At 70.7% G+C, this 57,671-nt stretch carries 42 protein-coding genes and 1 pseudogene (2 of these 43 cut by a window edge); 19 read left to right on the forward strand and 24 right to left on the reverse strand.

From position 1 onward, the window contains the following. The 4 genes from rpoC to QE410_RS14000 form a co-directional block, all read right to left on the reverse strand. Positions 1 to 3,524: the 5' portion of a DNA-directed RNA polymerase subunit beta' gene (gene rpoC, locus QE410_RS13985; protein ID WP_307333137.1), read on the reverse strand. The gene continues 352 nt to the left of window position 1, outside the view; the window shows 3,524 of its 3,876 coding nt (coding positions 1–3,524); its start codon is at positions 3,522 to 3,524; its stop codon lies off the left edge, out of view. A gap of 56 nt (positions 3,525 to 3,580) precedes the next feature. Further along, positions 3,581 to 7,078: a DNA-directed RNA polymerase subunit beta gene (rpoB, locus tag QE410_RS13990; RefSeq protein WP_307333139.1), complete on the reverse strand. Its 3,498-nt coding sequence runs from the start codon at positions 7,076 to 7,078 to the stop codon at positions 3,581 to 3,583. A gap of 271 nt (positions 7,079 to 7,349) precedes the next feature. Next, positions 7,350 to 8,966, reverse strand: a complete 1,617-nt coding sequence (locus QE410_RS13995) for an urea amidolyase family protein (RefSeq protein WP_307333141.1) — start codon at positions 8,964 to 8,966, stop codon at positions 7,350 to 7,352. Beyond that, entirely contained in the window at positions 8,960 to 9,712 is a 753-nt protein-coding gene (locus QE410_RS14000) for a 5-oxoprolinase subunit PxpA (RefSeq protein ID WP_307333144.1), read from the reverse strand. Before QE410_RS14000 ends, QE410_RS13995 begins: the two co-directional genes overlap by 7 nt. A gap of 148 nt (positions 9,713 to 9,860) precedes the next feature. On the opposite strand from QE410_RS14000, the gene QE410_RS14005 reads away from it, so the two are divergent. Next, positions 9,861 to 11,528: an ABC transporter ATP-binding protein gene (locus QE410_RS14005; RefSeq protein ID WP_307333146.1), complete on the forward strand. Its 1,668-nt coding sequence runs from the start codon at positions 9,861 to 9,863 to the stop codon at positions 11,526 to 11,528. A gap of 475 nt (positions 11,529 to 12,003) precedes the next feature. Here QE410_RS14005 and QE410_RS14010 read toward each other — a convergent pair whose 3' ends face one another. The 3 genes from QE410_RS14010 to QE410_RS14020 form a co-directional block, all read right to left on the reverse strand. Further along, positions 12,004 to 12,963 carry an ABC transporter permease gene (locus QE410_RS14010; RefSeq protein ID WP_373459347.1) on the reverse strand — a complete coding sequence of 320 codons (960 nt, stop codon included), beginning with the start codon at positions 12,961 to 12,963 and terminating at the stop codon, positions 12,004 to 12,006. Beyond that, positions 12,960 to 13,964, reverse strand: coding sequence for an ABC transporter permease (locus tag QE410_RS14015; protein ID WP_307333148.1), 1,005 nt, complete (start codon positions 13,962 to 13,964; stop codon positions 12,960 to 12,962). The genes QE410_RS14010 and QE410_RS14015 overlap by 4 nt, the downstream gene beginning before the upstream one ends. Positions 13,965 to 14,050: 86 nt before the next feature. Further along, on the reverse strand, positions 14,051 to 15,721 hold the full coding sequence (locus tag QE410_RS14020) for an ABC transporter substrate-binding protein (protein ID WP_307333150.1): 1,671 nt from the start codon (positions 15,719 to 15,721) through the stop codon (positions 14,051 to 14,053). A 296-nt stretch (positions 15,722 to 16,017) separates the two neighbouring features. On the opposite strand from QE410_RS14020, the gene QE410_RS14025 reads away from it, so the two are divergent. From QE410_RS14025 to QE410_RS14035, 3 genes are all read left to right on the forward strand, one after another. Continuing rightward, a complete protein-coding gene (locus tag QE410_RS14025) occupies positions 16,018 to 16,884 on the forward strand; it encodes a spermidine synthase (RefSeq protein WP_307333152.1) in 867 nt (288 codons plus the stop codon). 94 nt (positions 16,885 to 16,978) lie between these two features. Further along, positions 16,979 to 17,506, forward strand: a complete 528-nt coding sequence (locus tag QE410_RS14030) for a tetratricopeptide repeat protein (protein WP_307333154.1) — start codon at positions 16,979 to 16,981, stop codon at positions 17,504 to 17,506. Between the two features lie 30 nt (positions 17,507 to 17,536). Beyond that, positions 17,537 to 18,025: a SprT-like domain-containing protein gene (locus QE410_RS14035; RefSeq protein ID WP_307333156.1), complete on the forward strand. Its 489-nt coding sequence runs from the start codon at positions 17,537 to 17,539 to the stop codon at positions 18,023 to 18,025. A 234-nt stretch (positions 18,026 to 18,259) separates the two neighbouring features. Here the strand turns inward: QE410_RS14035 and QE410_RS14040 are convergent, their stop codons facing one another. Then, a complete protein-coding gene (locus tag QE410_RS14040; RefSeq protein ID WP_307333158.1) occupies positions 18,260 to 18,889 on the reverse strand; it encodes a 2-phosphosulfolactate phosphatase in 630 nt (209 codons plus the stop codon). Positions 18,890 to 19,066: 177 nt separating this feature from the next. Between QE410_RS14040 and QE410_RS14045 the strand changes: the two genes are divergently transcribed. Further along, positions 19,067 to 19,588: a hypothetical protein gene (locus QE410_RS14045; protein ID WP_307333159.1), complete on the forward strand. Its 522-nt coding sequence runs from the start codon at positions 19,067 to 19,069 to the stop codon at positions 19,586 to 19,588. Between the two features lie 67 nt (positions 19,589 to 19,655). On the opposite strand, the gene QE410_RS14050 is transcribed toward QE410_RS14045, so the two are convergent. The 3 genes from QE410_RS14050 to QE410_RS14060 form a co-directional block, all read right to left on the reverse strand. Beyond that, on the reverse strand, positions 19,656 to 20,306 hold the full coding sequence (locus QE410_RS14050) for a response regulator transcription factor (protein ID WP_307333160.1): 651 nt from the start codon (positions 20,304 to 20,306) through the stop codon (positions 19,656 to 19,658). Positions 20,307 to 20,403: 97 nt separating this feature from the next. Then, positions 20,404 to 21,567: a sensor histidine kinase gene (locus tag QE410_RS14055; RefSeq protein WP_307333163.1), complete on the reverse strand. Its 1,164-nt coding sequence runs from the start codon at positions 21,565 to 21,567 to the stop codon at positions 20,404 to 20,406. Positions 21,568 to 21,631: 64 nt separating this feature from the next. After that, entirely contained in the window at positions 21,632 to 22,123 is a 492-nt protein-coding gene (locus tag QE410_RS14060) for an Lrp/AsnC family transcriptional regulator (RefSeq protein ID WP_307333164.1), read from the reverse strand. 107 nt (positions 22,124 to 22,230) lie between these two features. Between QE410_RS14060 and QE410_RS14065 the strand changes: the two genes are divergently transcribed. Then, positions 22,231 to 23,640, forward strand: coding sequence for a DUF6421 family protein (locus tag QE410_RS14065; protein ID WP_307333166.1), 1,410 nt, complete (start codon positions 22,231 to 22,233; stop codon positions 23,638 to 23,640). Positions 23,641 to 23,651: 11 nt separating this feature from the next. Beyond that, complete coding sequence (locus QE410_RS14070) at positions 23,652 to 24,338, forward strand: SDR family oxidoreductase (RefSeq protein WP_307333168.1); 687 nt, start codon at positions 23,652 to 23,654, stop codon at positions 24,336 to 24,338. Between the two features lie 52 nt (positions 24,339 to 24,390). Here the strand turns inward: QE410_RS14070 and QE410_RS14075 are convergent. From QE410_RS14075 to QE410_RS14085, 3 genes and pseudogenes are all read right to left on the reverse strand, one after another. Then, a pseudogene (locus QE410_RS14075) lies at positions 24,391 to 25,924 on the reverse strand (MFS transporter). A 256-nt stretch (positions 25,925 to 26,180) separates the two neighbouring features. Beyond that, positions 26,181 to 28,289, reverse strand: a complete 2,109-nt coding sequence (locus tag QE410_RS14080) for a DEAD/DEAH box helicase (RefSeq protein ID WP_307333170.1) — start codon at positions 28,287 to 28,289, stop codon at positions 26,181 to 26,183. Beyond that, positions 28,201 to 29,376: a hypothetical protein gene (locus QE410_RS14085; protein ID WP_307333172.1), complete on the reverse strand. Its 1,176-nt coding sequence runs from the start codon at positions 29,374 to 29,376 to the stop codon at positions 28,201 to 28,203. The genes QE410_RS14080 and QE410_RS14085 overlap by 89 nt, the downstream gene beginning before the upstream one ends. A 100-nt stretch (positions 29,377 to 29,476) precedes the next feature. Here QE410_RS14085 and QE410_RS14090 point away from each other — a divergent pair, with 100 nt between their 5' ends. Next, positions 29,477 to 30,544, forward strand: a complete 1,068-nt coding sequence (locus QE410_RS14090) for a low specificity L-threonine aldolase (protein WP_307333174.1) — start codon at positions 29,477 to 29,479, stop codon at positions 30,542 to 30,544. Positions 30,545 to 30,667: 123 nt separating this feature from the next. On the opposite strand, the gene QE410_RS14095 is transcribed toward QE410_RS14090, so the two are convergent. Both QE410_RS14095 and QE410_RS14100 read right to left on the reverse strand, forming a co-directional pair. After that, positions 30,668 to 32,590 (reverse strand): M3 family metallopeptidase, encoded by a 1,923-nt coding sequence (locus QE410_RS14095; RefSeq protein ID WP_307333176.1) that lies wholly within the window; start codon positions 32,588 to 32,590, stop codon positions 30,668 to 30,670. Positions 32,591 to 32,696: 106 nt separating this feature from the next. Then, positions 32,697 to 33,311, reverse strand: a complete 615-nt coding sequence (locus QE410_RS14100) for an NUDIX hydrolase family protein (RefSeq protein WP_307333177.1) — start codon at positions 33,309 to 33,311, stop codon at positions 32,697 to 32,699. Between the two features lie 209 nt (positions 33,312 to 33,520). On the opposite strand from QE410_RS14100, the gene QE410_RS14105 reads away from it, so the two are divergent. The 7 genes from QE410_RS14105 to QE410_RS14135 all read left to right on the forward strand — a co-directional run bounded on the left by QE410_RS14105 (position 33,521) and on the right by QE410_RS14135 (position 43,531). After that, entirely contained in the window at positions 33,521 to 34,225 is a 705-nt protein-coding gene (locus tag QE410_RS14105) for an alpha/beta hydrolase (protein ID WP_307333179.1), read from the forward strand. A gap of 20 nt (positions 34,226 to 34,245) precedes the next feature. Beyond that, positions 34,246 to 34,374 (forward strand): hypothetical protein, encoded by a 129-nt coding sequence (locus tag QE410_RS14110; protein ID WP_307333181.1) that lies wholly within the window; start codon positions 34,246 to 34,248, stop codon positions 34,372 to 34,374. Positions 34,375 to 34,549: 175 nt separating this feature from the next. Then, positions 34,550 to 39,223, forward strand: a complete 4,674-nt coding sequence (locus QE410_RS14115) for an ATP-dependent helicase (protein ID WP_307333183.1) — start codon at positions 34,550 to 34,552, stop codon at positions 39,221 to 39,223. A gap of 68 nt (positions 39,224 to 39,291) precedes the next feature. Then, positions 39,292 to 40,068 (forward strand): DNA-formamidopyrimidine glycosylase family protein, encoded by a 777-nt coding sequence (locus QE410_RS14120; RefSeq protein ID WP_307333185.1) that lies wholly within the window; start codon positions 39,292 to 39,294, stop codon positions 40,066 to 40,068. A 403-nt stretch (positions 40,069 to 40,471) separates the two neighbouring features. After that, entirely contained in the window at positions 40,472 to 40,879 is a 408-nt protein-coding gene (locus QE410_RS14125) for a transferase (protein ID WP_307333187.1), read from the forward strand. Between the two features lie 376 nt (positions 40,880 to 41,255). Next, positions 41,256 to 42,848 carry a sensor histidine kinase gene (locus QE410_RS14130; protein WP_307333189.1) on the forward strand — a complete coding sequence of 531 codons (1,593 nt, stop codon included), beginning with the start codon at positions 41,256 to 41,258 and terminating at the stop codon, positions 42,846 to 42,848. Further along, positions 42,848 to 43,531, forward strand: a complete 684-nt coding sequence (locus QE410_RS14135; RefSeq protein WP_307334553.1) for a response regulator — start codon at positions 42,848 to 42,850, stop codon at positions 43,529 to 43,531. The genes QE410_RS14130 and QE410_RS14135 overlap by 1 nt, the downstream gene beginning before the upstream one ends. Before the next feature lie 39 nt (positions 43,532 to 43,570). Here the strand turns inward: QE410_RS14135 and QE410_RS14140 are convergent, their stop codons facing one another. The 4 genes from QE410_RS14140 to QE410_RS14155 all read right to left on the reverse strand — a co-directional run bounded on the left by QE410_RS14140 (position 43,571) and on the right by QE410_RS14155 (position 47,433). After that, positions 43,571 to 45,079 carry a tripartite tricarboxylate transporter permease gene (locus QE410_RS14140; RefSeq protein ID WP_307333191.1) on the reverse strand — a complete coding sequence of 503 codons (1,509 nt, stop codon included), beginning with the start codon at positions 45,077 to 45,079 and terminating at the stop codon, positions 43,571 to 43,573. 1 nt (position 45,080) lies between these two features. Continuing rightward, on the reverse strand, positions 45,081 to 45,587 hold the full coding sequence (locus tag QE410_RS14145; protein WP_373459348.1) for a tripartite tricarboxylate transporter TctB family protein: 507 nt from the start codon (positions 45,585 to 45,587) through the stop codon (positions 45,081 to 45,083). A gap of 154 nt (positions 45,588 to 45,741) precedes the next feature. Next, entirely contained in the window at positions 45,742 to 46,737 is a 996-nt protein-coding gene (locus tag QE410_RS14150) for a tripartite tricarboxylate transporter substrate-binding protein (RefSeq protein WP_307333192.1), read from the reverse strand. Positions 46,738 to 47,043: 306 nt separating this feature from the next. After that, a complete protein-coding gene (locus tag QE410_RS14155) occupies positions 47,044 to 47,433 on the reverse strand; it encodes a DUF1304 domain-containing protein (protein WP_307333194.1) in 390 nt (129 codons plus the stop codon). Between the two features lie 139 nt (positions 47,434 to 47,572). On the opposite strand from QE410_RS14155, the gene QE410_RS14160 reads away from it, so the two are divergent. From QE410_RS14160 to QE410_RS14175, 4 genes are all read left to right on the forward strand, one after another. Further along, the gene (locus tag QE410_RS14160) at positions 47,573 to 48,190 is read left to right on the forward strand and encodes a LysR substrate-binding domain-containing protein (protein WP_307333195.1); all 618 of its coding nucleotides are present in this window, start codon (positions 47,573 to 47,575) and stop codon (positions 48,188 to 48,190) included. 320 nt (positions 48,191 to 48,510) lie between these two features. Next, on the forward strand, positions 48,511 to 49,239 hold the full coding sequence (locus QE410_RS14165) for a GMP synthase (protein ID WP_307333196.1): 729 nt from the start codon (positions 48,511 to 48,513) through the stop codon (positions 49,237 to 49,239). 172 nt (positions 49,240 to 49,411) lie between these two features. Next, on the forward strand, positions 49,412 to 50,227 hold the full coding sequence (locus tag QE410_RS14170) for a TspO/MBR family protein (RefSeq protein WP_307333197.1): 816 nt from the start codon (positions 49,412 to 49,414) through the stop codon (positions 50,225 to 50,227). A gap of 70 nt (positions 50,228 to 50,297) precedes the next feature. Next, positions 50,298 to 51,338, forward strand: coding sequence for a sodium:calcium antiporter (locus QE410_RS14175; protein ID WP_307333199.1), 1,041 nt, complete (start codon positions 50,298 to 50,300; stop codon positions 51,336 to 51,338). Between the two features lie 55 nt (positions 51,339 to 51,393). On the opposite strand, the gene QE410_RS14180 is transcribed toward QE410_RS14175, so the two are convergent. From QE410_RS14180 to glgX, 4 genes are all read right to left on the reverse strand, one after another. Beyond that, positions 51,394 to 52,065, reverse strand: a complete 672-nt coding sequence (locus tag QE410_RS14180) for a trimeric intracellular cation channel family protein (protein WP_307333200.1) — start codon at positions 52,063 to 52,065, stop codon at positions 51,394 to 51,396. A gap of 191 nt (positions 52,066 to 52,256) precedes the next feature. Then, positions 52,257 to 54,008 (reverse strand): malto-oligosyltrehalose trehalohydrolase, encoded by a 1,752-nt coding sequence (gene treZ / locus QE410_RS14185; protein ID WP_307333202.1) that lies wholly within the window; start codon positions 54,006 to 54,008, stop codon positions 52,257 to 52,259. 85 nt (positions 54,009 to 54,093) lie between these two features. Next, positions 54,094 to 56,499 carry a malto-oligosyltrehalose synthase gene (gene treY, locus QE410_RS14190; protein ID WP_307334559.1) on the reverse strand — a complete coding sequence of 802 codons (2,406 nt, stop codon included), beginning with the start codon at positions 56,497 to 56,499 and terminating at the stop codon, positions 54,094 to 54,096. Between the two features lie 5 nt (positions 56,500 to 56,504). Further along, positions 56,505 to 57,671, reverse strand: the 3' portion of a protein-coding gene (gene glgX / locus QE410_RS14195) for a glycogen debranching protein GlgX (RefSeq protein ID WP_307333204.1). The gene runs 1,056 nt beyond the window's last position; only the last 1,167 of its 2,223 coding nucleotides appear in the window; its start codon lies off the right edge, out of view — the gene reads right to left on this strand; the stop codon is at positions 56,505 to 56,507.

The raw sequence follows: 57,671 nt of genomic DNA on the forward strand, positions 1-57,671 counted from the left end.
GACGCCGGGCGCTTGCCCTCGCCGACCGCCTCGCGGTTGATGGTCTGGTAGCGCTTGAAGTCCACCAGCTCACCGGGCAGCAGGTCGGTGTCGCCGTGGTCGACGACGGTGACCTTGCGGAGCATCTGTCGGACGATGACCTCGATGTGCTTGTCGTGGATCGGCACACCCTGCGAGCGGTACACGCCCTGGACGCCGTTGACGAGGTACTTCTGCACCTCGCGGGCACCCTGCACGCGCATGACCTCCTTGGGGTCGAGCGTTCCGACCTGGAGGGGCTCGCCGACCTTGACGTGCTGGCCGTCCTCGACGAGGAGCGTCGCACGCTTCAGCACGGGGTAGACGACCGGCTCATCGCCGTTGTCGGGCGTGAGGATGACCTTCTTGGCCTTGTCGGTCTCGTCGATCGTGATGCGGCCGTCGGCCTCGGCGATCGGCGACGCACCCTTGGGGGTACGGGCCTCGAAGAGCTCCTGCACGCGGGGCAGACCCTGCGTGATGTCGTCTGCCGAGGCGGAACCACCGGTGTGGAAGGTACGCATCGTCAGCTGGGTACCGGGCTCACCGATCGACTGGGCCGCGATGATGCCGACGGCCTCGCCGATGTCGACGATCTTGCCGGTGGCCAGCGAACGGCCGTAGCACTTCGCGCAGACACCGACGGCCGAGTCGCAGGTCAGCACCGAGCGGACCTTGATCGTCTCGACGCCACCGGCGACCAGCTTGTCGATGAGCACGTCGCCCACGTCGTCGCCGGCCTCGGCCAGCACGGTGCCCTGCGCGTCGACGACCGCCGTGGCGAGCGTGCGGGCGAACACCGAGTTCTCGACGTTGGCGTCCTTGACCAGCGAACCGGTCGAGTCGGCAGCGGCGATCGGGAGCTCGAGGCCCTTCGACGTGCCGCAGTCCTCCTCGCGGATGATGACATCCTGCGAGACGTCGACGAGACGACGGGTCAGGTACCCCGAGTCGGCCGTACGGAGGGCCGTGTCGGCCAGACCCTTACGGGCACCGTGCGTGGCGATGAAGTACTCGGCGACCGAGAGACCCTCACGGTACGACGAGATGATCGGACGCGGGATGATCTCACCCTTGGGGTTGTTCACCAGGCCTCGCATACCCGCGATGTTGCGGATCTGCAGCCAGTTACCACGGGCGCCCGACGACACCATGCGGTTGATGGTGTTGTCGGCGGGGAAGTTGTCCCGCATCGCCTTCTGGACCTCGTCGGTGGCCTCGGTCCAGATCTTGATGAGCTCCTGACGGCGCTCGGCGTCGGTGGTGAGACCCTTCTCGTACTGGCCCTGGACCTTCGCGGCCTGCTTCTCGTAGCCGGCGACGATCTCGCCCTTGTTGGGGGGCGTGAGGATGTCGCTGAGCGCCACGGTCACACCCGAACGGGTGGCCCAGTAGAAGCCGGCGTCCTTGATGCGGTCGAGCGATGCCGCGACCTCGACCTTGGGGTACTCCTCGGCCAGCTTGTTGACGATCTGCGACAGCTTGCCCTTGTCGGCCTGCTCGCGCACGAACGGGTAGCCCTTGGGGAGCGTGTCGTTGAAGATCGCCTGGCCGAGCGAGGCGTCGACGAGACCGTGCTTTTCGTAGCCCTCGGGCGCCTGGCCCTCGAGGAACGACAGACCGGGGATGCGGATGCGCGCCTTGGCCTGCAGGTCGAGGGTGCCCTCGTCCTTGGCCAGGATCGCCTCGCCCACCGAACCGAACGCACGGCCCTCGCCCACGGCACCCTCCTTGAGGGTGGTGAGGTGGTGCAGGCCGATGATCATGTCCTGCGAGGGCAGGGTCACCGGGCGGCCGTCCGAGGGCTTCAGGATGTTGTTCGAGGCGAGCATGAGCACGCGGGCCTCGGCCTGGGCCTCGACCGACAGCGGCAGGTGCACGGCCATCTGGTCACCGTCGAAGTCGGCGTTGAACGCCGCGCACACGAGCGGGTGCAGCTGGATCGCCTTGCCCTCGACGAGCTGGGGCTCGAACGCCTGGATGCCGAGACGGTGCAGGGTGGGTGCACGGTTCAGCAGCACGGGGCGCTCGCGGATGATCTCTTCCAGCACGTCCCAGACCTCGGGACGGTAGCGCTCGACGGCGCGCTTGGCGGCCTTGATGTTCTGCGAGTGGCCGAGGTCGATCAGGCGCTTGATCACGAACGGCTTGAAGAGCTCGAGGGCCATCTGCTTGGGCAGACCGCACTGGTGCAGCTTCAGCTGGGGTCCGACGATGATGACCGAACGACCCGAGTAGTCGACGCGCTTTCCGAGCAGGTTCTGGCGGAAACGACCCTGCTTTCCCTTGAGCATGTCGCTCAGGGACTTCAGGGCGCGGTTGCCGGTACCGGTGACGGGGCGACCGCGGCGGCCGTTGTCGAACAGGGCGTCGACGGCCTCCTGCAGCATGCGCTTCTCGTTGTTCACGATGATCTCGGGGGCACCGAGGTCGATCAGGCGACGGAGGCGGTTGTTGCGGTTGATCACGCGACGGTAGAGGTCGTTCAGGTCGGAGGTCGCGAAGCGGCCACCGTCGAGCTGGACCATCGGGCGCAGCTCCGGCGGGATCACCGGAACGACGTCGAGCACCATCGAGGCCGGCGACATGCCGGTCTGCAGGAACGAGTTGACGACCTTGAGGCGCTTGATCGCGCGGATCTTGCGCTGACCCTTGCCCTCCGAGATCTGCAGGTGGAGGCTGTCGGCCTCGGCCTGCAGGTCGAAGGTCTCGAGGCGACGCTTGATCGACTCCGCACCCATGTGGGCCTCGAAGTACTGACCGAAGCGGTCCTGCAGCTCGTGGAAGACGTCGTCCTCGGGCTTGAGGGCGCCGACCTCGAGCGTGCGGAAGTCCTCCCACACGCGCTCGAGCTTGGCGATCTGCTCGTCGGCGTTCTTGCGGGCCGCCGTCATGTCCTTCTCGGCGGCGTCCTTGACCTTCTTCTTCTGGTCGGCCTTGGCGCCCTCCGCCTCGAGGGCGGCGAGCTCCTCCTCGAGCTTGGCCAGGCGGGCGGCGATGCGGGCATCGCGGCGGTCGCCGAGCGTCTTCAGCTCGAGACGGATGTTGTTCTCCTGCGTGGCGAGGTCGCGGTGACGAGCATCCTCGTCGACCGAGATCACCATGTAGGCGGCGAAGTAGATGACCTTCTCGAGGTCCTTCGGCGCCATGTCGAGCAGGTAGCCCAGGCGCGAGGGCACGCCCTTGAAGTACCAGATGTGCGTGACGGGCGCGGCGAGCTCGATGTGGCCCATGCGCTCACGGCGGACCGAGCTCTTGGTGACCTCGACGCCGCAGCGCTCGCAGACGATGCCCTTGAAGCGCACGCGCTTGTACTTGCCGCAGGCGCACTCCCAGTCGCGGGAGGGTCCGAAGATCTGCTCGCCGAAGAGACCGTCCTTCTCGGGCTTCAGCGTGCGGTAGTTGATCGTCTCGGGCTTCTTGACCTCACCGAAGGACCAACGACGGATGTCGTCGGCGGTGGCCAGACCGATACGGATCTGATCGAAAGTGGTTGATTCGAGCACTGGTTCTCCTGTGTCGGAATTCTCTGAAATCTGAGCTGGGTCGCTGAGCTGGAAGCTCAGATCTCGTCGATCGACGAGGACTCGAAGCGGCTGGAGATGTTGATGCCGAGCTCTTCCGCGGCGCGGAACGCGTCGTCATCCGTGTCGCGCAGGTTGACCGCGGTGCCGTCGGCCGAGAGGACCTCGACGTTCAGGCAGAGCGACTGCATCTCCTTCATGAGCACCTTGAAGGACTCGGGGATGCCGGGCTCCTGGATGTTCTCGCCCTTGACGATGGCCTCGTACACCTTGACGCGGCCGAGGATGTCGTCGGACTTGATCGTCAGCAGCTCCTGCAGCGCGTACGCGGCGCCGTAGGCCTCGAGCGCCCACACCTCCATCTCACCGAAGCGCTGGCCACCGAACTGGGCCTTACCGCCGAGCGGCTGCTGGGTGATCATCGAGTAAGGACCCGTCGAACGCGCGTGGATCTTGTCGTCGACCAGGTGGTGCAGCTTCAGGATGTACATGTAGCCGACCGAGATGGGCGCCGGGAACGGCTCGCCGGAGCGGCCGTCGAACAGGCGCGTCTTGCCCGAGCGGTCGACCAGGCGGTCGCCGTCGCGGTTCGGGATCGTCGAGTCGAGCAGACCCGCGATCTCGTCCTCGAACGCACCGTCGAACACGGGGGTCGCGACCTTCGTGCCGGGCGCGGCCTCGCGGGCCGACTCGGGCAGCTGCGCGGCCCACTCCGGAGTGCCTTCGACCTTCCAGCCCTGCTGGGCGATCCAGCCGAGGTGGAGCTCGAGGACCTGACCGAAGTTCATTCGACCGGGGATGCCGAGCGGGTTGAGGATGATGTCGACCGGCGTGCCGTCGGCGAGGAAGGGCATGTCCTCGATCGGGAGGATCTTGGCGATGACACCCTTGTTGCCGTGGCGGCCGGCGAGCTTGTCGCCCTCGGTGATCTTGCGCTTCTGGGCGATGTAGACCACGACGCGGCGGTTGACGCCCGAGCCGAGCTCGTCGTCGCCGTCTTCGGCGTTGAACTCCTTGACGGCGATGATCGTGCCCTGCTCGCCGTGGGGCACCTTCAGCGAGGTGTCGCGGACTTCGCGGCTCTTCTCGTTGAAGATGGCACGGAGCAGGCGCTCCTCGGCGCTGAGCTCGGTCTCGCCCTTGGGCGTGACCTTGCCGACGAGGATGTCGCCGGGACGCACCTCGGCACCGATGCGGATGATGCCGCGGTCGTCGAGGTCTTTCAGCAGGTCGGGGCTGACGTTGGGGAGGTCACGGGTGATCTCCTCCTTGCCGAGCTTGGTGTCGCGCGCGTCGACCTCGTACTCCTCGATGTGGATCGACGACAGCGTGTCGTCCTTCACGAGGTCCTGGCTGAGGATGATCGCGTCTTCGAAGTTGTGACCCTCCCACGTCATGAACGCCACGAGGAGGTTCTTGCCGAGGGCGAGCTCGCCGTTCTCGGTCGCGGGACCGTCGGCGATGACCTCGCCGGCCTCGATGCGCTCACCGGCGGAGACCACGACGCGCTGGTTGTACGACGTGCCCTGGTTGGAGCGGTCGAACTTGCGCAGGAAGTAGTCCTGCGTGCCGCCCTCGTCGAGCTGGATGGTCACGACGTCGGCCGAGACCTCGAGCACCACGCCGGACTTCTCGGCGGTGACGACGTCACCGGCGTCGATGGCTGCGAAGCCCTCCATACCGGTACCCACGACGGGCGACTCGCTGCGCACGAGCGGAACGGCCTGACGCTGCATGTTCGCACCCATGAGGGCGCGGTTGGCGTCGTCGTGCTCGAGGAACGGAATGAGCGAGGTCGCCACCGACACCATCTGGCGCGGCGAGACGTCCATGTAGCCGATCTCGTCGACGGGGAACAGGTCGACCTCGCCACCCTGACCGCGGCGGGCGAGGATGCGGTCCTCGACGAAGTGGCCGTCGGCCTGCAGGGCGACACCGGCCTGGGCGACGATGTGGTCGCTCTCTTCGCTGGCGGTGAGGTAGTCGATCGTGTCGGTCACGCGACCGTCGACGACGCGGCGGTACGGCGTCTCGATGAAGCCGAACGCGTTGATGCGCGCGAACGAGGCGAGCGAGCCGATCAGACCGATGTTCGGGCCTTCAGGGGTCTCGATGGGGCACATGCGGCCGTAGTGCGAGGGGTGGACGTCACGGACCTCGACGCCGGCGCGCTCACGCGACAGACCACCGGGACCCAGCGCCGACAGACGGCGCTTGTGGGTCAGACCCGCGAGCGGGTTGTTCTGGTCCATGAACTGCGACAGCTGCGAGGTTCCGAAGAACTCCTTGATCGCGGCGACGACGGGGCGCACGTTGATCAGGGTCTGCGGCGTGATCGCCTCGATGTCCTGCGTGGTCATGCGCTCGCGGACGACGCGCTCCATGCGCGACAGACCGGTGCGGACCTGGTTCTGGATGAGCTCGCCGACGGCGCGGATGCGACGGTTGCCGAAGTTGTCGATGTCGTCGGTGTCGAGACGGATCTCGGCGGCCTGGCCGTTGCGCGTGCCGTCGAAAGTGACGTCGCCGCGGTGCAGGCGCACGAGGTACTTGATGGTCGCGACGATGTCGTCGACGGTGAGCACCGAGTCGCTCAGCGGCTTGTCGAGGCCGAGCTTCTGGTTGATCTTGTAGCGACCCACCTTGGCCAGGTCATAGCGCTTGGCGTTGAAGTAGAAGTTGTCGAGCAGCGCGCGGGCGGCCTCGGCGGCGACCTGCTCGCCCGGACGGAGCTTGCGGTAGATGTCGCGGAGCGCGTCTTCCTTCGTGAGGATGGTGTCCTTCGACAGCGTCTCTTCGATCGAGTCGAAGCCGGCGAACTCGGCGAGGATGTCTTCGCTGGTCAGGCCCAGGGCCTTGAGGAAGACGGTGACCGACTGCTTGCGCTTGCGGTCGATGCGCACGCCGACCTGGTCGCGCTTGTCGATCTCGAACTCGAGCCATGCACCGCGCGAGGGGATGACGCGGGCCGACACGATGTCTTTGTCGGAGGTCTTGTCGGGCGTCTTGTCGAAGTAGACACCGGGCGAACGCACGAGCTGCGACACGACGACGCGCTCGGTGCCGTTGATGATGAACGTGCCCTTGTCGGTCTGGAGCGGGAAGTCGCCCATGAAGACCGTCTGCGTCTTGATCTCACCGGTCTGGTGGTTCATGAACTCGGCCTCGACGTACAGCGGGGCGGCGTAGGTCTTGCCGCGCTCCTTGCACTCTTCGATCGAGTACTTCTCGGGCTCGAGGTAGGGGTTCGTGAACGAGAGCTGCATGGTCTCGCTGAGGTCTTCGATCGGCGAGATCTCCTCGAAGATCTCTTCCAGACCGCTGATCTCGGGGACGTCGGTGCGCCCCTCGGCCTGGGCCTCGGCGACGCGCGCCTTCCAGGCTTCGTTGCCGACGAGCCAGTCGAACGACTCGGTCTGCAGGGCGAGCAGATCGGGAACGGTCAGCTTGTCGGAGATCTTCGCGAACGAGAGGCGGGATGCGCCGCGTCCGCTCTTCGGGGTGGTGGTGGTGGATGCGTTGCTCGCAGCAGCCAAGGGAATAACCTCCAGAAGCCCGGGCGAGGGGCTCGTGATTCCTTGTCGTCAGGTGGAGTGCGTTCCTGCCCCGAAAACCCGCTCGTCGCACACCGCGGTGAAGCGGGGACGGGCAGGCTCAGCCGACCACCATATGAGGGCAGGGGGAATCGAGGAGCGCAAAGTCCAAGCATACGCGGGAGGACTCGCCGTGTCCAGTCGAATTCTTGACGCGTTTGCGGACCTGCGGTATAACCGCGGGCGCCCGCCCGGCATTCCCCTGCGACACGGGTCACATGCTGCGGAACCGCACCCGATCACCCGGACGCGCCTGCGCGAGCGCGTCGAGGGCGGCATCCGGAACTAACCCAATCACGGTATACCCGCCGGTGACGGGACCGTCGGCGAGCAGCACCACCGGCCGACCGTGCGGCGGCACTTGGACCGCCCCCGGACGCATCCCCTCGCTCGGCAGCTCGCCCGACCGCGCGCGCGCAAGGGCGGGACCGTCGAGACGGATGCCGACGCGGTCCGCGTCCGTCGAGACGGTCCACGTCGCAGCCGTCATCGCCTCAAGCGCTCCGGCGGCGAACCAGTCGGCACGGGGCCCCGCCGACAGCGGCACATCGATGAGCGCAGGCGGGACCGACCAGGGGAAGCCGTCCACGGTCGGGACAGGACCCGCCGGGGTTCCCGACCGGATGACGTCGCCCGCCGCCAACGGTGCCGGGCCGAGCCCCGCGAGCACGTCACTCGCCATCGAGCCGAACGCGGTGGACGAGATCACACCCCCGCGCACGGCCAGATACAGCCGGAGCCCGGCGCGGGCGGCGCCGATCGCCAGCGTGGCACCGGCCGGCAGATGCAGGGGCGCAGAGGCATCCACCGCCCGCCCGTCGACCGACACATCGGCGAGCGCTCCGGTGACGCACACCCAGGTGTCGTGCTCCGCCCGCGCCCGGAACCCGCCGAGCACGATCTCGAGTCCCGCCGCCGTCTCGGCGTTACCGACGAGGCGGTTGGCGACGCGCAGAGCCCCGCGGTGGAGCGCGCCCGAACGGGCGATCCCGAGCGCGGCGCGACCGGGACGACCGAGGTCCTGCACGGTCGCGGCTGCCCCGGGCGAGAGGATGCGCAGCGCGGGTGCGGCAAGTCGGTGACCAGCGGAGGACGAGGGAAGAGCGGAGGACGGATCACCGGCATCCGGTCCTCCGCTCGCCCCGAATCCTCCGCCGATCACCGCTGCCGTGGCGATGCGCGAGCGCTCCGGCACGAACCGCACGCGCGCCCGCGGGGGCAGCAGCACCGGGTCGGCGGCATCCGGATCGAACAGCACCGCCTCGGTCGAACCGATGAGCCGCCAGCCGCCGGGAGTCTCGCGCGGGTAGGCGCCGCTGAACTCGCCCGCGACGCCCAGCGCACCGGCCGGGACGCGCGTGCGCGGCGAGGCCAGACGCGGGACCTCGTACGGCCAGTCCGGGCTCACGAGGTAGGCGAAACCGGGCGCGAAGCCCGTGAACGCCACCGTCCACTCGGCGGCCGCGTGCCGGCGGACGAGCTCGGCGACGGGGATGCCGAGGGTCTCGGCCGTGGAGTCGAGGTCGGCGCCGTCGTAGCGCACGGGCACCTCGACGAGGGGGCCGGGGAGGATGGCATCCGGTCCCTGCTGGTCGCAGGACAGGATCCAGGCGTGCACGGCGTCGCGGGAGAGACGCGACGGGTCGAACGCGACGAGCACGGTGCGAGCGGCGGGGACGAGGTCGTCGACACCGTCCGGCGGGGCCGCGGCGAGCGCGACGTGCAGCTCCAGGACGGCGGCGAGGTCGGCGACCTCGGCCAGCACCGCCCGGTCCCCGAACGGCAGGAGCCGCACCCTCGATCCGGTCGCGCCACGGCGGGAGGTCACCACGGCGCGCGCACCTCGACGCCCGCGTCGTCGAGCGCGGCGCGCACGGCCCGTGCCATCGCGACCGCCGACGGGGTGTCGCCGTGCAGGCACAGGGATGCGGCATCCACCGCGATGCGCGTGCCGTCCACCGCCTCGATCTCGCCGTCACGCACGAAGTGCAGCGCACGCTCGGCGACGAGCTCCGGGTCCTCGACCACGGCGCCGGGCTCGCCGCGCGGAACGAGCCCGCCGCGCGCGGTGTATCCCCGGTCGAGGAACGCCTCGTGCACGAAGGCGAGGCCCACGGATGCCGCGGCGTCGGCGATCGCACCGTCCATGCCGAGTACGGGGAGGGCCCGCCCGAGGCGCGACGACAGGTCGGTCACCGCTGCGACGACGGCGCGAGCCTGCTCGGGGTCCTCGGTCACCGCGTGATACAGCGCGCCGTGGGGCTTGACGTAGCGGATGTCGGCTCCGGCCGCTGCCAGGGCGTCCAGCTGTCGAGCGACACTCTCGCGCAGCTCGTCGGGCTGGGGGTGACGTCGGACGCGGCCGAAGTTCTCGCGGTCGTCGTAGGAGGGGTGCGCGCCGACGGCGACGCCGAAGCGTACGGCGCGCTCCACGGCATCCGTCATCGACCGGGCGTCGCCCGCGTGTCCGCCGCACGCGACATTGGCACTGGACACGAGCGCGAACATGGCCTCGTCGTCGGCCGTCGGCATCCCGTCGACGGTCTCGCCCAGGTCGGCGTTGAGGTCCACGCGCATGCTGCCCACCGTATCGCCGCGTGAGGGGTCAAGAACTGTCGCCGAGCGGGCTCGCAGGCGACAGTTCTTGACCCCTCACGCGTTACGGGGGTGTGACGATCGGGCGGGAGGGGTGGGCAACGGCACCGCCGCGGGCGAGGATGGGGGGATGACCTCCGATGTCGCCGGTCCCCCCGCTCCGGCATCCCCCCAGCCCCTCCTCTCGGTCCGCGACCTGGCCGTCGACTTCGCCACCATGGACGGCCCCGTGCGCGCCGTCGACGGGCTGAACCTCGACGTCCACGCGGGCGAGACCATCGCGATCGTCGGCGAGTCCGGCTCCGGGAAGTCGACGACCGCGATGGCCATCATCGGCCTGCTGGCATCCGGTGGCCGTGTCGCCCGCGGGCAGATCCTGCTCGACGGCGAAGATCTCACGACCTTCGGCGAAGCCCGGATGCGGCAGGTGCGCGGACGGCAGATCGGTCTCGTGCCGCAGGACCCGATGTCGAACCTGAACCCCGTCGCGAAGATCGGCACGCAGGTCGCCGAGACGCTGCTCGCGCACGGGCTCGCCGACCGCTCGAGCGTCAAGGACAAAGTGGTCGAGGCGCTCGAGGCGGCGGGTCTTCCGGATGCCGGGAAGCGGGCGACGCAGTACCCCCACGAGTTCTCCGGCGGCATGCGCCAGCGCGCCCTCATCGCGATCGGCCTCGCGTGCCGGCCGCGCCTGCTCATCGCCGACGAGCCGACCAGCGCGCTCGACGTCACCGTGCAGCAGACGATCCTCGACCAGATCGACAAGCAGACGAACGAGCTCGGTGCCGCCGTGCTGCTGATCACCCATGATCTGGGGCTCGCCGCGGAGCGCGCGTCGAAGGTCGTCGTCATGCACCGCGGGCGCGTGGTCGAGCAGGGCCCGGCGCGGCAGATCCTCGAGGACCCGCAGCACGCGTACACGAAGTCGCTCGTCGCGGCGGCGCCATCGGTCGCGGCGGTGCGGCTGCGTCCGGAGGACTTCCGCGGCGACCGGGCGGTGGCGCCCGCGCGCGACAACATCGTCGAGATCGAGAACCTGACGAAGGTCTACCCGGTGCGCGGCCGCGGCGAGGACTTCCGCGCGGTCGACGACGTCTCGCTGTCGATCCCGCGCGGCCAGACGGTCGCGATCGTCGGCGAATCCGGCTCGGGCAAGACCACCACGGCTCGCATGCTGCTGAACATCGTCGAGCCGACCAGCGGCTCGATCACCTTCGACGGTCAGGACGTCGCCGCTCTGAGGGGCGACGCGCTCCGGCAGTTCCGCCAGAAGGTGCAGCCGATCTTCCAGGACCCGTACTCGAGCCTTAACCCCATGTTCACGATCGAGCGGATCGTCGAGGAGCCCCTCTCGTTCTACAAGCGCGGCTCGAAGGCGGAGCGTTCGAAGCGGGTGCGTCACCTGATGGACGACGTGGCCCTGCCGGCATCCATGCTTCGCCGCTACCCGTCCGAGCTGTCGGGCGGGCAGCGGCAGCGCGTGGCGATCGCCCGAGCCCTCGCCCTGTCGCCCGAGCTCATCGTGTGCGACGAGCCGGTGTCGGCGCTCGACGTGCTCGTGCAGGCGCAGATCCTCGACCTGCTCGGCGACCTGCAGCGCGAGTACGGCCTCAGCTACCTCTTCATCTCGCACGACCTCGCGGTGGTGCGCCTGATCAGCGACTACGTCTGCGTCATGAAGGATGGACGCCTGGTCGAGGCGGCATCCAGTGAAGAGGTGTTCACCAACCCGCGCGACCCGTACACGCGGCGCCTGTTGTCGTCGATCCCCGGCAATGAGCTGGGGCTGACCGGCTGAGGCGCCGGCGCACATTCGTGTGCGCGTCGGCGTACGTGCGGCACGAACCCCCGCTCGGACACGTCGACGCGCACGCCTCTCGCTACGTGTCCCACTTCGTGCAGAACTGCGGCGTCATTCCTGCACGAAGCGGGACATGACGGAGCGCGCAGCTGTCAGCCATGACGCTAGGCCGCCGTGGCGTGTCTGTCCGTCTAGGCGTGTCCCGCTTTGTGCAAGATTCCGGCGATGTAACTGCACGAAGTGGGACATTCGACGCGCCGAGAGCGTGCCCCACTTCGTGCAGGATCCCGGCGTCGTTCCTGCACGAAGTGGGACATGGATGCCGGGGCGGCGGCGCCGACGTCCCGGGATCGGCGCCGGCGGGACCGGGGGCGGGGCACCGGCCGGCGTGACCGGAGGCGGGGCACCGACCGGCGTGACCGGGGGCGGGGCACCGGCCGGCGTGACCGGGGGCGGGGCGCCGACCGGCGGGCTAACGCGCGCGGGTGCGGGGGTCCATCGCCTCGCGCAGCGACTCGCCGAGCAGCGTGAAGCCGAGCGCGGTCACCGCGATGCAGATGCCGGGGAGGAACGCCAGCCACGGGGCGATCGCGAGCTCGGCCTGCGCGTAGGTGAGCATGCGGCCCCACTCCGCGGTCTGCGGGAGACCGCCGCCGAGACCCAGGAACGACAGGGCCGCCGCGTCGATGACGGCGGTCGCGAGCGTCAGGGTCCCCTGCACGATCACCGGGCCGACGCTGTTGGGCAGCACGTGGGTCATCGTGATCGTGCGGCGGCTCAGGCCCAGGGTCTGGGCCGAGAGCACGTAGTCGGCGCCGCGCTGCTGCAGCATCGAGGCGCGCAGCAGGCGCGCGAACACCGGCACCTGCGAGGCGCCGATGGCGATCATGATCGCGAGCTGGCTCTGCCCGAGGATCGCGGCGATCGAGACGGCCAGCAGCAGGTTGGGCACCGACAGCAGGATGTCGACGAAGCGCATCACCAGCGAGTCGACCCAGCCGCCGAACATCCCGGCGAGAAGCCCCAGCGCCATGCCGCCGAGAAGGCCCAAAGCGGTGGAGATCACGCCGATCTGCAGGGACGCCTGCGCGCCCCAGATGAGCTTCGACAGCACGTCACCGCCGAAGCGGTCGAGGCCGAGCGGGAACTCCGCCAGCTCCCCCGGCCCGGGGATGTCGGTCGGGGTGATGAAGCGCTGACCGGGCAGCGACTCGGCCGGGTACGGCGCCAGCAGCGGCGCGAGAGCCGCGACGAGCAGGAACGCCAGCACGATGATCGCGCCGATCCACGCGACGGGGCTGCGACGCAGCCGCTGGAAGACGTCGTGCCAGAAGCCGCCGCGCGCTTGCGCGGCGAGCAGCTGGGCGTCGACCACGGCGTTGTCGTCGACGGGGCCGCCGCTGGGGGCGGGAGGGAGGATGCCGGAGCTCACTGGACTCTCACTCTCGGGTCGATGACGCTGTACGACAGGTCGACCAGCAGGTTGATGAGCGCGTACGCGATCGCGATGAAGATGATGAAGCCCTGCAGCACGGGGAAGTCGCGCGTGAAGATCGCCCGGGCCAGGAACTGCCCGATGCCCGGGAAGGCGAACACCGTCTCGGTGAGCACCGCGCCCGAGATGAGAAGACCCGCCTGCAGGCCCACGGTGGTGATGACGGGGAGCATGGCGTTGCGCAGGATGAAGCGGTTGCGCAGCGTCCCGGTGCCGATGCCCTTGGCGCGGCCCGTGCGCACGTAGTCGGCGTTCTGCACCTCGAGCACCGAGGCGCGCGTGATGCGCACGATGATGGCGAGCGGGATCGTGCCGAGCGCGAGGGCCGGCAGGATCAGGTGCAGGATGGCATCCCACGACGCGTCGAACTCGCCCGTGATCAGGCCGTCGAACACGTACAGGTTCGTATAGTGCGTCGCGTCGATGCGCGGATTCTGGCGGCCGTCGGAGGGCAGCCAGCCCAGCTGCACGGCGAAGACGTATTTCAGGATGAACGCGAGGAAGAACACCGGGATCGTGATGCCGATGAGGCTCAGCACGACGGCGGTGTGATCCCAGATCTTGCCGTGGCGGCGCGCGGCCCAGTAGCCGAGGGGGATGCCGATGCCCACCGCCACGATGAGGGCGGCGATCGAGAGCTCGAGGGTGGCCGGGAAGCGGCGCACGAACTCCTCGAGCACGGGGCGTCCGGTCTGGATCGACGAGCCGAAGTCGCCGGTGGCCAAGCGTCCGAGCCAGGTGAAGTACTGCACGTAGAGCGGCTCGTTGAAGCCGTACAGCTCGTTGATGCGCGCGACGGCCTCGGGCGTCGCCCGCTCACCGAGGAGGGCGACCGCGGGGCCGCCCGGTAGGGCGCGTACCCAGGCGAACAGCAGGATCGAGAGGCCGAACAGGGTCGGGATGAGCAGGAGCAGGCGCCTGCCGATGGTGCGGAGCACGGATTCTCACAGGGTGTCGGGAGCGGGGAGCGCGAACGAACCGCGGGCCCCGACGCCGGTGTCGACGCGGGGCCCGCGGCATCCGATCACTCGGTGAGTTCGATCTCGTTGTAGACCTCGTCCTGCACGGGGCTGGCCGGGTACGACTTCACGCGGGGCGCGAAGGCGAGCGTCGGCACGGGGTTGGCGAGCGGGATGCCGGGCAGGAACGTCGCGATCTGCTCGTTCACCGCCTGATAGGCCGGGTCCTGCTCGGCCTCGGTCGCGAGCCCCCGGGCCGAAGTGAGCGCCGAGAAGAGCTCGGCGTTGTCGAAGCCCCACTCGTTCGACTTTCCGCCGAAGAACGTGCCCACGAAGTTGTCGGGGTCGTTGTAGTCGCCGGTCCAGCCGAGCAGGTGGATGCCGTGCTCGCTGCCGCCCTGGATGAGGTCGAGGTACTCGCCCCACTCGTTCGACACCGGGTTGAGGACGATTCCCACGGCCTGCAGCTGCGACTGCAGGTTGGTGAAGATCTGCTCGGGGTTCGGCATGTACGGACGCGAGATGTTGACCGGGTAGTTGAACGTCAGGGTCAGCGGGTTCGCCTCGGTGTAGCCGGCTTCGGCGAGCAGGGCCTTCGCGCCCTCCTGGTCGAACTCCCACGTGGTGACACCGGAGTTGAAGCCGATGACGCTGTCGGGCATGAACTGGGATGCCACGGTGGTGCCCTCGGGCAGCACCTGGGTGACCAGCTGCTCCTTGTCGATGGCGTGGGCGATGGCCTGGCGCACGCGGATGTCGGAGAGCGCGGGGTCGGCCTGGTTCATGCCGAGGTAGAGGATGTTGAACGGGTCGCGGTTGGTGAGCATGTAGCCCGCGCTCTCGAGGGCACCCAGGTCAGCCGGGGCGACGAGGTCGTATCCGTCGATCGAGCCGGACTCGAGGGCCTGACGGCGCGCGGTGGTGTCGCCGATCACGCGGAAGATGACCTGCTGCACCTGGCCCTGCTCGCCCCAGTACCCGTCGTATGCGGTGACGGTCGCTTCGGCGCCGGGCTCCCATGAATCGAACTGGAAGGGGCCGGTGCCGGTGGGGTGCGCCTGGGCGTACTCGCTGAGGGTCGGCGCCTCCGACGTGCCGCCGACGTTGTCCGCCTCGTACTCCTGCAGCGCGGTGGGGCTCTGGATGGCGAACGCCGGGAGCGACAGCGCCGGGATGAAGCCGGCGAACGGCTCGGTGAGGGTGATCGTGACCTCGGTGGGGCTCGCGACCTCGCAGCCGCCGTAGATGGAGGTGCCGGTGTCGGCGTAGCCGCGCATGATCTTGCCCCAGTAGTACGAAAGACTCTCGGACTGGGCGATGCCGGTGAAGTTGTTCTGCCGGTCGAAGTTGAAGCACACGGCGTCGGCGTTGAATTCGGAGCCGTCGTGGAAGGTGACCCCTTCTTTTAACTGGAAGGTGTACGACAAGCCGTCTTCGGACTGCTCCCAGCTCTCGGCGAGCATCGGAGCGGGGTCGGCCGTGCCGGGCTCGACGCCGACGAGACCCTCGAAGATCTGGCGCGAGATGCGGAACGACTCGCCGTCGCTCGCGAACGCGGGGTCGAGGCTGGACGGGTCGCCGGACGCGCCGAAGACGAAGGTCGAGTCGACGTCGCCGCCGGCGTCTGCGCCGCCGCCGTTGTCGTCGCGCTGACTCGTGCAGCCCGACAGGGCAAGCGCGCCGATGGCGACCGTGGCGCCACCGACGAGCAGACGTCGTCGAAGAGAACTGAGCATTTTTCGTTGCACCTTCCGGGGGGAAAGGGAGGAGGACGACGGTATGGGCACCCCGTCGTGCCGCGCTCCACTTGCTGTGTTCTGACGACCGTACAGGGCGGTCGAGGCGCTGCCCATTGCACCTTTGTATCGATCGTGTTTCGGCGTCCTGGCATCCTGCCCTCTCCGACGGGTCGCATCGGAGCATTTCGCCCGAGGGGATTCTCGACGCACTGGTCAGCCGGTGCGGCCCCGACCCGTCGGCCGTGACCCGTGGGCGGCGGCGCGGGTGCACGGGCGCGGCTAGCGTGGATGCCATGGCCCGCATGCGCATCGAACCCGACGACGCCCCCACGGCGCGTCTGTCGGACGGCACCACCGCGCGCGTGACGCCCTCGGGCTTCGTCGCGGGCTACGAACTCGTCGTGGACGGCACCCCGCAGTCGCACGTCGATCTCGACGACCCCACCCACCTGCACTTCGAGTACGTGGCCCGCATGGGCGCCGTGATCGATCGACTCCGGATGCCGGGACAGCCGCTGACCGCGGTGCACCTGGGCGCGGGTGCCTTGACCCTCCCCCGGTACGTCGAGGCGACGCGTCCGGGCTCGCGCCAACAGGTCATCGAGCTGGAGCCGGGGCTGTGGGATCTCGTGCGCGAGAACCTGCCCCTGCCTCGCGGCGCCTCGGTGCGAGTGCGGATCGGCGACGCGCGGGCGGGCCTGTCGCGGCTCCCCGCGGGGCTCACCGGTGCCGTCGACCTGCTCGTCAGCGACGTCTACTCGGGAGCGCAGACGCCGGCTCACCTGACGACGGTGGAGTTCTACCGTGAGGCCGCGCGGCTGCTCGCCCCCGACGGCGTGCTCCTGGTCAACGTGTCGGACGGCCCGGGGCTTGCCTTCGCGCGCCGACAGGTCGCGACCGTGCGGGAGGTGCTGCCCGAGGTCATCATGCTCGCCGAGGTGCAGGTGCTCAAGGGCCGCCGGTTCGGCAACCTCGTCGTGGCCGCCTCGGCCCAGCACCTGCCGGTCGAGTGGCTGCCACGGTTGATGGCGGCGGGGCCCCACCCGGCGAAGGTCGCGCAGGGCGCCGAGATCGTCGAATTCATGAGGGGTGCGCGGGCGGCGACGGATGCCGACGCGACGCCGTCGCCGAAGCCGTCGGCATCCATCTTCGAACGATGACGGCGGTCGGTTCGTCGCCCGACCGCGTGGCGATTGCGCTTCGGGCGCGCGGGCGACGCACACTGGAAGTCCTGCCCGACCGAGAGGAGCGACGGTGAGCTACATCCACGGGTACGACCCCGACACGCTGCGCGAGATCACCGACTCTCGCGAGTGCGCGGAGCGTCTCGAAGAGATCGGGGAGCAGCGGAGCCTGCACGCCCTGCTCGAGCGGGTGTGGCTGCTGAAGGTGCTCGACCGCTTCGACGAGGCACTGGAGATCTCCGATCAGTCGGTGCGCGTCGCGCGCATGGCCGGCACCCGTCGCGACCTGCTGCGCGCCCGCATCCTGCACGCCACGATCCTGCAGTGCCGCGGCGCGTTCGCCGCGGCCGAGCAGGAGCTCACCACGTGCGCCGAAGAGGCCGAGGGCCAGGGGTGGGCGAGCATCGCCGCCTTCGCGCTGCAGCACCGCGGCAAGGTGCACTACGACGAGGGCGACTACGACGCCGCCCGGCGCGACTTCAAGCAGGCGCTGTTCCTCCGGCAGAACGCCGGGGCCACCGACGCCCAGCTCGAGTCGACACTGCTCGCCATCGACGCCGCCGAACGTCGGCGCGCGCGCGAAGCCGTCGCGAGCTGAATGTCGTAGGCCCTTCGTAGGCTCCCGGTCATGTCCGATCTGCAGCGCGTGCGCACCTGGGCCGAGGCGTTGATCGCCCTGCACCTCGACGCGTCCTGGTCGTTCGGGTTCGACAACGCCAAGAGGCGAGCGGGCCTGTGCGACTACGGTCGCAAACGCATCAGCGTCTCGCGCTACCTGGCCGCCCGCTACGACGACGAGACGAACCACCAGACCCTCCTCCACGAGGTGGCGCACGCGATGGCGGGTGCCGCGGCCGGCCACGGTGCCGTCTGGAAGCGCACGGCGAAAGACCTGGGGTACGTCGGCGGCACGACGCACGCCGGCGAGACGGCCACCGAACTCGCGCCGTGGGTGGGCACCTGCCCCGCGGGGCACGTCGCCTACCGTCACCGACGCGCGACGCGGCCGACCTCGTGCGCGAAGTGCGCGCCCACCTTCGACCCGCGGTTCGCGCTGTCGTGGGAGCACCGCGACATCAGCCCGGCGGTGAGACTCGCCGCGGCGACGCCGCGCTGACACGCGCGATGCGCTCGTGCCGAGGTCTGCAGGCGGATGCCGCGGGGTCGGGCCCTGCGCCTCCGGAGGACCCCGCGTGGCTCGGGCCCGTGGGTGGGGCCCTGCGCCGCCGGGGAACCCCGCGTGGCGGGGCCCGTCGGTCGGGCCCTGCGCCTCAGGAAGATCCCGCGTGGCTGAGGCCCGTGGGTGGGGCCCTGCGCCTCGGGAAGACCCGGCGTGGCGGGGGCCCGTCGGTCAGGCCGCGCTCACCACGCCGTCGTGCAGCACCGGCACGACGGATGCCGCGTCGCGCGAGGCCGCGGCGAGGACGGCCTCACGCTCCCCGTCGGCCGTGAGCGCGCGGCCGTTGCCGCTGGCCGTGAGCAGGTGACGCACGGCGCCGCCGAGCGCGCGGAAGCCCTCGCCGGCGACGGCGGCGTCGGGCGAGGCGTGATCGATGCCGAGATCACCCAGGGCTGCGACGACGGCACCCGCGCCGAGCAGGTCGTCGACCGCGAAGCGCACGCCAGCGGCATCCGCGTCGTCGACGGAACCCGCCGCGATCACCGAGATGCTCGTGCGTGCACCGCGCTCGTGCTGCACGGCCATCACGTGGGCGGCGACCGCCGCCGCGTTGCGCAGACCCCCGATCACCACATGGGCACCGGCGGCCTCGGCAGCGCGGGCGAGGGATGCCGCGGCGTCGGCGTCGTCGGTGAGGTCGAGACCGGCGCCGTGCTCGCACGCGCTCAGCGCGTGCGCCGTCAGCCCCAGCGTCTGGACGACGACCACGACGTCCGCCGGCGCAAGACGCGCGAGGCCCGCCTCGCCCCATTCGAGACGCACCTGATAGTCGGACTGCGCGTGGGCGGAAGTGTTCGGCATCCTTCGAGCCTAGGACCGTCCCACGCTCGCCCCGGCACGACCCGACACCGCGACGAGCTGACGATCCCCCTCCCCCCTCGCGCCACCGGCTCAGCCAGTCCCGTCGCATAGCGACCATCCGAGCGAGTCGCGTCAAGGTGTGCGCATCGCCGCGAGACATCGGGCACGATCGTCGACATGCGCATCCTGCTGAAATTCGTCGTCGACTGCGACCCGGACGCCGCCTGGCGCGCCCTGCACTCGCCGCGCGCGGTCGCCGAGCTGTACGGCCCGCTCCTCGCAGTCGACGCGCTGGGCACCATGCCGACGTCGTTCGCCTCGGGTGACGACGTGCCGGTGCAGATGAGTGTGGCGGGGGTCATCCCGGTGGGCCGCCAGCTCATCTCGGTCGCCGACCGCGAGACCGCCGACGGCAGCGGGCGCGTCCGCGTGTTCCGCGACTGGGGGGTGCCGCTGACGGGTCCTCTGTCGGTGCTCGACGTGTGGGACCACCAGATGGCCGTATCGGCCGCTCCCGGCGATGCGACCCGGACGCTGTGGCGAGAGCGTCTGACCATCGGCGGCGCGGCCGCCCCCGCACTGTGGCCGGCCCTGTGGGCGACGTGGCAGTGGCGCGCCGCCCGCATCCGCGCGCTCGCACCCACCTGGGCCTACGACCCCGAACGCAACACCGACTCCGACGCCGACGCCACGCCGTGAGATTCCTGCTCGGCGGCCCGCTCCCCAGACGTGCGGCTGCGGCGGCAGCCGCCGATGGGGCGTGCGGTCAGACGAGCCCGTGCCGATAGGCGAACACGACGAGCTGCACACGGTCGCGCACACCCAGCTTCGTGAGGATGCGGCTGATGTGCGTCTTGACGGTGGCCTCGGACAAGAACTCGCGCTCGGCGATCTCAGCGTTGCTCAGCCCGCCCGCGGCCAGCGCGAAGATCTCGCGCTCGCGATCGGTGAGTCCGGCGTAGGCCACCGGAACGGGCTCCGTCGCGCCACCGTCGGCGATGTGCGCGAACAGCTCGCGGGTGGCCGCGGCGGCGATCACCGCGGAGCCGGCGTGTACGGTCCGCACCGCCGACAGGAGGAATTCCGGCTCGGAGTCCTTCAGCAGGAACCCGCTCGCTCCGCCCTGGATGGCACGGGCCGCCGCCTCGTCGAGGTCGAAGGTGGTGAGCACGACCACGCGCGGGGCGTCGGGTTCACGCAGGATCTCCGCGGTCGCGGCGAGGCCGTCCATCACCGGCATCCGCACGTCCATCAACACGAGGTCGGGACGCGTCGCGCGGACGACGTCGATGCCCTCCCGTCCGTCGGACGCTTCGCCGACGACCTCGAGGTCGGGCTGGGAGTTCAGCACCATCTTGATCCCGGCGCGGAACAGGGCTTGATCGTCGACGAGGACGATGCGCACGACCGCGCTCATGACGATGGTTCCTCTTTCGGATCGGGGCGACTCGGCATCCACTGTGCCCGAGAAGAGCCGCGGTGCTCTCGCGTCTCACGACCGACGCGCGCGGGATTCACCCGCTCGCTCCGATGGGCAGGTCGGCCGTGACGACGAACTCGCCGTACTCGGGTCCGGCGGTGAGACTCCCACCGACGAGCTGCGCACGCTCGCGCATGCCGATCACGCCGTGACCCCCGGTAGATGCCGTCGACGCGGGGGATGCCGTGGAGCGGGCATTGCGCACCGCGAGCACGACGCGGTCGACGTACCACCCGAGCTGCACACGGACACGGGGATCGACGCCGTGCCGCAGGGCGTTCGTGAGGGCCTCCTGCATGATGCGGTAGACCGCGAGCTGGATCGACGCGGGCGGCACACCCGGCGGCTCGGGGTCGCTGACGACGTCGAGCACGATGCCGGCCGCGCGCATGCGGTCGAAGAGCTCGTCGAGGTCGGCGAGCGTCGGCTGGGGCCCTTCGGCCTGACTGTGCCGTAACTGCGTGAGCAGCAGGCGCACGTCGGTGAGAGCGGAACGCGCCGTCGTCGAGATGGTGGCCAGCGCGTCGGCGGTCGCCGCCGGGTCGGTCGCGGCGGCGTAGCGCGCACCGTCGGCCTGGGCGATCACCACGGCGAGCGAATGGGCGACGACGTCGTGCATGTCGCGAGCGATGCGCACGCGCTGCTGCTCGGCGATGGTCTCGGCCTCGGCGGCACGCTGGGCGCGACTGTTCGCGGCCGCCCGCATCGCGGTTCGTACGAGGGCGCCCGTCACCCACGACAGCATGAGTGCGAAGCCGGCGGCGAGCAGCAGGGCTCCCGCGATGAACCACACCTCCGCGGTGGGGGGTTCGGAGATGCCCCGACCCACCAGGTAGACCGGCACGATGACGGCACCGGCGATGGCCGAACCGAAGCCGCTCCAGAACACCCGCGTGCCGCCGTAGGCGGCCGTGGCGTAGAGGACGGCGAAAATGGCCAGATTCGTCGGTGAGGGCGTCATGCCGAAACCCATCTGCAGCGCCGCCCCCACCCACGCCAGGCACAGGGCCAGCCCGGGGTGCAGGCGTCGCACGGCGAGGGCGGCCGTGTAGGCGACGACCATCAGCACGGCACCCGGGACCGTGGTGGTCGGCGTGGAGCCGACCAGCTCGACGACCATCGAGAGGAGCCCGAACACCCCGGCGATCACCAGGTCGGTGATCAGCTGATAGCGCGCGAGCGTGCGGAAGGAGAGCATCGCCTTCACGCTACGCGGCACGGTGGGCCGCGGCATCCGTCTGACGATGTATCCCGATGGGCCGTCAGGCGGGGAAATCGGCCGGCTCGACCGGGCGCGCTTCGAAGAAGGTCTGCAACACCACCGTGGTGCGGGTGTTGACCTGCGCGGCCGCGCGGATGTCGCGGATCAGGGCTTCGAGGTCGCGTGGGGTGGGCACGCGGACGAACAGCATGTAGGCGGCCTCGCCGGCGATCGAGTGGCAGGCCTCGATGGCGCTGAGATGCGCGAGGAGCTCGGGGGCGTTGTCGGGCTGCGCGGGGTCGAGCGGGGTGATCTCGACGAAGGCGGCGAGCGGTCGCCCCAGGGCCTCGGCGTCGAGGACCGGGCGGTACCCCTTCACGATGCCCCGGGACTCGAGACGGCGAAGGCGCGACTGCACGGCCGACACCGACAGTCCGACGCGCTCCGACAGGTGAGAGAGCGTGGCGCGGGCGTCGAGCGAGATCTCCCGCACGATCGCGGCGTCGACGGCGTCATCGAGACGCGGGGCGCGGGGCGCGGGAGCCTCGGTCATGGGCTCGACAGTAGCAGGGCCGGGCATCGCACCCCTGGCGGCATCCGTATTCTTTTCGTTAGTATCGCCATTACGCAGGAATATTTACCGTTTAGACGGAGGATGCCATGACCATCGCCACGCCCACCCGTGACGCCGCCGATCTGCTCGCCGGCCACGGGGTCGACGCCGTCGAACGCACCCCCGCCTGGACCCGGCTCAAGAGCGCCGCCACCGCCCTCCAGGGGCTGCAGGCCGCAGACGGCTCGATCGACGACACCGCCGCCGCCGCGCCGCTGATCGACGACGTGCTCACCGCCATCGAGGCGCTCGCGCCGCTGTTCCCCCACGACGCCGCGTACCTCGCCGCCTCGGTCGACGACTTCCGTCGCTGGCGCGACCAGGGGCTCGGCGTTCCCGACTTCCTCGACTCCCTGGTGGCGTTCCAGCCGCAGGAGCACCGCGTCGACGGCATCCGTCATCTCGTCGTGTTCCCCATGTACACGCAGAACGGCTCGAGCGACCGACACGTCGAGGCGCTGCTCGTCGAGGCGATCTGGCCCGAGTTCATCGCGCGACTCGAAGAGGAGTACACCAACCGGCTCTTCGTCTCGCTGCGCCTGATCGACTTCACCTCGGGCTACGACACCAACTCGGCGGTGCTGTTCCCCGAGACCGTCGCCATGCGCGAGGTGCCCGCCTTCACCTGGGGAGCGATCTTCCAAGACCGCGAAGCCGCCCGGTACCGTCGCGTCACCCGTGCCGCGGCCGAGATCACCAAGCTCGACCTGCCGGAGGCCGCCGCCCGCCTGCTCGATGACCAGGAGCTGGCCGAGCGCACATTCGTCATGTGGGATCTCATCCACGACCGCACGCACATGCGCGGCGACCTGCCCTTCGACCCGTTCATGATCAAGCAGCGGATGCCGTTCTTCCTCTACTCGCTCGAAGAACTGCGCTGCGACCTCACCGCGTTCCGCGAGAGCGTCGCGCTGCAGGCGCGCCTGGCCCTTCGACAGGCTCAGGGACCGGACTTGGACGCCGCCGAGCGGGCGATGCTCGAGCACGCCGAGCTCGTGCAGTACGCGGTGATCTTCGACCGCATCTTCCGCTTCGCCATCACCGGCTCGCGCGTGCGCAACTACGACGGTCTCGGCGGCCAGCTGCTGTTCGCGTGGCTGCACCAGCGCCGCGTGCTCCACTGGACCGACACCTCGCTCGCCTTCGACTGGGACGAGGTCCCCGCGGCCGTCGTGGCGTTGGCCGACGCGATCGACGAGCTCTACTGGCGCTCGATCGACCGCCCGAAGACGGCGCACTGGCTCGCCGCCTACGACCTCGTGCGGTCGGTCGTCACGCCGCATCCGGCGTCGGCGTGGGCGCGGGGGCTGCCGGATGACGTGCTCGCGGGGCTCCCGAAGGGGTACACCGACGCGGTACTCGACGACGAGTTCCCCCTGTCGATGTTCTTCGAGGCCTTGGAGAAGAAGATGCGGCCCGTGATCGCGTCGACCGAGGGAATCCGCGCGACGGATTGACGGCGAACGCGATGATCATCGACGAGGGGGTGAGCGGGCGGACGGTGCTGCTCGCGGGAGGAACGAGCGCCGCGGGCCGCGCGAGCGCGCGGGCGCTGACGGATGCCGGGGCGCGCGTCGTCGTCGCGGGGAGCGACCGGGAACGTCTCGCGCAGGTCGCCGCGGAGATCCCCGGTCTTGCGATCGAGCGCTGCGATCTCACCGACGCCGAGGAGGTCGACGCGCTGCGCGACCGCGTCCACGGCGTACACGGCCGGGTGGACGGCATCCTGCACCTCGTCGGCGGATGGCGAGGCGGCGGGGGGCTCGCCGGGCAGAGCGACGAGGACTTCGCCTTCCTGCTGCGGTCGCTGACGGCCTTGCGGCATGTGAGCCGCGCGTTCGATGCCGACCTGCGTGCGTCGGATGCCGGACGTCTCGCGATCGTGTCATCGACGGCGCTCGAGCGGCCCCTCGCCGGCGGCGCCAACTATGCGGCGGTGAAGGCCGCGTCGGAGGCGTGGGTGCGCGCGGTCGCCCAGGGGTACACGAAGCACGCGCGCGACGCGGGGCGGAGCGCAACGGCCGCGGCCGTCATCTTCCGCGTCACGTCCCTCGAGGGGCTCGAGGACGCTCTGGCGGCGTCGGTCGTGGCGCTCTGGGACGACGACGCCATGGCGTGGAATGACGTCGTGATCGACATCGAGCCGCCGGGCTGACGCCGCTCGAGCTTCACCGGTGTTCGGCTCGTGCGCGCGATGTCGGTTTGCCTCAGCTCTCGTCGCGAGGCGGTTCGCCGTGCAGACCTCGCGATGCCGGTTGGGGCAGGGTCGTGCCCGACTCTTCGGCGCGGCCGAAACCGGCGCCCCCGGAACCGGCGAGAGGCACGGGCGCGGGCGTTCCAGCTGCGTCGTCGGTGTCGGCGGTGTCGTCGGCCGTCTGCGCGACGTCGGCGTTGACCTCGGCCGTGCGGTACTGCCGCGACAGGATGCGGTACGACCGGGTCAAGAAGGCGAGGGCGGCCGCGACCACCATCACGAGACCCGCGAAGACGAAGACGAGCGCGATGCCGCGCGATTGACCGTCACCGAGGAGCCAGCCCCACGTGGCGCGGCCGTCGGCGCCCTCCATGTAGGGGATGATCGCGAACTGGGCGATCGGGGCGATGAGGAACGACGTCACCGGCGCCGCGGCCGACTCGAACGCCGCGGCGAAACCGAACACGCGTCCTTGAGTGGCGAAGGGGACCACCTTCTGGATGACGGTCTGCTCCGCCGCCTCGACGGGCGGGATGAGCGCCATGTAGACCCAGATGCCCACGGCATAGAGCCACCACCAGTCGCGGATCACGAAGACCGCTCCGAGCACACCCATGCCCATGACGATCCACAGCATCGTGCGGATGGGGTTCTTCCCCAGGCCGAACTTCGCCACCAGCCCACCACCGATGATGAAGCCGGTGGCGGTGACGCCCAGGACCAGACCCCACACCTGCACGCTGAAGAGCTCGAGACCGTAGGGATCCATCAGCGCCATGTAGACGCCGCCGATGGAAGGTCGAGAAGACGATGAGGGCGAACAGCCCGGGAGCCGCGCGGACGGCGCGGACGGCTCCCCCGAGATCGACCATCGGGCTGCGCTCGGCACCAGCCGCCGGACGTTCTTCGACGAAGCGGATCGTCAGCAGGTGGAGGAGGGCGACCAGGGTCAGCACGATCGCGATCGCGAGGGTCCACCCCATGCCCAGGAAGCCGACCGACAGTCCGCTGAAGACGCTCGTGACGACGAAGGCCAAGCCCTGCACGGTGCCGACCAGACCGTTCGCGTTCGCGTGGCGTTCGACGGGAACGAGCAGGGTGACGGTGGTGGACAGGGCGATGTTGCGCATGTTCTCGATGACCGCGCCCGCGAGGATGACGCCGGAGAACAGCCAGAACCACGGCCCGCCCAGATCGAGCAGTGCGGCCTCGGGGAAGGCCAGCCACAGCGCGCCCGCCACGAGGAACGCGGTGAGGGTGACGAGGCCGGAGAACACCATCACGCGGTGCTTGCGGTGCCGATCGACTATGGAGCCGAACACCATCGCGAAAAGGGCGAGCAGCAGCATGTAGGCGCCGCCGACGATGCCGGTCGCGAGCACCGAGCGCGTCTCGAGGTAGACCCAGAAGGTCAGCGCGAACCAGAGGAAGCTGGTCGTCACATTGGCCGCGGCGGTGTTGATGAGCACCGCGAGGAAGGTGCGGTTGCCGCCGGCCGGCGCGGCGGTCGACCCGGCGGGGGTGGGCGAGGGCTGGGCGTCGGACATGGCCCTCACGCTAGACCCGACCTCCGACATCGGCCAGAGCCTGCGCTGCGGCGAGCGCCGGAGGCAGCACCGGGCGGGACGCGCTCCCCGCCGATCGCTCCGGTCGAGCCACGCGGCTGGGTCGGCGGTGCCCTCCGGGCATGATCCGTCGGCCAGGACGCCTCAGTCGAGCAGCGTCCCGCCGGGCGGAACGCCCCGGCCGGAGTGCCCCCGTCGAGCGGTGTCCCTCCGGGCAGAACCCCTCGGCCACGACGCCTCAGTCGAGCAGGCTGCGGATGTCGTCGGCGGTCAACCGCGGCCCGCCCGCGAACGCCTCACCGCTGCCGTCACCACCGTCGAGGACGCGGGCGAACAGGTCGGCTTTCGCCTCGCGGAGCGCGACCACCTTCTGCTCGACCGTGTCGGCCGACACCAGCCGGTAGACGATGACGGGACGCGTCTGCCCGATGCGGTGCGCCCGGTCGATCGCCTGGTCTTCGACGGCGGGGTTCCACCAGGGGTCGAGCAGCACCACGTAGTCGGCCTCGACGAGATTGAGGCCCACTCCGCCGGCCTTGAGCGAGACGAAGAAAGCGGGGTCGTCGCCGTCACGGAACCGATCGATCTCGGCCTGCCGGTCGGTGGTCGTGCCGTCGAGGTAACCCGACGCGAGCCCCGCCTCGGTGCAGCGCTGCCGCGCCGCACGCAGGAAGCGCGTGAACTGGCTGAGAACGAGCACGCGATGCCCCTCGGCCGCGGCTTCGACGAGGAGTTCTTCGAGGGCGTCCAGCTTGGCCGACGGCGCCTCGCCTTCATCGACGAGCGCGGGGTCGAGCGCCAGCTGCCGCAGCATCGTCAGCGAGCGGAAGATCGCGAAGCGGTTGCCGTCGGCGTCGGCGTCGAGCAGCCCCAGCAGACGCTGGCGCTCCCGGTGGAAGCGCCGGTCGTAGAGCTTGCGGTGCGCTGGATGCAGAGTCACCTCGAGGACGGTCTCCTGCTTGGGCGGCAGCTCGGCGGCGACGAGCTCTTTGGTACGCCGCAGCAGGAACGGGCGAATACGCCGACGGAGCAGATCGAGGCGCTCACCGTCGAAACGCTTCTCGATGGGCGTGCGGTACAACTCGGTGAACGACTCGCGGGTGCCGAGCAGGCCCGGTGCCACCAGCGAGACGAGCGCCCAGAGTTCGAGGAGGTTGTTCTCCATCGGGGTGCCGGTGATGACGAGAGTGAACGGCACGGCCAGCGCACGGGCGGCGCGGTACCCCCTCGACGACGGGTTCTTGATCTGCTGCGCCTCGTCGAGCACCAGTCCCGACCACGCGACCTCGGCGTACTGCTCCTGCTCGAGGCGGAACAGCGCGTAGCTGGTGACCACGACGTGCGCTCCCGCTGCCGCGTCGGCGATGCTCGTCGCGCGTCGCGCCCGCGTCGCCGTGATCACGCGTACATCGAGCTCCGGGGCGAACTGGGCGCACTCCCGGGCCCAGTTGCCCACGACGCTGGTGGGCGCGACGATGAGGAACGGTGCCATCGTGGGGTCGTCGGCGCGCGCGGCCTCCATCATCGCGATGGTCTGGACGGTCTTGCCGAGTCCCATGTCGTCGGCGAGGATGCCGCCGAGTCCCTGCGCCCGCAGGAAGTGCAGCCAGTCGAGACCGGTGCGCTGATAGTCGCGGAGCGTCGCGCGCAGGCCGGACGGCGGATCGACCGGGGTCAGGGCGGCTTCGTCGGTCAGACCGCGGACGCGCAGCCACCATTCGGCCTCGTGCGCGGCGAGCATGCCGAGCTCGGACAGGTCGTCCCACAGGCCCACGTTGTAGCGGTTGAGCTTGAGCTCGCCGACGGGCCGGTCGGCGAGGGTCCGGGCCTCGTCGATCACCGCGCGCAGGCGGTCGAACTTGGGGGTGTCGAGCCGCACGTACTCGCCCTCGCCGAGGAAGAGCACCCGGTCGCCGAGGGCCAGGGCGGTGTAGAGCGCGGTGAAATCCACCTCGACCTCGCCCACGCTCACCCGCGCATGGAGGTCGAACCAGTCGCTGCCGTCGTCGTCACCGGTGCTCAGGTGCACGACGGGCGCCTCGGGCGACGCACGATAGGCGGGGTGCTCGCCTGCGAGGTGGACCCGCACGTGGTCGAGGGACTGCAGGCGCGGCAACGCTTCGACGACGAGCAGCGCCGCCACCGCGGGAGCCAGCGGACGAGCCGGTGCCCTTCCCGTCGGGAACGGACCCGGGATGTCGATGCGCAGCTCCTCGCCGATGGCGGCGACGGCGGCCCAGACCTCTCGCTCATGGTCGTCATGGCGTCGGCCGTGGGTGGGCGAGCGGTCCCAGCGCGTCGCCACGGTCGTCGCTCCGTCGGCGTGCTCGACGAGAACCTCCAGCACGGGGGCGAGGCGGGGCCGGCACCTCCACCGTGCCTCTCGGCGACACCACCGGGGCGTCGAGCTGCAGGCGCGGCAGGTACTCGCGCAGGAAGGTGTCGGAGCCGCCCTCGTCGACCGTGAGCGCGCCGGAGCGCGCGAGCAGCGCGCGCACCGGTCCGGCGACGGGAGCCGACAGTCGCGTCAGCGTGATGCGTTCATCGTCACCGTCGCGGTCGGCGACGAAGGCCATCGCCACCGCCGGATCGCCCACCACCCACGACGGGAGGGCGGCGGTGTCGTCGTCGACGCCCTGCGCGACACCCCGCACGTGCAGGCTCGAACCCCGCCGGTCGAGAGCGATCGCGACGGTCGCGGGGGCGTCGACGATGCGTACCGGGTGATGAACGCCCGCGCCCGACACGAGCGGGACCCCGGCGGCGACGACGGCCTCGAGCTGCAGCCACAGCGAGTGCGGGGGAACGGCGGAGAGCGGCATCCATTCGTCGGACATGTACGCGCCGGAGCCGGAGCGCCCCAGCCGCCCGAGGCTGTCGAGTGCGGCGCGAGCCCGGGGATCGGCCGGCAGGGTCGCCAGCGCCGACCAGCCGGCCCGGCCCTTGATCCACGTGCCGCGGGTGCCGCGCACCCCGGGCCGCGCGGTGAGGGTGAGAGCGGTGCTGCGGCCGTAGCCTCCGCCACGACGGATCGCGAGGAAGAGGCAGAGCTCGAAAGGCGGCTCGTCGTCGACGAGGGGCGCGGCGGAGAACAGTTCGTCGAGCGAGCGCTGCCATTCGGGACGGGGCGGACGGCCCGCCGAGATCATGCGGTCGAACAGCACGAGGGCGGCGGCACAGAAGTGCTCGCACTCGGGACCGCGCCCGCACGAGCACCACCCCGACAGCTTCGAGAAATCGGCGGGAACGCGCAGCTCGAGGTGCTCGTAGCCCGCGGCCCCGAAGGACTGCGCCGAGACCACGATCACGCCGCCGATGGACCGTGCGTCGCCGACCTCGACCGAGCCGTAGACGAGCAGACGGTCGGCGCGCATCATCGCCGAGGCCGAGAACATCTCGCCGGCGATGCTGAGCGCTTCGGGATCCAACCGCATCCCTCCATTGTCGGGGGGACCCCCGACACCACAGCCCGCCGGGGCGGAACCGGGGAAAGACTCCCCCTGGGGAGGAGCCGGGAAAAGTTACGCTGGACAGGTGACTTCCCTCCACGATGCGTCGGTGCGCGGCTTCGCGTCCGACAACTATTCCGGCATCCACCCCGACGTCCTCGCCGCGATCGCCGCGGCCAACGAGGGCCACCAGGTCGCGTACGGCGAAGACGTGTACACCGCCCGCCTGCAGGAGCTCTTCACGGGCCTGCTCGGAGACGGCGTCGAGGCCTTCCCGGTCTTCAACGGCACGGGCGCCAACGTGGTCGGGCTGCAATCGATGCTCCCCCGCTGGGGCGCCGTCATCTCGGCATCCACCGCGCACATCAACGTCGACGAGGGCGGGGCCCCCGAACGCGTCGGCGGCATCAAGCTGCTCACCGTGCCCACCGACGACGGCAAGCTCACCCCCGAGCTCGTCGACCGCGAGGCCTGGGGCTGGGGCGACGAGCACCGCGCGCAGCCGCTCGTCGTCTCGATCACGCAGTCGACCGAACTCGGCACCCTCTACACGGTCGACGAGGTCCGCGAGCTCGCCGCCCACGCGCACGGCCACGGCATGCGCCTGCACATGGACGGTGCCCGCATCTCCAACGCCGCGGCGGCGCTCGATGTGCCGCTGCGCGCCTTCACCCGCGATGCGGGCGTCGACGTGCTGAGCTTCGGGGGGACGAAGAACGGCGCCATGATCGGCGAGGCCATCGTCGTGCTCGACCCCGCGGCATCCACCGGTCTCACCTACCTCCGCAAGCTCGACATGCAGCTCTCGAGCAAGATGCGCTTCGTTTCTGCTCAGCTCGTCGCCCTGCTCGAGAACGACCTCTGGCTGCGCAACGCCCGGCATTCGAACGCGATGGCGCAGCGCCTGCGCGCCGGCGTCGAGGCGGGGCTCGCCGACGGCTCGATCCAGGGCGTGGAGTTCACCCAGCCGACCCAGGCCAACGGCGTGTTCGCCACCCTTCCGGCCGGGGTCGCCGACCGTCTGCGCCGCAGTTTCCGCTTCTACGATTGGGACGAGCTGCGCCGCGAGGTGCGGTGGATGTGCTCGTTCGACACCACCGAATCTGACATCGACGCTTTCGTCGCGGCGATCGCGCGCGAGACGACGGCCTGACCCGGCTCGCCCGTCGGGCAGCGGCGGCGGTCGGGGCGACCCTCGTCCGACCGCCGCGCCGGGCGCGGAAGGCGGTGCGCGAGGGCCGCGGCATCCGATCCAGGATGCCGCGGCCGTCGCCGTTCACGCTCCGGCGAGCCAGTCGCGATAGGCGTCGAACGTGCTCTCCCGGCCGAGGAACGCCTGCACGAGCTCCTTCGCATCACGCGTGCCGCCGGGTTCGAGGATCTCCCGGCGGTAGCGGGCGGCCGTTTCGACGTCGAACAGGTCGTCGCCGAAGGCCGACAGGAGGTCGCGCGCGATCACGAGGCTCCACTGGTACGTGTAGTAGCAGGCGCCGTACCCGGTGAGGTGGCCGAACCCGGCGTACGAGTGCGACCCGTCGAGGGGAGCGACCGGGCTCGCCGCACGGTAGTACGCGTCGACCGCGGGCTGCAGGTCGGTCGGCCGCTCGACGTGCAGACGGTACGACGTCGTGGCGTGGCCGAGCTGCCGCGTGACCTCGAGGCCCCTCCCGAAGGCGTCGGCGGTCCGCATGCGCGCGACCAGGTCGCCGGGGATCGCTTCCCCGGCGTCGTTGTGCGCGAATGCGGCGAGCGCCTCGGCATCCCACGCCCATTCTTCGAGCAGCTGGCTCGGCGCCTCGACGAAATCCCACTCCGTCGCCACGCCCGTCCAGCGCACCCACTTCTGGTGGCCGCCGAGGATGTCGTGGACGAGGTGCCCGAACTCGTGGAAGAACGTCACCACTTCGTCGTGCTCGAGCAGACCGCGCGAGAAGTTGCAGAGCAGGACCGACTCGGGGAGCGTCCGTCCGCTGATCCCCGGGGCGAGCCCGAAGCAGGCCGCGTGGTTGTACTTGCCGTCGCGGGGGTGCAGATCGAGGTGGATCCGTCCCAGGCGCTCGTTCGCGCGGACGACATCGTAGGTGCGGACATCGCCGTGCCAGGACGGGGCGTCGACGGGGACGTACTGCACGTCGAGGAGTCGTCCGGTCGTGGCGAGCACGCCCTCGAGCACGCGATCGAACCGGAAGTACGAACGCACCAACTGTGCGTCGACGTCGTATTCCTCCCGCTTGAGCGTGCTCAGGACGTACCAGAAGTCGGCGATGGTCACCTTCTCGACATCGGGGTCGTCACGACGCAGGCGCTCGAGGACGCGCTCGTACTCCGCCGCCGCGGCCGGGGCAGCGGCGTCGGCGACGCGCTCGAGGAACGCCGCCACTGCGGCGCTCGAGCCGATCATGCGCGTCTCGGTCTCGTAGTCGGCCCAGTCGCCGTAGCCGAGCAGCGACGCCCGCTCGGCCCGGACCGCGAGCAGTTCGGCGAGCACCGGCTCGTTGTCGGGCCACGCGAGATCGTTGTAGGCACCGACCAGAGCAAGACGCACCGAGCGGTCGCGGGCGTACTCGCGCACGGGCATGAGATCGGTGTACTCCGTCGCCAGCGTCACCATCCCCTCCGCATCCGCGGGATGCTCCGCGAGGAAGTCATCGGGCAGCCCCTCCAACGCCGATGCCGGCACGCGGATCTCCCGCCGCCCCTCGCGGATGTTCCGTGAGAACGCCAACGACAGCTCGGTGTCGCGCTCGGTCAGCTCGCGCACGCGCTCGCGGTCGGCGTCCGGCAGGTCGACGCCGCCCCGGCGGAAGTCGCGCCGCACGTGCTCGAGGAAGCGCTGCTCATCGGGCTCGAGTGCGGCGGGATCGGCGTCGGCGAACACGCTCCACAGGTCGCGGTCGAGCAGACGCCGGGACTGCACCGCGTCGATGGCCTGCGCCTGCTTCTCGGCGGCGTCGCGCACACCCGCGTCGGGGTGCGACTCGCTGAGGAGGTGCGAGGGGGCGGCCGCTTCGGCCAGCGCGATGTCGGCCTCGTTCCACAGCGTCAGGCGCTCGCGCAGGGCGAGGTCGGTCTCGGCGGTCAGCCTCGCGTCGAGCGCGGAGACGCGATCGAGCAGCTCTCGCGGACGCTCATCGGCGAAGGCACGCCAGCCGTCGAGATCGCTCGGCAGGGTCAGGGGTTCGAGGGAGATGTCCGGCATCCTCCGACCCTAGGCAGGGCCACCGACACCGGCAACGTCCCGATCGCGGGCACCGCCGGGCCGGACCGGCACGGCCGCCGAGCGTGTCGGCATCCGGGATCCGACCTCAGCGCAGGGCGCCCACCGAGGCGAGCGCCTGACGGATGAGCGTTCCGCGACCGCCCTCCATCTCGTCGGAGAGGGCATCGGATGCCGCCTCCTGCGGCGAGAGCCACGTCACTTCGAGCGCGTCCTGACGCGGTTCGCAGGTGCCCGTCACCGGCACCACGTAGGCGAGCGACACGGCGTGCTGGCGGTCGTCGTGGAACGCGCTCACCCCGGGCAGGGGGAAGTACTCGGCGACGGTGAAGGGCGTCGGCTGGGGCGGCAGCAGCGGGAACGCCATGGGCCCGAGATCGTTCTCGAGGTGACGGAAGAGCGCGTCGCGCACCGTCTCGCCGTAGCGCACGCGACCCGACACCAGGGTGCGGGTCATCTCGCCCAGGGGCGTCGCGCGCAGCAGGATGCCGACCTGCGTGACCGCGCCCATGCCGTCGGTGCGCACGGGCAGCGCCTCGACGTAGAGCATCGGCAGACGGCGCCGCGCCTCGGCGAGCTCGACCTCGCTGAGCCACCCCGGGTTGGGGTTGGGGGTGCCGGGCGCGCCCGAGAAGGACGCGGAGAGCGGTTCGCGCTCGTCGCCGTTGTCGCCGGGTTCGGGATCGGGGGTACGCACGGGCATGTTCCCTGTATATCAACCGTCCGCCGTGCATGCCGCGTGTCCGCCGCGAGCGGACACGGTCGCCGGCGCTCGCGGACGCACATCTCCGGGAGTGGAGGAGATATCGGCACGGGAGGGCGTCTTCCTCGCCGGGAGTCCGCCACCGCCCGAATCTCCTCCCCTCCGGCGGCCGCGGCGACGGTGTCGGAGGCCTTTGCCACAATGGCCGCATGAGCGCGCATCCCTCCCTCGACCCGTCCGTGGTGCGCTGGTCGGCCCCCGCGCACGAGCGCGGCGACCGGCCCGTGCTGCTGCTCCTGCACGGCTACGGCTCCGACGAGCACGACCTGTTCGGTCTCGTGCCGTACCTCCCCCCGGCGTTCGTCGTGGCGAGCGTGCGTGCGCCGCTGGCACCGCCCTGGCCCATGCCGGGAGCGTCGTGGTACCCGATCGAGGGACTCGACGGCCGCGACCCCGACGCCGTCACCCACGCGGCGCGGGCGCTGCTCGCGTGGATCCGGGATGCCGTGGGCGAGACGCCCGTGGGCCTGCTCGGGTTCTCGCAGGGCGGTGCGGTGGCGTTGCAGACGCTGCGGGCGGCGCCCGACGCCGTGTCTTTCGCGGTGGTGCTCGCCGGCTACGCGGCGGGTGGGGAGCTGCCCGGCGACGCCGTTCTCGCCGAGCGTCGGCCCCCGGTGTTCTGGGGGCGCGGCGCCGCCGACGACGTCATCCCCCCGGCCCTGATCGACGCGACGGCGCAGTGGCTCCCCGTGCACAGCGAGCTGAGCGGGCGCGTGTACCCCGGACTCAGGCACTCGATCTCGCAGGACGAACTCGACGACGTCCGGGCGTTCCTCGAGGCGCGGCTCTCCGAGATCGACGTGTCGGCCACCGGCGAGGGGCGCGACGCGCGACCGCACCCCGACAACGGCTGAGTCGGGCACCGTCGGCACCGGTGTCTGCGCTTCGGGCCTACCGTGGGGCGGTACTCGTGGTCAGCCACGACGACGCGTTCCTCGCTCGACTCGATCTCGACCTGCGCCTGGAGCTGGAGCACGGGAGCTTGATCGAGCACGCGCCGTGATCTCCACAGAGGACGGTCACGGCGACGTTGCCTTGCTCATGTCTCCACGCCAGTGTGCCCGCGGCGGAACCGCCTCCGGGCGTGACGAAGACTTCTGCATCGGGCGGAACGCCGTTCCGCGGGCAGCGAACGTCAACCCCGGCCCGATGTCGGAGGTCCGGGAGAGGATGTCGGCATGGCCGACGTGTTGGAGAGATTCGGTCCTGCGACGCAGGACTGGTTCCGTGGCGCCTTCACCGCTCCCACCAACGCGCAGAAGGGCGCCTGGGAGTCCGTGTCGTCGGGGCGCAACGCACTCGTCGTCGCGCCCACCGGTTCGGGAAAGACGCTGTCGGCGTTCCTCTTCGCGATCGACCGCATCTTCCGCGAGAAGACGCCCCGGGTGCCGGATGCCGAGCCTCCGCGCCGGGGCAAGAAGGCGACGCCGAAGACCCCGGCGACGAATACGCGCGTCCTGTACATCTCGCCGCTCAAGGCGCTCGGCGTCGACGTGGAGCGCAACCTCCGTTCCCCCCTGGTGGGCATCGGACAATCGGCGCGGCGCCTGGGTATCGACGTGCCAGGGGTGACGGTCGGCGTCCGCTCGGGCGACACGAGCTCGAGCGATCGACGCAAGCTCGTCACCGATCCGCCCGACATCCTCATCACGACGCCCGAGTCGCTCTACCTCATGCTCACGAGCCAGGCGGCCGAGACGCTGCGCGGCGTGCACACGGTCATCATCGACGAGGTGCACGCGGTCGCGGCGACCAAGCGCGGCGCGCACCTCGCGGTGAGCCTCGAGCGCCTCGATGCGCTGCTCGACGAACCCGCACAGCGCATCGGGCTGTCGGCCACGGTGCGGCCGATCGACGAGGTGGCCCGCTTCCTCGGCGGCTCTCAGCCCGTCGACATCGTCGCTCCCAAGGCCACCAAGGCGTTCGACCTGTCGGTCGTGGTGCCCATCGAAGACATGCTCAATCCGCCCCCTCCGCCGGGGTCGCCGGACCCCGACGAGGCGACCGACGGCGAGTGGTTCTCGGAACGGCCCGAGAGCACCGAGGTGGCCGGGTCGGTCTGGCCGCACGTCGAAGAGGCGATCGTCGACCGCATCCTCGAACGCCGCTCGACCATCGTGTTCTCCAACTCCCGGCGCCTCGCCGAACGCCTCACCGGGCGACTGAACGAGATCTACGCCGAGCGGGTCGGCATCGACGTCCCCGAGCCGACGGTGCCCGCAGGTGTCATGGCACAGGCCGGATCGTCCGCGGGCGTGCCCGCGATCCTCGCCAAGGCCCACCACGGTTCGGTCTCGAAAGAGCAGCGCGCCCAGGTCGAAGACGAGTTGAAGTCCGGCACTCTGCGCTGCGTCGTCGCGACCAGCAGCCTCGAGCTCGGCATCGACATGGGCTCAGTCGACCTGGTCATCCAGGTCGAGGCACCGCCGAGCGCCGCATCCGGCCTTCAGAGGGTCGGACGCGCCGGACACCAGGTGGGCGAGGTGAGCCGCGCGGCGCTCTTCCCCAAGCACCGCAGCGACGTGCTGCACACCGCCGTGGTGACCGAGCGCATGCTCGCCGGGCGCATCGAGGCCATCTCGGTGCCGCAGAACCCGCTCGACATCCTCGCGCAGCAGACCGTCGCGGCCTCGGCGCTCGGCTCGATCGACGTCGAGGAGTGGTTCGAGACCGTCAAGCGCAGCGCGCCCTTCCGCTCGCTCCCCCGCTCGGCGTACGAGGCGACGCTCGATCTGCTGGCCGGGCGGTACCCGTCCGACGAGTTCGCCGAACTGCGCCCGCGCCTGGTGTGGGACCGCGACGCGGGCACACTCACCGGACGACCGGGCGCCCAGCGCGTCGCCGTGACCAGCGGCGGCACCATCCCCGACCGCGGCCTTTTCGGCGTCTTCGTGGCGGGCGAGTCCCAGAACGCCCGCGTCGGCGAGCTCGACGAAGAGATGGTCTACGAGTCACGCGTCAACGACGTGTTCACGCTCGGCACCACGAGTTGGCGCATCGTGGAGATCACCCACGACCGCGTCAACGTGCTCCCCGCCTTCGGTCAGCCCGGCAAGCTGCCGTTCTGGCACGGCGACGGCATCGGCCGCCCGGCCGAACTCGGTGAGGCCCTAGGAAAGTTCTCCCGGGATCTGGCGGGCGCCGACCGCGAGAAGGCGGCGGAGCGCCTGCGCGAATCCGGGCTCGACGACAACGCCATCACCAACCTGCTGTCGTACCTCGCTGAGCAGCGCGAGGCCACCGGGAGCCTGCCCACCGACCGCACCCTGACCGTCGAGCGCAGCCGCGACGAGGTGGGCGACTGGCGCATCATCCTCCACTCGCCCTACGGCATGCAGGTGCACTCCCCGTGGGCGCTGGCGGTGAACGCGCGCATCCGCGAGCGCCTCGGGGTCGAGGGCGCCGCCGTCGCGAGCGACGACGGCATCATCGCCCGCGTTCCGGATGCCGCCGCCGAACCTCCCGGAGCCGATCTCTTCGTCTTCGAGCCCGAAGAGCTCGAGCAGATCGTCACCGACGAGGTGGGCGGCTCCGCGCTGTTCGCATCCCGCTTCCGTGAGTGCGCGGCCCGCGCGTTGCTGCTCCCCCGCCTGAACCCGAACCGTCGGTCGCCGCTCTGGCAGCAGCGGCAGCGCTCCGCCCAACTGCTCGAGGTCGCCAAGCGTCACCCCGCGTTCCCGATCATCCTCGAGACGCTGCGCGAGGTGTTGCAAGACGTCTACGACCTGCCCGCCCTGCTGCGGGTCACCCGACAGATCGGCGAGCGCCGCATCCGCCTGGTCGAGATCACGACGTCGCAGCCCTCGCCGTACGCCCGCGATCTGCTGTTCGGCTATGTCGGCGCGTTCATGTACGAGGGCGATTCACCGCTCGCCGAGCGGCGCGCGGCCGCCCTGTCGGTCGACCCCGCCCTGCTGAGCGAGCTGCTCGGCAAGGTCGAGATGCGGGAGCTGCTCGACCCCGACGTCATCGCGCAGTTCGAGCGCGAAGCCCAGCGCCTCGACCCCGACAGACGCGCGCGAGGCGTCGAAGGCGTGGCCGATCTGCTGCGCATCCTCGGCCCGCTCGACGCCGCCGAGGTCGCCGAGCGCCTCGACGCCGAAACCGACGCTCTCGCCGAGGCCGAACGTCACCTAACGACCCTCATCGACGATCGCCGCGCCATCCGCGTGACGATCGGCGGCGTCTCGCGTGTGGCGGGCATCGAAGACGCCGGGCGTCTGCGCGACGCGCTCGGCGCGGCCCTGCCCGTCGGCATCCCGAACGCCTTCCTCGAGCCCCTCGCCGACCCGCTGGGCGATCTCGTCGCGCGCTACGCACGCACGCACGCGCCGTTCACGACCGAGGCAGTGGCGCAACGGCTGGGCGTGGGGACCGCCGTCGCGCGCCTCACCCTGCAACGGCTCGAATCACAGGGGCGCTTGGCCAGCGGCTTCTTCCTCCCCGAGGCATCGGGCGGTGCGCGCGGCGACGACACCGAGTGGTGCGACGTCGAGGTGCTCCGACGCCTGCGCATGCGCTCTCTCGCTGCGATCCGCGGCAGCGTCGAGCCCGTACCGCCGGCGGCCTACGCGCGATTCCTTCCGGTCTGGCAGCACCTGGGCCGTCCCCTCGAGGGCATCGACGGGGTGCTCGCCGTCGTCGAGCAACTCGCCGGTGTGCCGATCCCGGCGAGCGCGTGGGAATCGCTCGTGCTCCCCTCACGCGTCGCCGACTACTCTCCCGCCCTGCTCGACGAACTGACGGCGACCGGCGAGGTGGTCTGGTCGGGTCACGGCACGCTCCCCGGACGCGACGGCTGGATCGCTCTGCATCCGGCGGAGGCCGCCCCCTTCACTCTGCAAGACCCCGAAGACGCCGACGATCCCGCGCCCGACTCGCTCGAAGCGAGGATCCTCGCCGCCCTCGCCGGTGGTGGAGCCTACTTCGCGGCGCAGCTGAAGCAGCTGGCGGGCGCCGACAACGAACAGTCGGTCAACGACGCCCTCTGGGCGCTCACGTGGGCGGGCAGGGTGACGAACGACACTTTCGCGCCTGTCCGGACGCTGCTGAGCGGCGGCGGTCAGTCGCATCGCGTGGCCCGTCGAGCACCCCGCGCCCGCATGTACCGCGGCGCGACCATGCCACGCGCCACATCGGCCCCGCGGCCCCCCTCGCTCGGCGGTCGGTGGTCTCTGCTGCCCGAGCGCGAACCGGATGCCGCGGCGCGGGCCACGGCGACGGCGAGTCTGCTGCTCGACCGCTACGGGGTCGTCACCCGCGGCGCAGTGCAGTCCGAGGGCGTGCCCGGCGGTTTCGCTCAGGTGTACCGCATCCTCGCCGGGTTCGAGGAGGCGGGACACTGCCGTCGCGGCTACGTCATCGAGAAGCTGGGAGCAGCGCAGTTCGCCGCGTCCGCAACCGTCGACCGCCTGCGCGAGTTCGCCGCGGTGGCCGACCCGCCGCCCCTGCGCACCGTCACCCTCGCCGCGACAGACCCGGCCAACCCCTACGGCGCCGCCCTCGGGTGGCCTGCCATCGAGGGCGTCACCCACCGGCCGGGCCGGAAAGCCGGCGGTCTCGTGGTGCTCGTCGACGGCGAGTTGACGCTGTACCTCGAACGTGGGGGGCGCAGCGCCCTCGCCTTCACCGACGCCGAGGCGCCTCTGCAAGCCGCCGCACGCCACCTCGCCGAGACGGCGAAGAAGCGTCGCCTCGAGACCCTGACCGTCGAGCAGGTGAACGGCGAGTTCGTCTACGGCACGGCGGTCGGTCGTGCGCTGCGCGAGGCGGGCTTCGTCGAATCGCCCAAGGGTCTCACCCTGCGCAAGCTCACCGCCGGTGACACCCTCCGGGAGGCGGCGCGTGCCTGAACCATCCACCCGGCCCCGCAGCGGGCGCCGCACGGCGCACGCGCCCGACCCCCATGAAGGAGCGAGCAGTGCCCGAGGGTGACACCGTCTACCGGGCGTCCGCCAAGCTCACCGCGGCGCTGGCGGGCAAGGTCGTGACCCGTTTCGACATCCGCGTGCCGGGCAGCGCCACCGCCGACCTGCGCGGCGAGACGGTTCACGAGGTCGCGGCGCGCGGCAAGCACCTGCTGCACCGGATCGGCGGGTACACCCTGCACTCCCACCTCAAGATGGAGGGCCGATGGGACGTCTATCGACCCGGCGAGCGGTGGCGACGACCCGCCTTCAAGGCACGGGCGATCGTCGGCGTCGCGGGGGCGGATGCCGTCGGCTTCGACCTCGCCATGGTCGAGGTCCTGCGCACGACCGACGAGCACACCGTCATCGGCCACCTCGGGCCCGACCTGCTCGCCGACGACTGGGACGAAGCCGAGGCCGTGCGCCGTGTCGCCGCCGACGACCGCGCCGCACACGTCGCCCTGCTCGACCAGCGCAACGTCGCCGGCTTCGGCAACGTGTATGCCAACGAGCTGCTGTTCGTGCGCGGGATCGCGCCGACGACGCCCGCGACCGAGATCGACGCGCAGGCCACCATCGCCCTCGGCGAGCGCATGATCCGGGCGAACCTGCCCCGGCCCGAGCGCACCTTCACCGGTGACAGCAGACCCGGGCGCCGATTCTGGGTCTACGGCCGCGAGGGGGCGCCGTGCCGGAGGTGCGGCACACCGATCCGGGCCACCAGCCTGGGGGCATCGGCGACGAGCGAGCGCAACGTCTACTGGTGTCCGACCTGCCAGCCCGGCTGACCGGCGCTCCCACGCCCCGGCTCTGTTCCTCCCCGCCACCTCCCCAGGCCCGGTGCCGTCCCTCCCGCCACCGCTCCCGGCCCGCACCGTCCCTCCCCGCCACCACCCCACGCCCCAGCAGCGTCCCCGTCGGCCGCCCGCCCACGCCCCGACACCGTCGCCCGCGCCCGGTGCCGTCCCTCCCCGACGCGCAGAACGAACGGCCCCGGCCCGCATGTCAACCCGCCCGCGCCGGCAGGCCCGACATGCGAGAACAAGGGGACGACACAACGGCGGGCAGGTCTCTCGACATCGAGGAAACCGATCGTCGCACGGGCGACGAAGAATCATTCGAGGGAATGAAGGGTCTTCTGGACCCGTTGTCATACATGTCGGCTCACCCGATGACCGACCGGAGGGGATCGTGGGAAAGAACTACATCGACATCGAGAACGACCACGGCGAGACGCTGCGTTACCGCAAGCACGTCAATGGTCGCGGACTCGTCGCGCACGGCGCGAAGGTCCACCCGTCGGCGCTGGTCGAGAACGGCGCCTACGTCGAACCCGGCGTGCAGATCGCCGCGGGTGTTCGTGTCGGCCGTGGCGCGTGGATCGAGTCGGACGCCGTGATCGGACCGGAGGCTCACATCGAGCCGCACGCGCACATCTGCACCGGGGCCGTCATCGGCGCGGGCGCCCACATCGGCGTCCGGACGCAGGTGGGCCACAACGCCCGCATCGCCGTCGGCTCGCTGATCGGCGACGACGAGATCATCAACGACGGCGAAGCCGTCGCCACCGACCGCCGGGGGCTGCGCCTGGCCGCTTGAGCCACCGCACCCACGGCATCCACGACCCGCACGACTCTTCGGAGCGTGCGGGTTTGTTCGTTTCCCCTGCCCTGGCACTCCGGCCGCGAACCGGCGCCGCCGCCGCACCCGCCCCGCCGCGCGAGCCCTACCGCACCCGCCCCGCCGCGCGAACCCCACCGCACCAGCCCCGCCGCACGAAACCCGCCACCCACCGCGCCCCACCGCACCAGCCCGCCCGCACGCGCCCCCGCACCACCCCGCAGCCCCGCCGCACCGGCCCCGCCGCGCGACCACTATGACCGAAAGTCGCACACGCCGCGGCCCGTGGCGATCCTGGTCAGGCACGGTTGGGGCGACCGTGCTCTTCGACGTTCGATGAGGAACGGGGTGAGAGGTGCAGACGCGACGGTCGTGGAGCATCGCCGGTCGGGTCTTCGGCATCCAGATGGGCGCGGTCCTGGGCGCGCTCGGCCTTCTCGTCACGGCGCTGAGCATCGAAGCCCAGTGGAACGCCGAGGGCGAGGCGCGCGACCGCAGCCTGGCGGTGTGCCGCATGCTGGCATCCACCCCCGAGGTCGTCGACGCGTTCGCGGACGCCGATCCGACGGCGTCGCTGCAGCCGCGCGCCCGGTCGGCGATGGCGGCGTCAGGCGTCGACTTCATCACGATCATGACCACCGACGGCGTCCGTCTGACGCATCCCAACCCCGACCAGATCGGCAAGCAGTTCCTCGGCACCATCACCGCCGCCCAACGCGGCGAAACGCTCGTCGAGACCTTCACCGGCACGCTCGGTCCCTCCGTGCGTGCCGTGGTCCCGATCTTCGACAACGACGAGACACTGGTGGGCATCGTGTCGGCGGGCGTGACGACCCGGCAGATCTCGGATGCCGTGCTGCCGCGGCTGCCGCTGATCCTCGTGCTCGCGTGCGTCATCGTGGCGATCGGCACCGCGGCCGCCGCCCTGTCGCGACGGGTGGTGCGCCGCGTCGCGGGAGATCTCGCTCCGCAGCGCCTGCGGGGAATGGTGTCGTTCTACGAGTCGGTGCTGCATTCGGTGCGCGAGGGCGTCGTGATCACCGATGAGCGGGGCGACGTCGTGCTCTACAACGACGAAGCGGCCGATCTGCTCGGCCTGCCGCCCTCCCCCGGCGGTGGTGTCGAGCCGACCCCCGCGGCCGATCTCGGCGTCTCGCCCGACCTCGCGCGCATGCTGGCGAGCGGCACCCGCGCGGTGGAGGAGATCCACGCCGGCGCCGATCGCGTGCTGCTGGTCAATCAGGAGCCGATGACGCCCTCCGGCTCCCTGCGGGGCGGAAACGGCGCACCGGGCGCCGTCATGACCCTGCGGGACCACAGCGCGTTGACCGCCCTCAGCGGCGAGCTCGACAGCGTGCGCACGATGTCGGAGGCGCTGCGCTCGCAGACACACGAGCACTCCAACCTCCTGCACACCATCGTCGGTCTGCTCGAGGCCGGGGAGGTCGAGGAGGCGGTGAACATCATCGAGGAGTCGAGTCAGGCGAGCCAGAAGCTCACCGACCGTATCGCCGGTGCGCGGCGCGAGCCGGCGCTGTCGGCGCTCCTGCTCGGCAAGGCCGCCACGGCGAACGAGTGGGGCGTCGCGTTCGCGGTGTCGCTCGATCAGGATCTGCCCCTGCCCTTGACGCCGACGGAGCTGGTGTCGGTCGTGGGCAATCTGGTCGACAACGCCCTCGAGGCCGTGCGCGGCCTCCCCGACGCCGCCGTGACGGTAGAGGGCCGGGCCGCCGGCAGCGACATCGTCATCGCGGTGCGCGACACCGGCCGCGGCCCCTCCGACGACCGCGTGTTCGAGCGGGGTGTCACCACGAAGTCCGGTCCGCACCGCGGCATCGGGCTCGCCCTCGTCCGCTCCATCGTGGAGGGGCGCGGCGGCCGCATCGAGTTCCTCCCCGGCGACGGCAGCCACGTCGAGGTGCGGCTGCCTCGAGACGAGGCCCGATAATCCGCACGTTCGTCGTCGAAGACGACCCCCGGGCCCTGGCGACGCATGTCTCCTACCTGGAGCGCATGGGCACGTTCGAGATCGTCGGGGTGGCGGCGACCATCGCGTCGGCGCAAGAGGGCGTGCTCGCCGCGCATCGTGGCATCCCGCCCCTCGATCTGCTGTTGATGGACCTGACCCTCCCCGACGGCCGGGGCACCGATCTCGCGCGCTTCCTGCGCTTTCACGGCGTGGATGTCGACATCATCGCCATCACCGGCGACCGCAGCGTCGACGCCGTCCGCACCTGCCTGGCCCTGGGCGCCGTGCAGTACCTCATCAAGCCGTTCGGCTTCCGCACGTTCAAGGACCGCCTCGACGGCTACCTGCGCTACCGGCGGGGGTCGGATGCCATCGACCGCCGCACGACGCAGGAGGAGATCGATGCGCTGCTCACGCTGCGCCGGACCGGGCCGACCGCGCTGCCCAAGGGACTGACCAAGACGACCTACGACGTCATCTGCGAGCACGTGCACCGGCACGGTCGCCCGACCTCGGCGACCGAGGTGGGGCTGGCGTGCGGAGTGTCGCGGGTGACCGCCCGCCGCTATCTGGAGCACCTGGCCGACCTGGGGCTGTGCGTGCGCACGCACCGGCCGGGCGGCATGGGCAGGCCCGAGATCGACTACGTCTGGAGCGCGTGAGCGTGGCCCCCGGGAATCCCGGGGGCCACACCCGCGACCTCACTCCGCGTCGGCGAAGATCACCTGGCGGCGCGTGCGCATGCGCGGCAGCGCGGCCACGACGAGGATGACCACGGCCAGGAGCAGGAGCGTGCCCGAGATGGGCCGCGTGACGAACTCGGTCACATCGCCCTGCGAGATGATCATCGCGCGCCGGAAGTTGCGCTCCAGCAGCGGCCCGAGCACGAAGCCCAGCAGCAGCGGCGCCGGCTCGCAGCCCGCCTGCAGCAGCACGAACCCGAGCAGGCCGAACACCGCCACCATGAGCACGTCGTACGGGTTCCCGCTGATCGAGAAGGTCCCGATCGCGGCGAAGACGACGATGGCCGGGAACAGCGCCCAGTACGGCACCCGCAGCATGCGCACCCAGATACCGATCAGGGGCAGGTTCAGCGCGACGAGCATCAGGTTGCCGACCCACATCGACGCGATCAGGCCCCAGAACAGCACCGGCTCGGTCTCCATCACCGTCGGCCCGGGCTGGATGCCCTGGATGATGAACGCGGCGAGGATGAGAGCCATCACGGGGTGCGCCGGGATGCCGAGGGTCAGCAGCGGGATGAACGAGGTCTGCGCCGCGGCATTGTTGGCCGACTCCGGACCCGCCACACCCGCGATCGCCCCGCGGCCGAAGGTCTCGGGCTTCTTCGAGATCTTCTTCTCCATGGCGTACGAGGCGAAGGATGCCAGGATGTGGCCGCCCCCGGGAAGGATGCCCAGACCCGAGCCCAGCGCCGTTCCGCGCAGCGTCGGACCGATCATGGCGCGGCGGTCCTCGCGGTTGGGCCACAGCCGCGACAGCTTCGCCAGCACGGGGTTGCGCGATTCCGGGTTGGCGAGGTTGCGCAGGATCTCGGCGATTCCGAAGATGCCCACCGCGAGCGAGACGAAGTCGAGACCGCCGTCGAGCTCCCGGATGCCACCGGTGAACCGCGCGTCACCGGTGAAGCTGTCCTGTCCCACGGTGGAGAGCAGGATGCCGAGCACGATCATGCCCAGCGCCTTCAGCGTCGATCCGCTCGCCAGCGCGATCGAGGCGATCAGCCCCAGGATGACGAGGGCGAAGTACTCGAACGCCCCGAAGCTCAGCGCCACGGTCGCCAGCGGTGGGGCCGCGACCGCGAGGATCAGGGTGGCGATCGTGCCCGCGGTGAACGACGACAGGGCGGCGACGGCGAGCGCCGTGCCCGCCTTGCCCATCCTCGCCAGCTTGTGCCCGTCGATGGCCGTGACCGCCGACGACGATTCCCCCGGCAGGTTGATGAGGATCGCCGTCGTCGACCCGCCGTACTGCGCGCCGTAATAGATGCCCGCGAGCATGATGATCGCCGTCACCGGCTCGCCGAACGCGAACGTCAGCGGCAACAGCATCGCCACGGTCGCGGTGGGGCCGATGCCCGGGAGCACACCCACCGCCGTTCCCAGGGCGACGCCCAGCAGGCAAAACAGCAGGTTCTCCCACTGGAAGGCCGTCGCGAGGCCCAGCATGAGATTGTTCAGCAGGTCCACGTCATCCTCCGATCCACGGACCGATGACCGGCACGTTCAGGCCCAGGCCGAGCGAGAAGACCAGGTAGCACAGCACGGTCAGCGCCACGCTGGTCAGCAGCGCCTGCTTCACCGTGGTCTCCTTGCGGGCGAACGACACCGCGGCGACCGCGACGAAGACCGACAGCAGCAGTCCCAGACCGTCGATGGCGACGGCGAAGAAGACGATCGTCGCCATGATGATCAGCAGCGGACGCCAGGGGATCCGCCCGAAGCCGAGCGGCGCCCCGCGTTCGAGGTCGCCGACCACGGGCGTCGGGCGGGTGACGAAGGGCACGCCCTCCGCCTGAGAGGCCTTGGCGGCGGCGAGCGCTTCGAACGTCGACTCCTCCGCCATCTGTTCGGCCGTCGCGGGCTCCTCGACGAAGGTCTCCTGCCGACTGGGCGAGACGAACGCCTTCGCCACGACGGCGACACCGAGGCCGATCAGCAGCACCGCGATGCCGAGCGGAAAGGCCCCCGGGCCCATGGCGAGGGGTGTGCCGAGTTCGTACCCGAGGGAGGCGACGGCGAAGATCGCGCCGAGGGCGAGGAAGACCCCGCCCCCGACGAGATCGGCGACTGAGGGCTTGGAGGCTCCGCGGAGCGAGACGGGCTCGCCCCGCGGAGTGATCTCGGCGATGTCAGTTCCCCTTGCCGAGGAGGTCGCCCCACAGCGCGATCTGATCGCTGAGCTGGGTCGACAGCACCGACGGCGCGGCCTGCTCGGCGCTGACCGGCGAGGTGCCGAGCTCTTCGAACTGCGTCTTCACCTCGTCGTTGCCGAGGGCTGTGATGAGCGCTTCGTTGAGCACGGTGATGACGTCCTCGGGGGTGCTTGCCGGCGCGTACAGGCCGTGCCAGATGCTCACCTCCACGTCGGGCAGGCCCGCCTCGGCGGTGGTGGGCACGTCCGGGAGCACGGCTACGCGTTCGGGCACGGTGACGGCGTACGCGTCGACGGCGCCGGAGAGGATCTGGCTCGCGGAGTTCGTCGTCTGGTCGCACAGCAGGTCGACCTGCCCGCCGAGCAGATCGGCCATGGCCGGTCCCGTCCCGTCGTAGGGCACCTCGGTGAGCGTGACGCCGAGGGCGTCCTGCATGAGGGTCGCGCACAGGTGCGAGGCGGACCCGACGCCCGCGTGGGCCAGGGTCACGGCGGACTCGTTCGCCTCGATGTACTCCACGAGCTCTTCGAAGGATGCCGGACCCAGTCCCTTCTTCGAAAGGATCGCCATCGGCACCTCCGTCACCAGGCCCACCGGCTCGAAGTCGGCGACGGGGTCGAAGTTCAGGTCAGGGTAGAGCGTCGGTGCGGTCGACATCCCGATGTGATGCAGCAGCAGGGTGTAGCCGTCGGGGTCGGCCTGCGAGGCTTCGCCGGCGCCGACCGTGCCGCCGGCGCCCTCGACGTTGTCGACGACCACCTGCACGCCCAGTTCCTCACCGAGCGGTTCGGCGAGGATGCGGGTGACGGTGTCGGTCGGTCCACCGGCCGAGAAGGGCACGATGACGTCGATCGTGTCGGAGGGGTAGGTGTCTCCACCGCCCCCGCCGCCGGCTCCGCCGGAGCAGGCGGAGAGAGAGAGGGTCAGGGCGAGTCCGGCGGAGCCGGCGAGAAGGAAACGGGAACGCGTCATTGCTGTGTCCTTTGCGTCTTCATCGACTTGGTCGACCGCGACGTCGGTGTCGCGATCGCCCCATGCTGCGGGTCGGGGGACCCCTCGACAACGGCCCCGGCGCGACCACTATGAACGCAAGTCCGACGCCCGCCGCCTGTCGGTGAACACTATGAACGCAAGTCGTCGCACCTCGGACGCCGAACCCGCCTCGGGCGACCCGAACGCGGCATCCTGACGCGCTGCGGCTTCGGCGAACGATGTCCGGAAAGACGATCCTGCCCGCCCGACACCGCCCGGTCCCGGCGCACGGGTCGCCGGGTCGGCTCAGGCGAGCAGCGTCAGCACCAGGCCGATGAGCGGCAGGGTGCCCTGGATCGCGGCAGGCCGCAGGTACCGGCGTCCCGACGTGACGAGCACGAGCGCCGCAGCGAGCATCGAGCCGAGCGAGAACATCAGCAGCGTCCGCCCGGCGACGTCGTCGAAGCCGTTCACGATCCACAGCGCGATGCCGATGGCCGCGCCGATCGCAAGGAACAGGTTGTAGAAGCCCTGGTTGTAGGCCATGGGTCGCGTCGCGTCGGCGGTCTCCTGGTCGGCGACGCCGAACACCCGCCACGTCTTCGGCTGGGTCCAGCGCACGCTCTCGAGCACGAAGATGTACACGTGCAGCAGGGCTGCGAGCCCCGCGAAGACGAGCGCCAGGGTGCCGATCATCCCTCCACGCTAGCGCCCCGGCTAGCCTGGAACCATGGCGAACGGTGACGGGTCCCGCGGTCGCGCCGGTGGACCCCGTCGCACCGGCGGCGCGAAGTCGTCGGCCCCCGCCCGTGCACGCGCGAAGACGCCGAAACGCATGCCTCCGGCACCGCCCGCGCACGAGGAGCCGCGCGACTTCGTCCTCGGAGCGATTCCCGGCGCGACGCCCGGCAAGTGGATCGGCCTGTGGCGAGAGCGGATGCCGCACGTGACGCTCACCCTGCGCGAGATCGCCGTCGCCGACCAGCGCGCCGCCCTCGACGACGTCGATGCCGCGCTCGTGCGTCTGCCCCTGGCGGCATCCGACGACCTCCACGTCATCCCGCTCTACGAGGAGCAGCCCGTCGTGGTGATGTCGGCCGACTCCGACCTGACCGCGGCCGACGAGCTCGATGCCGCCGACCTGGCGGGTGAGGTCGTGATCGTTGCGCTCGACGACGTGCTGCACGCCGAGATCCCGGATGCCGTGGCCCCCGCGTTCGCGCCCCCGGTCGACACCGCGGAGGCCATCGCGATCGTCGCCGCGGGCGTCGGGGTCGTCATCGTCCCCATGTCGCTGGCTCGCGCCCATCAACGTCGCGACATCGAGTACCGGGTGCTGCGTGACGGGCCGACCTCGACGGTCGCGCTCGCGTGGCTGCGAGAGCGCACCACCGCCGACGTCGAGGCGTTCGTCGGCGTCGTGCGCGGGCGCACGGCTCGCTCGTCGCGCTGACGCTCGCCGCGGTCGCCCTCAGGCGGGGCCAGACCGCGTGCCGGGGCCAGGTCGTGGCTCCGGTTCCGGCTCCAGCTCCAGCTCCAGCTCCAGCTCCAGCTCCAGCCTGCGGCACCGTCTGCGGCACCGGCCCCGCCCCCGCCGCGCTCGCCGACGCACGCATAAACGCAATCCGTGCGCAGAAACACGCTCTCGTCGCGTTTCTGCGCGGGAATCGCGTTTATGCGCCGGCCGAGGCGACCCGGCGGAACCGTGAGCCAAGGTTGCGCCGCGTTTCCAGCCCCCGATGACCGTGACGATTACGCGCATAGAATCCCTGGGTGACCGCGCCCCTGCTCTACGTCTGCGTTCGGCCGCAGCGTGCTGCGGCCGTAGCGGAGTGGGCGTCTTTCCGCGACGGCCTGGGAGTCGGCGACGACGACCTCGTCCATCACGATCTCGTGCGCGACCCACTGCCGCTCGACCTCGAGCGGTACGCCGCCGTCGTGGTCGGCGGGAGCCCCTTCAACGTCACCGATCCCGACAAGACCGACGAGCAGCAGCGCCTCGAACGCGACCTCGAGCGTCTGGCGGCGACCGCGATCGAGGGTCGTACGAATGCCCTCTTCACCTGCTTCGGAATCGGTGTGGTCACGCGCCTCCTGGGCGGGGCGGTCACCCTTCAGCACCCCGAGGGCACGGGTCCCGCCGACATCTCGCTGACCGACGCGGGCCGCGACGACGAGCTGTTCGGCATCCTGAACCCCCGTTTCGAGGCGCTCACCGCGCACAAAGAGGGCGCCGATAGCGTGCCGCCCGGTGCGACGCTGCTCGCCGAGAACGACGCGTGCCCGGTGCAGGCCTACCGCGCGGGCGCGGGGCTGTGGGCCACGCAGTTTCACCCGGAGCCGACGACCGACGCGTTCGTGGCGCGCATGCGGGTCTATCGCGACGCCGGGTACTTCGACGCCGAGGCCTTCGACGAGGTCTCGGCGCACGTGCGGTCGGCGTCCGTCGAGCAGCCGACGCGCCTGCTGCGGTCCTTCGCTGCACGCGCCGTCGCGGCCTGAGCCTGCGGTTCGGCTATCCCGGGGAAACGACTGCACCCGGCGGGCCGACGCCGCGCCGGGTTCGCCATCACGCACCGCAGGGGCGCCCTTATCGTTGCCGCGGCGTGCACCGCGCCGTCGTCCACGTCAAGCCCACCGCCGATATTTACCTAGCTTTTCTAGTCTTCTCGGTATGAACGCAGCAACTCAGTGGCGGGGCGCAGACCTCGCGCGTCAGATCGTCGTCCTCTCCGCGGTGTCGTTCATGCTCATCGCCGCCGTCATCGGGGCCGGCGCGTTCGGCAACTCGGCGGTGCAGGATCAGCAGGGCGGCGCGCTCGACACCGACGGCTCCTACCTCGCCCCCGCCGGTCCCGCCTTCTCGATCTGGTCGGTCATCTACCTCGGCCTCATCGTCTACGCGGTGTGGCAGGCACTGCCCTCGCAGCGGACGAACCCCCGCCAGCGCGCACTCGGGTGGCTCATCGCCCTCACCATGACCCTGAACGGGCTCTGGCTCGTCGCCGCCCGCTTCGGCACGCTGCTGCTCACGGTCATCGACATCGTGCTGTTGCTCGCCGCCCTCGGATGGACGTTCCGAGTCGCCGTCGCCACCCGCGAACCGCGCGGCGGCGTCGCCGACTCCGTCCTCATCGACGGCGTGACGGGCCTGCACCTGGGCTGGGTCACCCTCGCGACCGTGGCGAACGTCTCCGCCTACCTCACCACCGTCGTCCCGCCCAGCTGGGAAGACGCGGCGGATGCCATCGGCATCGCGGTGCTGATCGTTGTCGCCCTCATCGGTCTCGCCATCGCCTGGCGGAGCGGCTGGCGCATCACCCCCGCCTTGGCGCTCGCGTGGGGCCTGAGCTGGCTCGCCGTCGAGCGATTCACCGGCGAGCCGCAGAGCGCCCCGATCGGCGCGACAGCACTCGTCGTCGCGGTCGTCGTGCTGCTGCCCCCGGCCATCGTGAGGGTACTTCGTCTGATCCGCCCGAGCGTCGACTGATCGCGTAACCCCGCGGCATCCGCCTGACAAGAGGGGCGGATGCCGAAGGCGCGGGGAGTGTAATCGAGCGGTGGACTCGCTGCCCCTCCCCCTGCTCGTGGTCATCTTCGTCGCCGCCGCGGCTGTCGTCTGGGTGGCCGGCATCCAGCTGTCGAAGGCGACGGATGTCATCGACGCGCGCCTCCATCTCGGCAGCGCCCTGGGCGGTCTCATCGTCCTGGCAGTGGCCACCAACCTCCCCGAGATCGCGATCACCGTCTCGGCCGCGGTGTCGGGCAATCTCGACGTGGCCGTCGGCAACATCCTCGGCGGCATCGCGTTGCAGACCGTGGTCCTCGTCATCCTCGACGCGTTCGGCAAGCGGGGCCGCGGGATCAAGCCGCTCACCTACCGCGCGGCATCCCTCACCCTCGTGCTCGAGGGCTTGGTGGTCGTGGCCGTGCTGGCCGTGGTGATCGCCGGCAGCCAGCTCCCCGACGGCCTCGAGGTGCTCCGCCTCACCCCTGACGTCGTCCTCATCGCCGCCCTCTGGATCGTCGGGCTCCTCCTCGTGCAGCGAGCCGGATCGCATCTGCCGTGGCACGAGGACGGGCGGGCTCCTGACGCGAGCTCGAAGCCGCAGAAGAGCGGGAAGAAGATGAGCACGAAGAAGGCCTTCGTCGTGTTCTCGCTCTCGGCTCTCGCGACCCTGGTCGCCGGTGTCGTGCTCGAGCGGTCGGGAGACGCCGCGTCGTCGCAGATCGGCCTCTCCGGCGTGCTCTTCGGCGCCACCGTGCTGGCTCTGGCGACATCGCTGCCCGAGATTTCCACCGGTCTGCAGGCGATCCGCCAGGGCGACGACAACCTCGCCATCAGCGACATCTTCGGCGGCAACGCCTTCTTGCCCACGCTGTTCCTGCTCGCAACGGTGATCTCGGGGTCGGCGGTGCTCCCCCGGGCGAACGCCGCCGACATCTACCTGACCGCCCTGGCCGCGCTGTTGACGCTGGTCTACGTCGTCGGCCTGATCTTCCGGCCGCAGCGGCGCCTCATCGGAATGGGCGTCGATTCGTTCGTCGTGCTCGCGCTGTACGCGGTGGGGATCGGCGGGCTGTTCGCGATCTCCGCGTGACCGGCCGCGCGTCAACCGTTCCGCTTCCTCCCACCGCTCGGACCCCGGCGCTCGATCACCGCGTGCGGCGCCGCCATCCCTCGACGACGCGACGCCGGATCGCGCCCTGTTCGGGGAGCGAGACGTCGAACCAGATGGCGAGGATGCGCGACACCGCGGTGATCCCGGCCCCGATTCCGCCCGCCACGATCAGGGGGACTCCTGCGGCGGCGAGACCGCAGATGGTCACGCTTCCGGCGATCGCCGTTGCGGAGTACAGCGACCGGATCTCCATCGCCGCGGGCGGCACGCCCAGCATGAGGTCGCGCAGGATCCCTCCCCCGACGGCCCCCAGGGTGCCCACCAGCACCGCGGGAAACAGCGTCAAGCCCGAATCGAGCGCCTTGCAGGTCGAGAGCGCGGCGAACATCGCGATGGCCAGCGCGTCGAGATAGTCCGCAGCCGACGTCACCCGGTCGAGCAGCGGAGCGATCAGGATGCCGACGAAAGCCGCACCCATGGCCGTGGGGACGTAGTACGGCTGCTGCAACGCGGCGATCGGGACCTCCAGCAGCACGTCCCGGATGACCCCTCCGCCGAGGGCGACGAGGATGCCGATGAATGCGACCCCGAGGAAGTGGATGCGGCGGGAATCGCGCATCGCATAGGCGAACGCCGATCCCTGAAGCCCGCCGAGAACGACGCCGCTCAGGTCGGCCCAGAGGGGGACTTCGAATGATGGGGACACCGGCGTCCCACCTCTCCAGCGCGACTGCGCTTACGGACACGTCCGACGGCGTGTGCGGTCAGTGTAGGCCGCCGACGATGAGAGCGCCCGCTCAAAGTCCGCTGTCCAACGTCGCCGATTCGCACCCGCCGGCCACCCGCACCGGGCACAGGACGGCCCCGCCCCCAGGGGACGAGGCCGTCCATCACCGGTCAGAGAGCCGGACCCACGATCGCACTCGCACCCGCCGGAACGGAGACCTCGGCGCCGGCGAGCGTCACGCCCTCCGCCGTCGCCAGCAGCACGCGCGCCGCCGACGCGACGGATGCCGTGGCCTCGGCATCCGAGAGGTTCACGACGACCACCAGGTCGCCGCGACGCAGCTCGTAGACGCGGCCGCCGGTCGCCTCGCGCGCGACGGCCGACAGGCCCTCGCGCGACGGGTCGGTTAGCTCGGGCCGCTCACGACGGAGCTTCGCGAGCTCGCGGTACAGGCCCAGCAGCTGGGCGTGGTCGCCCTCGCCCACCTCGTCCCAGTCGAGCTTGGAGTTCTCGAACGTCGACGGGTCCTGCGGGTCGGGGACGGTGGACTCGTCCCAGCCCATCTTCTCGAATTCGGCGATGCGCCCCTCGGCGGTGGCCTTGCCGAGCTCGGGCTCGGGGTGCGAGGTGAAGAACTGCCACGGTGTGGTCGCTCCCCACTCCTCACCCATGAACAGCATCGGCGTTCCGGGAGCGGTCAGGGTCAGCACGGCGGCCGCCGCGAGACGGTCGTAGCCGAGCGTCTGCGAGAGGCGGTCGCCCGCGGCGCGGTTGCCGATCTGGTCGTGGTCTTGCGCGAACGTCACGAGGCGCCAGTTGAGCACGGCATCCGGAATGGGCTTGCCGTGCTTCTCCTCGCGGAACGACGAATACGTGCCGTCGTGGAAGAAGCCACCCTCGCTGACCTTGCGGAACGCGTCGAGATCGGCGAAGTCCTCGTAATAGCCGATGGTCTCGCCGGTCAGGGCGACGTGCGCGGTGTGGTGCCAGTCGTCCGACCACTGCGCGGTCAGTCCGTAGCCGCCGGCCTCGCGCGGCAGGATGAGCTTCGGGTCGTTCATGTCGCTCTCGGCGATGGTCGTCAGCGGAATGCCGCGGTGCGCCGACAGGGCGTCGGTACGCTCGGCGATCTCCTGCAGCAGGTGCGGCTCGCGGTGGTCGAGCAGCGCGTGCACGGCATCCAGACGGAGGCCGTCGACGTGGTAGTCGCTCATCCACATTAGGGCGTTGTCGAGGATGTACGCGCGCACCGCGTCCTCGTCGAGGTTGACCGAATCGCCCCAGGTGTTGCGGCTGCCCTCGCGCAGGTACTCGCCGAACTCGGGGAGGTAGTTGCCCGACGGGCCCAGGTGGTTGTAAACGACGTCCTGGATGACGGCGAGACCGGCCGCGTGCGCCGCGTCGACGAAGCGCTGGTAGGCCTCGGGCCCGCCGTAGGCCTCGTGCACGGTGTACCAGAGCACGCCGTCGTAGCCCCAGTTCCAGGTGCCGTTGAAGCCGTTGACCGGCAGCAGCTCGACGTGCGTCACGCCCAGGTCGACGAGGTGGTCGAGGCGGCCGATCGCGGCATCCAGGGTCCCCTCGGGCGTGAAGGTGCCCAGGTGCAGCTCGTAGATGAGACCGCCCGCGAGCTGCTTACCGGTCCACGCGGCGTCGTTCCAGGCGTACACGCTCGGGTCGAACCACGCCGACGCCTCATGCACACCGCCCGGCTGCCGGCGCGAGCGCGGGTCGGGACGCAGGTCGTCGCCGTCGCCGAGCACGAAGCCGTACCGCTCCCCGTCGGCGAGGTCGACCGGCGCCGTCCACCAGCCACCCGAGGCCGACGCCATCTCGATGTCTTCGATGACGGTGTCGCCGCTGTCGTCCAGCCGGCGCAGCCGCACCCGCTTGGCCTTGGGTGCCCAAACGTCGATGCTCATGGTGTGTCCTTACGCGTGAGGGGTCAGAAAGTGTCGCCGGGCGGCGCGTGAGGCGACGAAATTTGACCCCTCACGCGCCGGGGGATCAGAAGATCAGCAGGGCCACCGGGTAGACCGAGAGCAGGTCGGCCAGAGGCGTGGGGCCGCCGGGGAACGAGCGACCGGTCAGCACGTCGATGACGGGGGTGTCGGGCAGCAGCACGACCGTGTCGTGCCATCCGCCGGCGGCCGCCAGACCGTGCGGCAGGCGGGTCGCCACGGCGAACACGCCGCCGCGGTCGAAGGCGACGACGTGATCGGATGCCACGCCCGCGGCCGCCAACGGACGGTAGATCTCGAGCGGGTGCTCACGGCGCAGGCGCAGCGCGCGCGAGGTCACGAGCAGCTTCGCCGCCCCCGTGGCATCCACCGCCGGCAAGGCCGCACCGGGCGCGTCGAGCGCGGCGAGCATGCGGCGCCGCTCGTCGAAATCGACCGCGCGACGGTTGTCGGGGTCGACGAGCGACTGCTCCCACAGCTCCGAGCCCTGGTACACGTCGGGGACGCCCGGTCCCAGAATCTGCAGCAGCTTGGCCGACAGGCCGTTCGACCAGCCCGCGGCCGAGATCTCGTCGACGAAGGCGCGCACCCGCTCGGCGGCGGGGCCGGTGGCCGCATCGACGACCGCGTGCATGCGCTCCTCGAAGGCCTCGTCCTGCTCCCACCAGCCGGTGACCTCGCTCGCCTCGCGCGCGGCCTTCTCGGCGTACGCGTGCAGGCGCTCGCGATAGACCTCGAGGCCCTCGGGAGTGGATGCCGACTCCGGCCACGCTCCGACGATCGCCTGCCACAGCAGCGCGTCGAAGGGCCCGTGCCCGGTCGAGGCGATCTCGCGGAACTCGCCCAGCACCTCGGCCCAGCGCGCCGGGATCTCCGCGAGCACCGCGATGCGGGCGCGCGTGTCCTCGCCGCGCTTGGTGTCGTGGGTCGAGAGCGTGGTCATGGCCGTGGGCCACGAGGCGTGACGCAACGCCTGGGCGGTGTGGAAGCCCGCGACGTCGAGCGAGAACTGCCCCGGGTCGCCGCCGACCTCGGTGAGCGAGCCGAGCCGCGTGTGCCGGTAGAACGCCGTGTCTTCGACGCCCTTCGCCATCACGGGACCGGTCGTCTGCTGGAAGCGCCAGGCGACCTCGAGGCTCGTGTCGGCGAGCACCGGCACGAGCTTCTCGATCACATCTCCCAGCTCGGGGCGACGCACCTCGGCCTCGCCCGCGGCCGCGTCGAGGTGCTGACGGCCCGCGGGGAGGTACGAGCGGTACACGGGGAAGCACGCGAGGAGCTCGGCGAGCGCATCCTGCAGCACCTCGGCCCCGAACTCCTCACGCAGCGCCGACGGCAGCCCCCGCACCAGGCGCCGGATCTCCGACACCTGGATCGAGTCGGCGATCTTGCGCTTGGTGTCGTGGATGAGGTCGTGCCAGCCGGTGAGCGCGGGTAGGTCGCTGTCGGTGCGCAGTCGCGCGTCGAGGGCGTCGAGCGCGGCCTCTCCCGCGGGGTCGGTGAGCACGCGGTCGATCTCGGCGAGCGCGTCGTAGCCGGTCGTGCCGGCGGTCTTCCACCACGACGGCAGTGCCTCGCCGTGCTCGAGGATCTTCTCGCCGAGCACGTACCCGACTTCGCCCTCACCCGCTTCGTCGAGCGCGACGGCGAGCTGATCGAGGTAGCCGCCGGGGTCGACGAGCCCGTCCGGGTGGTCCACGCGCAGGCCGTCGGCGAGCCCCTCGCGCACCCAGCGCAGGATCTCGGCGTGCGTCGCCTGGAACACCTCGGGCAGCTCGACGCGCACGCCCGCGAGGGTCGTCACAGCGAAGAAGCGTCGGTAGTTGAGGTCGGCCGCCTCGTCCTGCCAGAACCGCAGCTCGAAGTTCTGCGCGTCGAGCAGCGCGACCAGGGCATCGCGCGAGCCCGAGGCCGCGGCATCCGTCCCCGTTCCCGGGGCCACGGGGAAGACGTTGTCGTAATAGCGAATGAGCCCGTCGGGGGCGTCGTCCGCCGGCATCGGATCGTACGAGATCTCATCGATCACGGCGTCGAGATGGTCGCCCAGCACCGGCACGCGCAGCTTGCCGCCGCCGAACTCCCAATCGATGTCGAACGAGTCGGCGTACGCCGAGGCACGACCCTGGCGCAGCACATCCCACCACCACGCGTTCGTGCGCGGTTCCGAGACGCCCATGTGGTTGGGCACGATGTCGATCAGGATGCCGAGATCCTGGGCCCGCGCCGCCGCGACGAAGCGGTCGAGACCCGCGGCACCGCCGCGAGCGGGGTCGACCCGCGTTACGTCGACGACGTCGTACCCGTGGTCCGAGCCCGGGGTGGCCTCGAGGATCGGCGAGAGGTACGCCCACGAGACCCCGAGGTCACGGAGGTAGTCCGTGACCTCGGCGGCCTGGTCGAGGGTGAACGATTCGCGGATCTGCAGGCGGTAGGTCGAGAGCGGATGCCGCATGTCGATCACAGCTCCGGCTTGGGCGCCTGGCCGGGCAGGTCGTCGGTGCCGATCACCTGGATCTGCGCCGTGAGAGAGGCAGCCACCGAGTGGTCGACCTCGGGCTCGGGCAGGTGGTGCTCGCGCAGCACGATGAGCGACTTGGGTTCCAGCGGCAGCGTCTCACCCGGGCTGAGCGGCTCGGTGTTGGCCCGCTCCCCCGCGGTGTCGACGTAGGCGTCCCACTTCGGGGCGTACTCGAAGTCGGGAAGCTGGAAGTCGACCGGCTCGTCGCCGGCGTTGAACAGCACGAGGAAGTGGTCGTCGCTGATCGACTGGCCGCGGCGGTCGCGCTCGCGGATGCCCTGCCCGTTGAGGAACACGCCCACCGCGCGGCCGAAGCCGTTGTCCCAGTCCTCGGGCTGCATGAGCGAGCCGTCGGGCCGCAGCCACACCACGTCGGGGATCGGCGCCCCCTCCTCCATCTTCACGGGGCGGCCGTCGAAGAAGCGGCTGCGGCGGAAGGTGGGGTGCTGCTTGCGCAGGCGCGCGAGGGCGGCGGTGAACTCGATGAGCGGGGTGTCGATGCTCGACCAGTCCACCCAGGTGATCTCGTTGTCCTGCGCGTAGCCGTTGTTGTTGCCGCCCTGCGTGCGGCCGAGCTCGTCACCGTGCAGCAGCATCGGCACGCCCTGGCTGAGCAGCAGTGTGGCGATGAAGTTGCGCTGCTGCTGCGCGCGGCGCTTCAGCACGTCGGGGTCGTCGGTGGGGCCTTCGACGCCCATGTTGCTGGAGCGGTTGTGCGATTCGCCGTCGTTGTTGTCTTCGCCGTTGGCGTCGTTGTGCTTCTCGTTGTACGACACGAGGTCGCGGAGGGTGAAGCCGTCGTGGGCGGTGACGAAGTTGATGGATGCCACGGGGAAGCGGCCCGAGTGCTCGTACAGGTCGGCAGAGCCCGTCAGGCGCGACGCGAACTCGGCGAGCGCCTGCGGCTCACCGCGCCAGAAGTCGCGGACGGTGTCGCGGTACTTTCCGTTCCACTCGGTCCACTGCGGCGGGAAGTTGCCGACCTGGTAGCCGCCGGGACCGACGTCCCACGGCTCGGCGATCAGCTTCACCTGCGAGACGATCGGGTCCTGCTGCACGAGTTCGAAGAACGCCGCGAGGCGGTCGACCTCGTAGAACTCGCGGGC

This window comes from Microbacterium sp. SORGH_AS_1204 (assembly GCF_030818935.1).
GTDB lineage: Bacteria > Actinomycetota > Actinomycetes > Actinomycetales > Microbacteriaceae > Microbacterium.

Excerpts from the sequence above, each read along its gene's own strand:
- QE410_RS14170 (WP_307333197.1), top strand. The coding sequence starts at position 49,412 with ATGAACGCAGCAACTCAGTGGCGGGGCGCAGACCTCGCGCGTCAGATC.
- QE410_RS14155 (WP_307333194.1), bottom strand. The coding sequence starts at position 47,433 with ATGATCGGCACCCTGGCGCTCGTCTTCGCGGGGCTCGCAGCCCTGCTG.
- QE410_RS14035 (WP_307333156.1), top strand. The coding sequence starts at position 17,537 with ATGTCCGATCTGCAGCGCGTGCGCACCTGGGCCGAGGCGTTGATCGCC.
- QE410_RS14150 (WP_307333192.1), bottom strand. The coding sequence starts at position 46,737 with ATGACGCGTTCCCGTTTCCTTCTCGCCGGCTCCGCCGGACTCGCCCTG.
- QE410_RS14145 (WP_373459348.1), bottom strand. The coding sequence starts at position 45,587 with ATGGGCCCGGGGGCCTTTCCGCTCGGCATCGCGGTGCTGCTGATCGGC.
- QE410_RS14085 (WP_307333172.1), bottom strand. The coding sequence starts at position 29,376 with ATGCGGTTGGATCCCGAAGCGCTCAGCATCGCCGGCGAGATGTTCTCG.
- QE410_RS14005 (WP_307333146.1), top strand. The coding sequence starts at position 9,861 with ATGACCTCCGATGTCGCCGGTCCCCCCGCTCCGGCATCCCCCCAGCCC.
- QE410_RS14040 (WP_307333158.1), bottom strand. The coding sequence starts at position 18,889 with ATGCCGAACACTTCCGCCCACGCGCAGTCCGACTATCAGGTGCGTCTC.
- treY (WP_307334559.1), bottom strand. The coding sequence starts at position 56,499 with ATGCGGCATCCGCTCTCGACCTACCGCCTGCAGATCCGCGAATCGTTC.
- QE410_RS14105 (WP_307333179.1), top strand. The coding sequence starts at position 33,521 with ATGAGCGCGCATCCCTCCCTCGACCCGTCCGTGGTGCGCTGGTCGGCC.
- QE410_RS14115 (WP_307333183.1), top strand. The coding sequence starts at position 34,550 with ATGGCCGACGTGTTGGAGAGATTCGGTCCTGCGACGCAGGACTGGTTC.
- QE410_RS14055 (WP_307333163.1), bottom strand. The coding sequence starts at position 21,567 with ATGCTCTCCTTCCGCACGCTCGCGCGCTATCAGCTGATCACCGACCTG.
- QE410_RS14160 (WP_307333195.1), top strand. The coding sequence starts at position 47,573 with ATGCCTCCGGCACCGCCCGCGCACGAGGAGCCGCGCGACTTCGTCCTC.
- QE410_RS14000 (WP_307333144.1), bottom strand. The coding sequence starts at position 9,712 with ATGCGCGTGGACCTCAACGCCGACCTGGGCGAGACCGTCGACGGGATG.
- QE410_RS14100 (WP_307333177.1), bottom strand. The coding sequence starts at position 33,311 with ATGCCCGTGCGTACCCCCGATCCCGAACCCGGCGACAACGGCGACGAG.
- QE410_RS14095 (WP_307333176.1), bottom strand. The coding sequence starts at position 32,590 with ATGCCGGACATCTCCCTCGAACCCCTGACCCTGCCGAGCGATCTCGAC.
- QE410_RS14025 (WP_307333152.1), top strand. The coding sequence starts at position 16,018 with ATGGCCCGCATGCGCATCGAACCCGACGACGCCCCCACGGCGCGTCTG.
- QE410_RS14065 (WP_307333166.1), top strand. The coding sequence starts at position 22,231 with ATGACCATCGCCACGCCCACCCGTGACGCCGCCGATCTGCTCGCCGGC.
- treZ (WP_307333202.1), bottom strand. The coding sequence starts at position 54,008 with ATGAGCATCGACGTTTGGGCACCCAAGGCCAAGCGGGTGCGGCTGCGC.
- QE410_RS14050 (WP_307333160.1), bottom strand. The coding sequence starts at position 20,306 with ATGAGCGCGGTCGTGCGCATCGTCCTCGTCGACGATCAAGCCCTGTTC.
- QE410_RS14060 (WP_307333164.1), bottom strand. The coding sequence starts at position 22,123 with ATGACCGAGGCTCCCGCGCCCCGCGCCCCGCGTCTCGATGACGCCGTC.
- QE410_RS14070 (WP_307333168.1), top strand. The coding sequence starts at position 23,652 with ATGATCATCGACGAGGGGGTGAGCGGGCGGACGGTGCTGCTCGCGGGA.
- QE410_RS14020 (WP_307333150.1), bottom strand. The coding sequence starts at position 15,721 with ATGCTCAGTTCTCTTCGACGACGTCTGCTCGTCGGTGGCGCCACGGTC.
- QE410_RS14045 (WP_307333159.1), top strand. The coding sequence starts at position 19,067 with ATGCGCATCCTGCTGAAATTCGTCGTCGACTGCGACCCGGACGCCGCC.